Source organism: uncultured Fibrella sp. (genome assembly GCF_964250085.1).
GTDB lineage: Bacteria > Bacteroidota > Bacteroidia > Cytophagales > Spirosomataceae > Fibrella.
This window is the reverse complement of record NZ_CAXUEC010000002.1, coordinates 461373-519043: the sequence shown is the minus strand read 5'-3', so window position 1 is coordinate 519043 and position 57671 is coordinate 461373. Positions and strand designations below refer to the sequence as shown.

General features: G+C 53.5%; 41 protein-coding genes (2 of these 41 cut by a window edge). 38 read left to right on the top strand and 3 right to left on the bottom strand.

What is annotated here, in order from left to right:
- From ACFE8Q_RS07655 to ACFE8Q_RS07590, 14 genes are all read left to right on the top strand, one after another.
- Window positions 1-365: the 3' end of a glycoside hydrolase family 36 protein gene (locus ACFE8Q_RS07655; RefSeq protein WP_375444781.1), read on the top strand. Its footprint begins 1753 nt before the window's first position; the window shows 365 of its 2118 coding nt (coding positions 1754-2118); its start codon lies off the left edge, out of view; the stop codon is at window positions 363-365.
- Between the two features lie 36 nt (window positions 366-401).
- Window positions 402-1250, top strand: a complete 849-nt coding sequence (locus tag ACFE8Q_RS07650) for a phytanoyl-CoA dioxygenase family protein (RefSeq protein ID WP_375444780.1) — start codon at window positions 402-404, stop codon at window positions 1248-1250.
- 73 nt (window positions 1251-1323) lie between these two features.
- Entirely contained in the window at window positions 1324-1899 is a 576-nt protein-coding gene (locus ACFE8Q_RS07645) for an RNA polymerase sigma factor (RefSeq protein ID WP_375444779.1), read from the top strand.
- A gap of 138 nt (window positions 1900-2037) precedes the next feature.
- Window positions 2038-2265: a hypothetical protein gene (locus ACFE8Q_RS07640; RefSeq protein WP_375444778.1), complete on the top strand. Its 228-nt coding sequence runs from the start codon at window positions 2038-2040 to the stop codon at window positions 2263-2265.
- Between the two features lie 6 nt (window positions 2266-2271).
- Window positions 2272-3765: a glycoside hydrolase family 28 protein gene (locus tag ACFE8Q_RS07635; protein ID WP_375444777.1), complete on the top strand. Its 1494-nt coding sequence runs from the start codon at window positions 2272-2274 to the stop codon at window positions 3763-3765.
- A 27-nt stretch (window positions 3766-3792) separates the two neighbouring features.
- Window positions 3793-5952: a formylglycine-generating enzyme family protein gene (locus ACFE8Q_RS07630; RefSeq protein ID WP_375444776.1), complete on the top strand. Its 2160-nt coding sequence runs from the start codon at window positions 3793-3795 to the stop codon at window positions 5950-5952.
- Window positions 5953-5972: 20 nt separating this feature from the next.
- Window positions 5973-6944 (top strand): hypothetical protein, encoded by a 972-nt coding sequence (locus ACFE8Q_RS07625; protein WP_375444775.1) that lies wholly within the window; start codon window positions 5973-5975, stop codon window positions 6942-6944.
- A gap of 68 nt (window positions 6945-7012) precedes the next feature.
- Window positions 7013-9616 carry a glycoside hydrolase gene (locus ACFE8Q_RS07620; RefSeq protein ID WP_375444774.1) on the top strand — a complete coding sequence of 868 codons (2604 nt, stop codon included), beginning with the start codon at window positions 7013-7015 and terminating at the stop codon, window positions 9614-9616.
- Window positions 9617-9634: 18 nt separating this feature from the next.
- Complete coding sequence (locus ACFE8Q_RS07615; RefSeq protein WP_375444773.1) at window positions 9635-11107, top strand: hypothetical protein; 1473 nt, start codon at window positions 9635-9637, stop codon at window positions 11105-11107.
- 95 nt (window positions 11108-11202) lie between these two features.
- The gene (locus ACFE8Q_RS07610; protein WP_375444772.1) at window positions 11203-11697 is read left to right on the top strand and encodes a hypothetical protein; all 495 of its coding nucleotides are present in this window, start codon (window positions 11203-11205) and stop codon (window positions 11695-11697) included.
- Between the two features lie 109 nt (window positions 11698-11806).
- Entirely contained in the window at window positions 11807-13108 is a 1302-nt protein-coding gene (locus ACFE8Q_RS07605; RefSeq protein WP_375444771.1) for a polysaccharide pyruvyl transferase family protein, read from the top strand.
- 92 nt (window positions 13109-13200) lie between these two features.
- Window positions 13201-14556, top strand: coding sequence for a choice-of-anchor Q domain-containing protein (locus ACFE8Q_RS07600; RefSeq protein WP_375444770.1), 1356 nt, complete (start codon window positions 13201-13203; stop codon window positions 14554-14556).
- 5 nt (window positions 14557-14561) lie between these two features.
- Window positions 14562-16337 (top strand): endo-1,4-beta-xylanase, encoded by a 1776-nt coding sequence (locus tag ACFE8Q_RS07595; protein ID WP_375444769.1) that lies wholly within the window; start codon window positions 14562-14564, stop codon window positions 16335-16337.
- A gap of 72 nt (window positions 16338-16409) precedes the next feature.
- Window positions 16410-17165 carry a ThuA domain-containing protein gene (locus ACFE8Q_RS07590; protein WP_375444768.1) on the top strand — a complete coding sequence of 252 codons (756 nt, stop codon included), beginning with the start codon at window positions 16410-16412 and terminating at the stop codon, window positions 17163-17165.
- Between the two features lie 13 nt (window positions 17166-17178).
- On the opposite strand, the gene ACFE8Q_RS07585 is transcribed toward ACFE8Q_RS07590, so the two are convergent.
- On the bottom strand, window positions 17179-18732 hold the full coding sequence (locus ACFE8Q_RS07585) for a hypothetical protein (protein ID WP_375444767.1): 1554 nt from the start codon (window positions 18730-18732) through the stop codon (window positions 17179-17181).
- Window positions 18733-18893: 161 nt separating this feature from the next.
- Here ACFE8Q_RS07585 and rbsK point away from each other — a divergent pair, with 161 nt between their 5' ends.
- From rbsK to ACFE8Q_RS07490, 19 genes are all read left to right on the top strand, one after another.
- Window positions 18894-19859 (top strand): ribokinase, encoded by a 966-nt coding sequence (gene rbsK, locus ACFE8Q_RS07580; RefSeq protein WP_375444766.1) that lies wholly within the window; start codon window positions 18894-18896, stop codon window positions 19857-19859.
- 24 nt (window positions 19860-19883) lie between these two features.
- Window positions 19884-21452, top strand: a complete 1569-nt coding sequence (locus ACFE8Q_RS07575; RefSeq protein ID WP_375444765.1) for an ADP-ribosylglycohydrolase family protein — start codon at window positions 19884-19886, stop codon at window positions 21450-21452.
- A 199-nt stretch (window positions 21453-21651) separates the two neighbouring features.
- Window positions 21652-22647 (top strand): GRP family sugar transporter, encoded by a 996-nt coding sequence (locus ACFE8Q_RS07570; RefSeq protein WP_375444764.1) that lies wholly within the window; start codon window positions 21652-21654, stop codon window positions 22645-22647.
- Between the two features lie 81 nt (window positions 22648-22728).
- Complete coding sequence (locus ACFE8Q_RS07565) at window positions 22729-23355, top strand: RNA polymerase sigma factor (protein ID WP_375444763.1); 627 nt, start codon at window positions 22729-22731, stop codon at window positions 23353-23355.
- Window positions 23356-23421: 66 nt separating this feature from the next.
- The gene (locus tag ACFE8Q_RS07560) at window positions 23422-24417 is read left to right on the top strand and encodes a FecR family protein (protein WP_375444762.1); all 996 of its coding nucleotides are present in this window, start codon (window positions 23422-23424) and stop codon (window positions 24415-24417) included.
- A 129-nt stretch (window positions 24418-24546) separates the two neighbouring features.
- Window positions 24547-28029: a SusC/RagA family TonB-linked outer membrane protein gene (locus ACFE8Q_RS07555; protein ID WP_375444761.1), complete on the top strand. Its 3483-nt coding sequence runs from the start codon at window positions 24547-24549 to the stop codon at window positions 28027-28029.
- A 6-nt stretch (window positions 28030-28035) separates the two neighbouring features.
- Window positions 28036-29781, top strand: a complete 1746-nt coding sequence (locus ACFE8Q_RS07550) for a RagB/SusD family nutrient uptake outer membrane protein (RefSeq protein ID WP_375444760.1) — start codon at window positions 28036-28038, stop codon at window positions 29779-29781.
- A 20-nt stretch (window positions 29782-29801) separates the two neighbouring features.
- Window positions 29802-32648 (top strand): SusC/RagA family TonB-linked outer membrane protein, encoded by a 2847-nt coding sequence (locus ACFE8Q_RS07545; protein ID WP_375444759.1) that lies wholly within the window; start codon window positions 29802-29804, stop codon window positions 32646-32648.
- Between the two features lie 26 nt (window positions 32649-32674).
- Window positions 32675-34393 carry a RagB/SusD family nutrient uptake outer membrane protein gene (locus ACFE8Q_RS07540; protein ID WP_375444758.1) on the top strand — a complete coding sequence of 573 codons (1719 nt, stop codon included), beginning with the start codon at window positions 32675-32677 and terminating at the stop codon, window positions 34391-34393.
- A 46-nt stretch (window positions 34394-34439) separates the two neighbouring features.
- Window positions 34440-35234: a PKD domain-containing protein gene (locus ACFE8Q_RS07535; RefSeq protein ID WP_375444757.1), complete on the top strand. Its 795-nt coding sequence runs from the start codon at window positions 34440-34442 to the stop codon at window positions 35232-35234.
- Between the two features lie 145 nt (window positions 35235-35379).
- The gene (locus tag ACFE8Q_RS07530; RefSeq protein WP_375444756.1) at window positions 35380-35613 is read left to right on the top strand and encodes a hypothetical protein; all 234 of its coding nucleotides are present in this window, start codon (window positions 35380-35382) and stop codon (window positions 35611-35613) included.
- Between the two features lie 17 nt (window positions 35614-35630).
- Window positions 35631-37535, top strand: a complete 1905-nt coding sequence (locus ACFE8Q_RS07525; RefSeq protein WP_375444755.1) for a heparinase II/III family protein — start codon at window positions 35631-35633, stop codon at window positions 37533-37535.
- Between the two features lie 47 nt (window positions 37536-37582).
- A complete protein-coding gene (locus ACFE8Q_RS07520) occupies window positions 37583-39100 on the top strand; it encodes a beta-galactosidase (RefSeq protein ID WP_375445149.1) in 1518 nt (505 codons plus the stop codon).
- Between the two features lie 59 nt (window positions 39101-39159).
- Window positions 39160-40425, top strand: coding sequence for a polysaccharide pyruvyl transferase family protein (locus ACFE8Q_RS07515; RefSeq protein WP_375444754.1), 1266 nt, complete (start codon window positions 39160-39162; stop codon window positions 40423-40425).
- Between the two features lie 121 nt (window positions 40426-40546).
- On the top strand, window positions 40547-41473 hold the full coding sequence (locus ACFE8Q_RS07510) for a nucleoside hydrolase (RefSeq protein ID WP_375444753.1): 927 nt from the start codon (window positions 40547-40549) through the stop codon (window positions 41471-41473).
- Between the two features lie 63 nt (window positions 41474-41536).
- Window positions 41537-42916, top strand: a complete 1380-nt coding sequence (locus tag ACFE8Q_RS07505; protein WP_375444752.1) for a DUF1080 domain-containing protein — start codon at window positions 41537-41539, stop codon at window positions 42914-42916.
- Window positions 42917-43048: 132 nt separating this feature from the next.
- Window positions 43049-44362: a Gfo/Idh/MocA family protein gene (locus ACFE8Q_RS07500; protein ID WP_375444751.1), complete on the top strand. Its 1314-nt coding sequence runs from the start codon at window positions 43049-43051 to the stop codon at window positions 44360-44362.
- Window positions 44363-44429: 67 nt separating this feature from the next.
- Window positions 44430-45155 carry a DUF4886 domain-containing protein gene (locus ACFE8Q_RS07495; RefSeq protein WP_375444750.1) on the top strand — a complete coding sequence of 242 codons (726 nt, stop codon included), beginning with the start codon at window positions 44430-44432 and terminating at the stop codon, window positions 45153-45155.
- Between the two features lie 71 nt (window positions 45156-45226).
- A complete protein-coding gene (locus tag ACFE8Q_RS07490) occupies window positions 45227-46831 on the top strand; it encodes a choice-of-anchor Q domain-containing protein (protein ID WP_375444749.1) in 1605 nt (534 codons plus the stop codon).
- Between the two features lie 194 nt (window positions 46832-47025).
- Here ACFE8Q_RS07490 and ACFE8Q_RS07485 read toward each other — a convergent pair whose 3' ends face one another.
- On the bottom strand, window positions 47026-47763 hold the full coding sequence (locus ACFE8Q_RS07485) for an IclR family transcriptional regulator (protein WP_375444748.1): 738 nt from the start codon (window positions 47761-47763) through the stop codon (window positions 47026-47028).
- Between the two features lie 68 nt (window positions 47764-47831).
- Complete coding sequence (locus ACFE8Q_RS07480) at window positions 47832-48596, bottom strand: SDR family NAD(P)-dependent oxidoreductase (protein ID WP_375445148.1); 765 nt, start codon at window positions 48594-48596, stop codon at window positions 47832-47834.
- Between the two features lie 285 nt (window positions 48597-48881).
- Between ACFE8Q_RS07480 and ACFE8Q_RS07475 the strand changes: the two genes are divergently transcribed.
- The 5 genes from ACFE8Q_RS07475 to ACFE8Q_RS07455 all read left to right on the top strand — a co-directional run.
- Window positions 48882-51995 carry a SusC/RagA family TonB-linked outer membrane protein gene (locus tag ACFE8Q_RS07475; protein ID WP_375444747.1) on the top strand — a complete coding sequence of 1038 codons (3114 nt, stop codon included), beginning with the start codon at window positions 48882-48884 and terminating at the stop codon, window positions 51993-51995.
- A gap of 19 nt (window positions 51996-52014) precedes the next feature.
- Window positions 52015-53457, top strand: coding sequence for a RagB/SusD family nutrient uptake outer membrane protein (locus tag ACFE8Q_RS07470; RefSeq protein ID WP_375444746.1), 1443 nt, complete (start codon window positions 52015-52017; stop codon window positions 53455-53457).
- Between the two features lie 92 nt (window positions 53458-53549).
- On the top strand, window positions 53550-54863 hold the full coding sequence (locus ACFE8Q_RS07465; RefSeq protein ID WP_375444745.1) for a hypothetical protein: 1314 nt from the start codon (window positions 53550-53552) through the stop codon (window positions 54861-54863).
- Window positions 54864-54905: 42 nt separating this feature from the next.
- Window positions 54906-56324, top strand: a complete 1419-nt coding sequence (locus tag ACFE8Q_RS07460) for a hypothetical protein (protein ID WP_375444744.1) — start codon at window positions 54906-54908, stop codon at window positions 56322-56324.
- A gap of 121 nt (window positions 56325-56445) precedes the next feature.
- Window positions 56446-57671 carry the 5' portion of a hypothetical protein gene (locus ACFE8Q_RS07455; protein ID WP_375444743.1) on the top strand. It continues 214 nt past the right edge of the window, so 1226 of the gene's 1440 nt are visible here — the first part of the coding sequence; it begins with the start codon at window positions 56446-56448; its stop codon lies off the right edge, out of view.

The window sequence follows — 57671 nt, the reverse complement described above, 5'->3', positions numbered from 1 at the left end:
ATCTGAAAAAATACCGGGCCTACGCCGATTGGCTGCAAGCCATGGAAAACAAGCATCAGATCATGACCTACCGGCAAGATTTGGCCGGTTTTGGGGAACCAATGGAAGGCATGTGGGATGGCTTTCAGCGGATCAACACGGAAACCAGGAAAGGCGGTATTGTCGGGATATTCCGGCATGGCGCTACGGAAACAAAACGCATGGTGACGGTTCAGCACCTCGACGATACCAGACGGTATCAGGTGAAGGGCATGGACGGGAAAATTATCGCCAGCCTGACCGGACAGGCGCTGAAAACATCGGGCTTCCCCGTGACCCTGTCCGGCCTTCACTCTGGCGAACTTTTTGAGATTAGTGCCAATTAGAAACACTCTTTTTTCAATCAATTAACGTCAGGCAACATGACAAACGAAGCATTAACACCCGCTCAGGTTCAGCAGTACAACGAAGATGGCTACCTGATTATCAAAAGCTTTCTGAATGTGGACGAAGCCGAAAAGCTGTATAACGTCGCTATCGAAGACAGTGCCGTGAGCCAGAACGCCATTAACGTAAACGACAGTAGCGGCAAACGGAGCAAACTGTCGCTCTGGTACAAACCCGGCAACGACGTGTTTGGTCTGCTCACCCGCAGTCAGCAACTAGTAGATTCGGTTGATAAACTGCTCGACCGGAATGCGGACGGTAGTCAGGATGGCGTGTGCCATTTTCACTCGAAACTGATGCAGAAAGAGCCGCGCGTAGGGGGGGCCTGGGAATGGCATCAGGATTACGGCTACTGGTACAAGAACGAGTTTCTGCTGCCCGACCAGATGATGTCGGTGATGGTGGCCATCACGGATGCCAACCAGGAGAACGGCTGTTTGCAGGTTATTAAAGGCTCACACAAAATGGGTCGGGTGGAACACGGTTTTGCCGGTGAGCAGGTGGGTGCTTCACAGCGGTATGTGGATCTGGCGCTGAAAACGATGGAGCTGGTTTTTGTGGAGTTGAAAGCGGGCGACGTTCTGTTTTTCCACAGCAATATTCTCCACCGGTCCGAAGCCAACCTGTCCGATAAAGCCCGCTGGTCGATCATTTCGTGCTACAACCGGGAATCGAATTTTGGCTACAACGAGTCGTCGTCATCGTCGTCGAGTGTAACACCCATCGACGTGGTGCCCAACGAGGCGTTGCTGACCTGGGAGGCGTCGAGCCTGGCCGATGGGGCCGATTTTCTGGCTAAAGAAGCGGATGTGGCCCTCAGGTAGGCTGGCCAGGTACGTACCCGGCCCGTTCGATTGCAGCGAGTATCCCATTTGAGCATCACCCTGGTAGCCCCTTATGAAAAACCACCTAACCCAATCTGAACATATTCTCCTCTGGGACACGTTTCGCAGCGGGAGTCAGGATGCTTTTTCGCAGTTGTATTCGCTGTTTGCAGCCGACCTGTATCGCTACGGGTACAACCTGGTCAGGAATCGGCAGGTGGTAGAGGATTGCCTGCACGAACTGTTTCTGTACCTGCACGATAACCGCTTACGGCTGGGCGCGACCGACAACATTCGGTTCTATCTTTTTCGCGCCCTTCGTCGGCGTCTGTTGGATACAGTAGGCCGGTTAACGAAATATGGATCAGACGATTATCTTTTTATCGACGCCGCTTTTGTGATTCAGCCCTACGAAACCGCGCTGATTGAACGTGAGTTGGCCGAGCGCCAGAAAGAGCTGATGAGTGCCGCTCTGAACAGGCTTCCAAAACGGCAGAAAGAGATTCTGTACCTTGTTTACACAAAGGGGCTGACGTACCCGGAAACCGCCGAAGTGATGGATATTTCGATGAAGAGCGTCTACAATACGATGAACATGGCGTTGATGACCATGCGCAGGTACGTTCATGAGTCAGCCAGCGTCTGCTGACAGAGTACACGTTGCCCGGGGTGGCTGGTCGGAAGCACCGGGTAACGCGTAGAGAAAGAGGGGTAAACCGGGAAAATTCGGGCTAATGCTGTTTTACAGATACGCTTTGCCGTGCATCGCCTTTTTTCCTGCTCTCCTATGAAATTGTCTCTGCTACTGGCTGGTTTCACCGGCCTGATTCCGTTACTCAGCCAGTTGGATGAGCATCCAAAGAACGATAGAAAAACACCCCCGCAAACGCTTCGACAGGCGGTTTCTTTTCCAATTGGTTTTGCCGTAAACCCCAGTCGGATTCTGGAAACGGGGCCATACCGGGAGACGGTGAATTGGGAGGGAGATAGCCTCACGGCCGAATACCTACCCTAACCCACCATGAAAAAATTCTTTTTAGTACTCCTGACTTGTCTGTCGAGCCTGGGTTACGCGCTGGCTCAATCGTATAATATCCGCGACTTTGGGGCAAAAACAGACAGCACGTTTCTGAACACGAAAGCGATTCAGAAAGCAATCGATAAATGCTACGGCAACGGTGGGGGCGAGGTGGTAGTCCCGGCGGGTACGTTCTACACGGGCACCATCTTCCTGAAGTCGAACGTGTACCTGCACCTGATGCCGGGGGCCGTGTTGCAGGGCAGCTACAACCCCGCCGATTACCCCGAACACAACATTCTGGCCGCCAAGAAATTTGGCACGATCACGCATAACGGGCTGTACCTGAATTACATGAAAGGCCTGGTTATTGCCGACAAGGCAACCCATACCGGCATTATTGGGCTGGGTACGTTACGCGGACCCGGCGAAGGAAAAGCGTTTCAACTGGGGCTGAATAAAGACGGTAAACCCAAAAATATATTCTTTATCGGTTGTCAGGATGTGTTGCTGGAAGGCATCAGCATCCTGAATTCGGCGCAGGTGACCGTCTCGATTTCGGGTTGCGAACGGGTGACGATCAACCGGATTTACCTGCGAAGCTGGGTGAACTGGAACTGCGACGGGCTGGATATTGATGGTAAGGACGTCACCATTTCTGACAGCCGCATCGACTCGGAAGACGATGCGTTGTGTTTTAAAAGTGAGTATCTGGAGAAGTTCTGCGAGAACATCACGGTTACCAACTGCGTGCTGTCGAGCATCTGCAACGGCATCAAATTTGGAACAGGTTCGCGGACGGGTTTCCGGAATATCACGGTCAGCAATTGCGTCATCAAAAAGGGATCGGTGAATGGGTATCGGCATTGGGCTATGCCATCGAGTATCGTGTATAACCCCGAAGAAACGAGCGTTAACTGCGGCATCGTGATTCTGGGCGTCGATGGCGGCATCGTGGAGAATATCAACATCTCGGATATCGTGATGACCGATGTGCTGAGTCCGATCTTTATCCGGGTGGGCAAGCGGTTTGTAAATTCGGAGCAGAAACCGTCGGTGATGCGGCACATCAACATTCAGAATGTCAGGGCCGAAACACGTAGCGTCATTCCAACCATCATTGCGGGGCTGGAGGAGAGCCCGGCCGAAGATATTCGGCTATCGAACATTCGGATTACGGTTCTGATGGGTGTTTCGGCCGATTCACTCAAGACATTTCCAGCCGTTGTTCGTGAAGATATCAAAGGGTATCCCGAGAACCGGCTGACGTTCGGGACAAAGCTACCAGCCAGTGCTTTTTATGTTCGGCATGTGAAAGGATTGGTGCTCAATGATATAGTGGTCACCTACAGGCAGCCCGATACCCGCCCCGCCTTTTATATCGACGATGTGATTGGTATGAAGCTGCGCACCGTGTCTATCGATAACAAAAAGCTGGAAAAAAGTGAGGCCATGCTGGTTCAGAAGAAGAGCGAGCAGGTTGAACTGATCGAGTAATGACTGCCTGAAATAACCCAAAGCAGTATGCGCAGAAGTGGAATCATTGGTTTGTTAGTCATGTGCTGCTGGGCGGGAAATGCGTTCGGACAAAATAAAAACGCCCTTTCTGAGAAATACTACCAACTGATTGAAGCACCCTCGGCCCCCGAGAAATGGGATGCGTGGCGGAAAGAAGTACGTACCTGGCGGGATTCGACCCTGAAGCAGTTGAATTACAAGGGAGAAAATTATCGGAAAAGCGACTACAAATGGGCCTCGAGTGCGTACTCCACCTTTTTTCTGATGGCCAACGACCGAAACCTGTATGATAAACAGGGACGGTACGACATCCGAAATTGCCTGAAAAAGTACGAGGAGAATTACGGGGGCGTCGATGTGGTGGTGCTGTGGCCCACGTACCCACAACTGGGATTCGACAACCGGTCGCAATATTCGTTTTACCGGAACTTGCCCGGTGGTGTTGCGGGATTAAAGCAGTTGTGCAGCCAACTACACAAGATGGGCAAAAAACTGATGATCGCGTATAACCCCTGGGATAATGTGGCGCGAAATCAGGGTAAAACCGATGAGGATCAACTGCTTGAGTTATTGAAGGAAACAGGTGCCGACGGCGTTTATCTGGATACGATTTCAAACGTCGACGGCTTTTTTCAGCAAATGCAACGCTCGAATCCGGGTGCTATTTTCCAGTCCGAGATTCCGATTCGGCCCGATGTGCTGAATCAGGTGCACCAATCGTGGCTGGAAGTGGGCTGGAATGAACGCTACAAAAATCTGGAGTTTGCCGAAGTGCCCGCCCTCGTTCGGAACCGCTGGCTGGAGCAGCGCCATATGATTTATCGGCTGTCGCGGTTTAGCCATGAGCAATCGACGCTGATTCAAAATGCCTGGATCAACGGCTGTGGCGTGGTGCTGTGGGAAAACGTGTTCGGCACCGTCAACGAAGTGAACCCCCGCGATCGGTCGCTGTTGCGCAGCCTATTGCCCATCATGCGACGGTACACCGACTTTTTTACGGCGGGTGATTGGTTCCCGTTGTTGCCCGTTAAACTCAATCGCGTTTACGCCAGCCAATGGCAACTCGGCAACAAAACCCTATGGACGATCATCAATCGGCAGGAACAACCCGCCACGGGAAAACTGCTGGAAATAGACGCAACACCGGGAACAAAGTTCTTTGATTTGGTGGCCGGTAAGGCCCTGAAAACCCGCGTCGAAAACGGGAAAGTTAGTCTGTTTACGTCGCTGAAACCGAAAGCAATCGGCTGTATCCTGGCTATGCCTGAAGCCGACCTGACGCCGGATTTTCACGCCTTTCTGGCCAGTCAGGCGAGCGGCCTGGCGAAAGCTGATTTCAGCACGGTCTATGTATTACCCGCTCATCGGTTAACGCCCGTTGGTACCACAAAAAAACAGGCAGCCGGTCAGTTGCCGCCGGGGATGGTCGCTGTGCAGACTCCCCGCGATTCGGTGACGATGACGTTTAGCTTCCGCCAGCGGGAAGGCGGCTTTTACCCCCTGGGCGACTTTGTGGATTACTCGTACAGTCAGGATCGGAATGACCTGATCAAGGGTAACGTATCGGTGAAGCTGACGCCGTTTGCCGTGGATGAAACGCTGGTGACGAACGCTCAATTTGCGGCTTTTTTAAGGGCAAGTGGCTATAAGCCAACGCATCTCGAAAATTTTCTGGCCCACTGGGTAGCCGGTGCGCCGCCAAACGGGCAGGAGAACCATCCCGTTGTCTGGATTGACCTCACCGATGCCCGTGCGTATGCAAAATGGGCCGGGAAGCGACTACCCACCGAAGCGGAATGGCAGTGGGTGGCCCAAAACGGGAGCGAAGCCAATTCGTATCCCTGGGGTAACGCGCTCGATTCGACGGTGGTAAATACCGGTCAGTATGGGGGCACAACGCCCGTGACCCGATTCGAAAAAGGGAGAACCAAACAGGGAGCCTACGACATGAGCGGTAATGTGTGGCAACTGACCGAAAGCGAACGGACCGACGGCTACAATACCTACATCATCCTCCGGGGTGGCGCGTGGTACGTCAACCGAACGTCGGAGTGGTACGCTGATCAGGGGGCGCAACAGACCAGTTTCGGCGCAAAATATTTACTCACCTGGCCCGGCCTGGACCGATCCGCCACGGTAGGTTTCCGCTGTGTAGCCGACCTGTAATAAACCCAAATTCAACCGGTATGAGCGCATCTGTTTTACTTGTTTTCCTCACCCTGACCGGTGCTGCCTGTTTGGGTCAGGCAATGCCTGCACAGGGCGAATTGATCTTTGATACGGGTTTTGAGGGCAATAGCCGGGTGGTGCCGAACCCATCGACAAATGATCACGGTGCGCCGATGGAATACCTCGACGGCGTGGATTTGGGTTTTTCGACCAACAGCAACCGGCGTACCGATTGGCAGCGGGTGTTGAAGGGTGGCCGGATGCAGGTGCAATACACGGGTGGCGATTCGACCAAACGATTTGCGCGCGTAATGCCCGAACCAGGGAACCCGAAAAACCACGTGCTTCACTACTGGCTCAACGACTCGTGGGCCGCTTCGGAAAACCAGCAAAAAGCGCGTATTCAAACCAATTTGTACGGCTTCAACCAAGGGCTCACCGAGTTTTACCAGTCGGTGCGGGTGTTTCTGACCGACGATTTCAACGCGCTGAAGACGTACCCAAAGGCCATTAACTGGTGTACCATTTCGGAGTTCTGGAACAATGAATGGTGGGTGAAAGGTGAGCCATACGGGTTTCGGATCACGCTCGGAATTGGGAAGGCAAGTGGCGTTCAAAACGAGCTGAAGTTCATTTTGAACGCTGAAAATGCGGGTCAGAAAGAGATATGGCGGGCCAATTCGGCTACGTCAACCGTGACGGTGCCAATCGGGACGTGGTTTACGATGGACTATTACGTCAAAGAAGGCGATAAGGAAACTGGCCGGTTTTACCTCGCCATTACGCCCGACGGACAGCCAAAACAGGTGGTGTATGACATCACCAACTTCACGCACAACACCTCCGACCCGGCCCCCAACGGATTTACGGGCTACAACCCGATGAAACTCTACACCTCCAAGGAACTGATCAACCACGTGAAGGCGCAGGGCAAAACACTCCAGATCTATTGGGATGATTTTGCGCTATGGCAGGGAAAGAAACCTTAACATAGACCTGGCTTGTAGTGAGCGAATTGGACCTTTTTTGACTGGAAACCCACCTGAAACATAGAAAAATGAAGCTGACAATCTCTTTCCCTAACGCCTTTCTCTTAAAATCAACGCTCCTGCTGGTTGGGCTCATCACGTTCACAACGTACCTGCACGCCCAACCGAAAAAAATATACCTCGCCAACGACGATCACACCGATTATATGTGGACGGGCGACGAAGAGACGTATAAAAAAGCGTTCTCGGAGATGCTGGATTATTACATCAAGCTCAATGATTCAACCGCCCATCTGCCGTATAATCTGCAAAGCAAGTGGAATTGCGACGGCTCGTATTGGGTCTACAATTACCGGGAAACGCGTAGTCCCGAACAGTTTAGCAAGCTTATTAAACAGATCAAAGATGGCAAGATTACGGTACCCTTAAACTCCATGATTGTGTTGCTGGGAGCTGCCCCCGCCGAAGCCACCCTGCGCGACATGTATTATGCGGGCTCGCTGAAACGCAAATACGGACTGGACCTGTCGTTGGTTCTGAATATGGAAGATCAGGTGCTGCCCCTTGGGTTATCGTCATTATGGGCCGGGTCGGGGGCCAAATATTCCTGGAAAGGCGTTTGCGCCTGCGCCACCAAAGTCACCGGCCTCGACCGGCACAAACACCAGATGTACTGGTACAAAGGGCTCGACGACCAGAAGGTGTTGATGAAGTGGTATTCCGTGAATCCGTCGATGATAACTAACCGGAAAGAGTACCGCTACAACCTGGGTACGTACCTGGAAGCCTCGCACCAGCCCAATGCCGTCATCGACTGTAAAGCCCTGATGAATGATCCCATGTATCCGTACTCGATAGCGGCTGCTTTTGGCAAGGGTGGCGACGATCTGAAAACCCTCACCCGCAATTTTACGAAGGTAGCTAAAGAGAAGTCAGGGGCTGATTATGAGGTTATTGTGTCGAATGAAATTGATTTCTTTACCGACTTCGAAAAGCAGTACGGGGCCACTTTGCCGAGTGAAACAACCTCGTATGGCAGTACTGAATGGGGTAACAGTTTCGCGTCATTGGCTGAAGTTTCGGCTTCTGTGAAACGGGCCATTGAAAAGCTGAGAACAGCCGAAGCGGTCTATACGCTCGTTGCGCTGAAGGACAAGAAATTTGCGACCGATTTAGCTACCCAAAAAGAGAAAGCCTGGCTGGCGTGCGGCATGTATTTCGAGCACGACTGGACTGCCGACGGGCCACACATTACCCGCAAACAACGCGCCGATTGGCAAAAGAAAACGGCGGGCGTTTTTGTCAGCTACGCAGACACGTTATACAACCGGTCGCTTAAACGGCTGGGGCAGTTGATTGCCAAATCGAAAAACACGACCGAGTCATTTTATGTCTTTAACCCGCTGAACTGGGTACGTTCCGATTACAGCGATTATCCGTATTCAGGCTCAGCCTCGATTCGGGTTATTGACCGAACAACCGGGAAACAAGTGCCTTTTCAACTCATCAGGAAAAAGGAGAAACCTTACCTGCGGATTTTGGCGAGCAACATTCCGTCGGTAGGCTACAAGGTTTTCGAGATTCAAAAAGCAACTGTCCCGGCTACTTTCCCGAGTAACCTTGCCGTCACCGACAGCACGATTGAGAATCGGTTCTACAAGCTGAAATTTACCGCTCAGGGCGTTATCACGAGCCTGATCGAGAAAGCCACAAGCCGGGAATGGGTGAAGGCGACGGATAAATTGTATCTCAATGATCTGGGGTCTGGGTTAGGCAATGAAGGCGAGAAAGTGAAGGTCGAAAATAAGGGCGCGGTGTCGGCTACGCTCATGGCGTCTTCGTATAAACCGATCAAGCACACGTCGAAAGTGACCCTTTTCGAAAACAGCGACCGCATCGAACTGGAAAATTACATCACGCAAAATCTGGACGCCAAAGCGGTTACCTATGCCTTCTCGCTGAACCTCGAAAAGCCCGATACGTGGCATGAAGAAGCAGGGGCTATTCTGCACGTGAAACCAACGGCAAAAGGCGGACATTATGCCGACACCGCCAGCCGGTTCGACTGGTTAGCGATGAATCATTTTGCGGATATGTCGGATGCCGGCCGGGGTATGATCCTGTCGAACCGCGATGCTTATTTTATGAAAGTAGGCAAGAGCACCAATACGAAACTGGACGAAGAAACGCCCCAACTCAAGGTGCTGGCGGCTGGTCAGATCGACAACGCGCTGGGCATGGTCAATCAGGATGGCGATTCGTATTTCGAGCATTTTCTGGCCCTGAAACCACATGCCGGGGGCTTCAGCCCGAACGAGGCCATGCGGTTCTCTTTGGCCCATCAAAATCCGTTGGTCGCCCACTCGATACAGGGCGGAGCGGGTTACGACCCCAACCACTTTTCGCTCGTTACATTCTCAAGTCCAGACGCAATGATCTGGGCGTTGAAACCCGCCGAAGAAGGCATCGACAAGGGCATCATCATGCGCGTCTGGAACGTGGCCGACACCAGCAAACCCGTAACGGTGTCGGCCAGCGTACCCATCGAAAAAGGGTTTAGCACCACGCATATCGAAACGGACGATCGGGTTATTCAACTCGAAAGGGGCAAAATGACCACTGAATTAGGCCATAATCGGTTGCACACGTTCCGGCTGTTCCTTGCCAAATAATCTCCAAAAATCTACACGATGAATTATTCCTTTTTGCTGCTGGTCTTTATTGATTTTCTAGCTATAACCAGCCGTTCGTTAGCCACCTCTGTTTCGGTTCAAATGCCGGTAAACCAGTCGAATTACGCCTTCACCGATGCCGCTGACTTTGGTTATTCACCCACCGAAACGGGCGTAAACAATGTGAAAGCGTTACAGGCGGCTGTCGACAAGGGAGGAACTATTACAATCAGTAAAGTTGGTACGTATAAAATGGCTGGCACCGTTTATATCGGCGATAATACATCGCTCATTTTTGGGGCGGGGGTAGTCGTTGAAAAATCGAATGAAGCGGGAAAGTTCACGCATGTTTTTCTGAATAAAGGCGCACTAAACCGGGTGTACAACCACAACATCACCATTGCCGGACTGGATATTCGGGTCAACAACGTGGATTTGCCGATGAGTACGATTTATGGGTTGCGGGGGCATGTTGCCTTTTTTTACGTGAAAGACCTGAAAATCGAACGCTTCCGATGCTCCGGCCTGGTGAACGGGCAATTTGCCCTGCACATCTGCACCTTCGAAGATCTGCTGATCAATGATGTGATCATTACCGGCAAAAAAGACGGTATTCATTTGGGACCGGGTAAGCGATTCAAGATTAGTAACGGCGTTTTCCAGACCGGCGACGATGCCATTGCGCTGGTGCCCGGCGACTGGGTAAGTGCCAATCCTGAATTTGGCAATCTGGAAGACGGCGTGATTGAAAACTGCTCTGATATTCCCGATGATTACCTGGAAGGGGCTTTCTCCAAAATTGTTGCCTCCGCCTGGGTCGACTGGAAACCGGGCATCAGGGTTCGCCACGGCGATTGTGTGGTGGCGACCAATGGGCGTATGTACCGCGTTGTGGCCCAACTGGATGACCGGGTATATACGTCGGTAAAGGAACCTGGTTTCGAGAAGGGCATGATGGTGCTGGACAGCATCAACTGGCTGATGTTTCAGAAAGATACCATCCATACGGCCGTGGTGAAAAACGTGGTCTTTCGCGACATTTTTCTGTACAGTCAGCGGGTTCCGTTCCAAATTATCAGCTACAGCAACAAATGGTCGCACTCCTATTATCCGGGAGCGCCGTTGCCCGTTCAGGGGCCGCTTTCCTTTGACAACGTGACCATGTTCAGCGATACTAAAAAGCCGCTCGTCAAGGTCACAACTCCGCTCAATGTACTGAATATCCGCAACTCATCCCTGAAAAATAACTGGATTGATTTTGGGCATGCTGCCGATTATACAGTGTACCCAAAAACGTATGTCAACTTTGTTAACTGCCAGTTTAATTCGTCGGGTCCGTACACCTTAATTACCAACCTAAGTAAGGGTAAAGAAGTGTACGTTAAAACAACTGGTAGTATCGAAACCGGTACTAATTTTTCTGTAAACGTAGCGCAGGGGCCGGGGGTGATTCATGTGGATTCTGATCTGACAGGATTTATAAAGAAGTAGGAACGTACCTACGCTTCTCCGCTGATAGCCCGCAAATGGCCGGGCTGAAACCGGGAAAATCCCGTCGTAATCTGTTTTACAGGTACACCCTAGAGTTGCTACGCAATACGGAGGGCTCGGTGACTGATATCTCTATCGATAACTGCGGGCTGTGGCGTACGCTGGCCAACGTATTTCGCATCGGATTCAACAGACAGGCCTTGACAACCCGCAACATCACCATGCGCAACACCAACGTGATTCACATGAGCAAAGGCGAGTGGTATGCGCCCTGGTTGCTGTTTTGCATGGTCAGCCCCAACGGGAAAGGGCAGGCAACACATAGCGATTATGTGTTTAAGAACATCCGCTTTGAAGAGCTTCTGGCTCTCTTTGGTCTTCAAAACCCCGAAACGCAGTTTCAAAATAGTCGCTTCAAAGACATAACGATGCAGGACGGGCCGGTGCCTTCGGTTAGTAAAAACACCACCAGCGGGGTAACTCCCGAAAACGTGATGCTGAACGGAAAGCGGGTGGTTGCCGAAGCCGATATGCCACTGCGGTCGGGCAGTAAGCGGGTAGAGAATGCCACCTTCGGACCAATAAAATGACGCGTAACTGGTACGTAACCAGGCAGGTACGTTCAGCTTGCTCCTGATCTGACCGGATTGACAAAAGTGACCGTGTAATGAATCGAATCGCAATAAACCCCTCGTACAAATGCCTTTACCTTCTCCCACCCGTCGGGATTTTCTGCAACAGGCAGCCCTGCTGAGTGCTTCCATGCTGGCATCCCACGTAGGGCTGGCCACGGGGCAAAAAACCAACCCGGTCATTCTGCTTCGCTCGGGCTGGCAGATAGAGAATATTGGTGATGTAGCGCACACACCGGGTTTTCTGGCCTTGATGGAAACGTATTTACCCGGCGCACGCGCCATTTTCTGGCCCCACTACGCCATTCTTCCCCAGTCGGAAATTGATATGCTCGAGCACCGTTTCCCCCGTTTGCAGATTGTGCGCGGGAAGATCGTCGACGGCAAACCCGATAGCCCGGAGTTGGAAAAAGCGTTTGCCGAAGCTGATCTGTTTGTTCATAATTCTGGCCCGGCCATGATCGGCTGGGCCGAAGCCGAGGCGTTCAACACGCGAACCGGTAAGCCGTTTGGTGTTTTTGGCGTCACGTATGGGTTGTATGGCAAACAGGAACGCGCCACCCTGTCTAAAGCCGATTTTATCTATTTCCGGGATTCGGTTTCTCTGAATTTAGCTAAACAGGATGGTATAACCGCGCCAATCATGGCATTCGGGCCAGATGCGGCCTTCGGCACGGATGTGATTAATGGGGAAGCGGCCACTCGCTATCTGAAAGCCAATAACCTACAGCCGGGAAAATTTGTGGTATGCATTCCCAAACAACGCCATACCCCTGCCTGGCTGCACAAAGCCAAGAATCGCCCCGTTGATACCGTGCGACAGGCCCGTAACGAAGCGATGAAAGAACACGATCACGCACCGATGCGCGAAGCCATCACCGCCATTGTCCGACAAACGAATTGCAAGGTGCTGATTGGTCATGAGGACGAAACGGAATTACCCATCGGCAAGGAATGGCTGCTCGACAAGCTACCCGACGATGTAAAGAAGGGCGTTGTCTGGCGCAGCGAACCCTGGCTGCTGGAGGAGGCGCTGGGAATTTACCGCCAGTCGGCGGGGTATTTTGGTCACGAGCAACACACGCCGATCATGTGTATCGGAAACGGCATTCCCGCCATTCTGGGTCGCTGGGAAGAACAAAGCAGCAAAGGGTTTATGTGGAATGACATCGGCTTGTCTAACTGGTTGTTCGACTTCGACCGGGAGGAAGATATCAAGCGATACGTACCCACCGTGCTGGACATGGTCAAAAAACCGGTGGAGGCCAAAAAGTACGCCCGGCAGGCCCAGGAACTGGTTCGGCGTACCCACCGGCAGGGCTTTCAGGTCATGGAGAATGCCATAAACAAAGCTAAAAAACAGGGCTAATCAGGGCCGAAGTCGCCACCATTGCCCCGTCAATGAACACAACAATGAACCGTTTATGCTGCTACGCAACGCGTGGCCAATCAGATTACGCTATGAACCGATATTTCTTTACACTGCTTTTACTCCTTCCGATTCTGACCTCAGCCGCCACCTGGCACGTTTCCGGTACCGGAGACGACGCTAACGATGGCAAAACGCCCGCAACGGCTTTCCGCAGTCTGCAAAAAGCTGCCGATCTGGTACAGCCCGGCGATGTGGTGCTGGTAGGCAACGGCAGTTATACCAATACCGAAAAAGGCAACGGCAGTGCTGTACTTAACATCACCCGCTCAGGTACGTCCAACGCCTGGATTACCTGGAAAGCCCGGCCCGGTCATCATCCCGAAGTGCATCCGGTGGGTTGGTGTGGTATCCAGATTTCGGGTTCCTACAACATTATCGATGGCCTAAGCGTGATTGGCAACAATGATGCGATCGTGTTGCTTAAAGCGCAGGAGGACGCTAAGAAACCGACGCCCGACCCGTACTTCAATACCAACGGGATTTTCTTCAACGGCCGGACCAACAAGCCCGACGAGAAACCGCATCATCTTATCGTTCGCAACTGCGTGGTGACCAAGTGCGCGGGTGGGGGAGTTGTTGGTATCGAGATGGACTACCTGACGGTTGAAGATTGCAAAGTGTCTGAAAACGCCTGGTTTATGCGCTACGGCGGGTCGGGCATTACCACACTCAATAACTGGGCTTATGACGATGCACCCGGCTATCACATCATCATTCAGCGCAATTTTGTCTGGAACAATAAAACGCTGGTTCCCTGGGAAAAAATCGGCAAACTGAGCGATGGCAACGGTATCATTCTCGACGTAACCGACCAGGAGCGTAAGGGCGCTACCAACCCGAATGCCGACGCCGTGGTGAAGCCCGATGCGGCCCCTGCGCCGACGGCCCCGGAGAAACCCAAACGCCCCGAATGGAAAGGCAGGGCGTTGATTGCCAATAATGTAAGCTGTTATAATGGCGGGTCGGGCATTCACACGTTCCGAACCAAATACGTTGATATCATCAATAATACGACCTACTGGAACGGGGGCATTGTAGGGTATCAGGAACTGTTTCCCAACAACTCGGAAGATGTGGTAATCATGAATAATATCATCGTGCCTCGTCCGGGCGGCAAGGTTACCTCGAACAACAAAAACACAAACATCCGCTGGGATTATAACGTGTACCCGACCGGGCAGGACGTGTTTAAAGGCCCTAACGACATCGTGGCTGATCCCGGCTTCATCGATGTGCAGCCCGATCCAACGAAAGGTAATTTCCGCCTGGTAAAAACAAGCCGGGCGGTTAATTCCGGCTCAAACGACGTACCTCAGTCGACGGATATTATCGGTAAAACCCGGCCTCAAAAAGCCGGTCGCGACCGGGGGGCCTTTGAACAATAGACACCATGTGTAAACAGCTTTCCTGCTTTCTGGCGCTGGCCCTGATGCTGGCTTATTCGACCGTCGTGAACGCGCAGGTTGCGCTGCTACCAACCGAGGCTATTCCGTTCAAAACCAATGCAAAAACTACGTCGACGCTAACAACCGTCGACGTAGCTGGGCAGCCTTTTCAGAAAGCATACCGCATAACGATCAGTAACCCGTCTGTCAATGAATCGTTTACGCTAAGGTATACGATTGATTCTGTCGTGCAGAAAGGCGATGTGATGCTGTTGTCTTTCTACAGCCGCTCGCGTCAAAGCAAGAAGGAAACCGGCGAGTCGTTTCTCGAAATCTCGCTGGATCAGGTCATTGCCGGTAAGTATACGTGGCCGCCATTGGTGGAACGGGGCATGTCGTTTGGGTCCAGTTGGGTATTGACCCAAATTCCCTTCGTTGCCTCAAAAGACGTGGCAACGGGCGATTTGTCGCTGGTGATCAAATGCGGCAGTTTCCCCCAGCAGTTTGAACTGGGTCAACTGGCGCTGGTCAACTATAAGGGGGCTAAAAAAGTGGCTGACTTACCGCGTAGTATCGTCCATTATGACGGCGATGCACCCGATGCTGCCTGGCGCAAAGCGGCGGCCGATCGGATCGAAAAGCACCGTAAAGGCAACCTTGCCGTGCGCGTTGTCGACGCTGTCGGTAAGCCGGTCACCGATGCGTCGGTAGCCGTTCGAATGACCAGAAGCGCGTTTGCCTGGGGTACAGCCACGAACTCGAAACTGTTAATGGATACCGTAAGCGCGGAAGCCAAAACGTACCGCGACACGCTGCTACGGTATTTCAACAAGGTGGTTTTCGAGAACGAGATGAAGTCCAAAAACTGGGCGACTACCAACCATGATCAGACTAAACGGGCGGTTGCCTGGCTCCGATCGCACGATATACCGGCGCGGGGGCATGTGATGGTCTGGCCATCCTGGCAACATTCACCGCATCTGATTAAGTACCAGCGTGATAAGGCGGCTCTGGGAACCGCCATTATGGAGCAGATCGCCGACGAAATGGCGGTCATGAATGGTCAGTTCGTGGAGTGGGATGTGGTAAATGAACCCTACGCGCACCATTCCATCATTGATTCGCTGGGTGGAAAATCGGTGATGGTAAAGTGGTTCGAGGCGGCCCGGAAAAATACGCCGGGCGTGAAGCTGTTTCTGAACGAATACACCATGTTTCATGGCGATGGTCCCGGCAGTGAAAACTTCTACAACAATGTGAAATACCTCATCGACAACAAAGCCCCCATCGAAGGTATTGGTGAGCAGGGACACATTGGCGGAACGCCCCCCGCTATTGAACTGGTCCTGCAACGGTTGGATCATTTTGCCGAATTTGGCCTACCCATTCAAATCTCGGAATTTGATATTACCAGCGATGACGACGATTTTAAAGCACGCTACATGCGCGACTTCATGACCGCCATCTTTAGCCATCCGGCTACAACCGGATTCGTTCAGTGGGGTTTCTGGGAGAAAGCGCACTGGATACCGGCGGGCGCGCTGTGGGATAAAAACTGGCAACCCCGTGCCCACGGAAAAGTATTTACCGATCTGGTTTCCAAAGTGTGGGCGACGAATGCCACCGGGACAACCGGAAAAGACGGTCGCTTTGCCGTTCGCGGCTTCACCGGTGACTATGAGATTGTGGTAAAGAAAGGCACTGCCAAAACGGTGCAAAAGGTAATGCTTGGTGCTGACGGACAGCTCGTTACCGTTAAACTGATGGCTAAAAAAGGGTAGGAGAGATTAGTTGATCCAGCATCAGCAACCCCCTACAGTCCGAAATTGATAAACCATATAATCCTGCTCGTCATGAACTCATTTGTCACGCTGCTTACCGTTCTGTTGCTCGTTGGATTTCGAGCCACTGCACAGGACGTCTTGATCGTAGCCGACGAAATTCCGGCCATGGAGGTGCTGGCTAAGGCACTGAACGCACAGGAGAAACTGACGGCTAAAATCGTGACGCAGACCGACATGCCCGCCACGCTGACGCCTTTCCGGGCGGTGATCGTCTACATTCATAAAGACCTGGATTCGATCCCCGAAAAAGCATTTATCAATTATGCGATGAACGGCGGAAAGCTACTTTGTTTGCACCATTCGATCAGTTCGGCGAAACGCAGGAATAAGTCGTGGTTTTCGTTCCTGAGCATTGATCTACCCAAAAAAGAGGTGGCAGAAGGCGGCTACAAATACGTGGGCGACATTGATATGTCGGTGGTGAATCTGGCATCTGCACACTTCATCACGACTCACAAGATCACATATGCGTCCACGGTGGCGTATACGCGGGAAGGTGAGCAGAAAGAGACGCCATTACCGGGTATTGTGCTGACTAAAACGGAGGGGTTTCTGAACCATCAACTGCTGAGTCCGCGGACCATCTTACTGGGGTTCAAATTCACGGATGCTACCGGAAAGGTATGGATGCAGGATCGGTCGGCCTGGTGCATGCCGGTCGGGAGAGGCTGGCTTTTTTACGGCCAACCGGGGCATGCTATCAGCGATTTCGAGAACCCGATCTACACGCAGATGATCGCCAATGCGCTGATTTATAAGGAGTAGGAGAGGGGTAAATCTACGCCAGAATGGCTTCAATCCAGGCGCCAAGATCCAGATTGCGGAGCAACTGATGATCGGCAGGATTACCGCTGAACGCGTCGATTTGGGTTATGGCATGGGTGGTCAGTTTTCCCTTGAGCCACTGCCGTAAAAGCGTGAGCGTGAGCTGTTCGCCTGCCGATATGGGGCCGCTGCCGGTTCGTTTTCGTTCTACCGAACGTAGCGCATAGGTGAGGTAATCGGCGTTGCCAAGGCGCGCATGCAGCAACAGATTCATCAACCGGCTTTGGGTGTATAACGTACCTGGCAACGAGCGGGCAGGACGAGCCAGTACCCGGTTAAGTCGTTGTAAACCAGTCGATAAATTCTCTGTGCCTAAGTCGAGCCGTACCAGTAGTAGGTCAAATTCGGTACGTACCGGCAAGGCCAGTTGGGCCAGCCCCCGCTCAAAGGCGGGCGGTACGGCCGGGCCGCGTTCGGCAGTATGGGCATTGGTCAGGTACGTTGCCAGGTGTGCAGCCGCTTCATTGTACCGTTTTTGATCGACAGACAGCAGCAGCGAATAGTAAAGCGCCAGGTACGGTACCGTGCGGTTCAGGCCCTGAACAGGGGTGTCGATGAGCCGGAGCCGGTCGATGAAAAACGGCATATCGTCGTATTGTTCCAGCAGGCGCAGGTCGGCCAGAATCCCCTCCAGCAACTGGACGTAATAAAGCGGTTGCTCGGCCCATAAAATTGGGTTGTTCTGAAATAACTGGTCCAGTTCGCGGTATACACGTAGGCTACCCGCTCCGTCGCCGATCATGCGGAAATAGGCTGACTGAAAATGCAGGTGTTGCTGCTGCATGGCAAACGACCGCATCGACGCGGGGCCGCCCGTGCGGTCGCTTCTGTTTTGCCGGTTTAGCAACTGATATTCTTCCAGCAGCAGGTCGTTGAGCCGGAGCGTATCGGCCGGGCCGCCCACCATACCACGGGTCCGATACCGGAGCAGGAGCGTCTCGTAGAGTGCCGCATGGTGCAGGGCTGTCTGGGTACGTTCGCTTTGCTGGCGAATGAGGGCGTGTTGCCTGGCCAGTGTCGGTTCATCAACGCCATCGAACTGCCAGCGAACCCATTGTTCCACCTGCTGCCGGGCGGCCAGCACAACATACAGGCCACGTTCGTGCTGCTCCGCTAGTTCCCGTGCTTTGTCCAACTGCTCCTGACTGAACTGCACCAGCCCGCGTTCGTGCAGAATCTGGCTGTCGTGCAGTAACTGACCGATTCGGACGTCGATGCGCTTATCCTGCTCGAACTGCCGAAGGCGCTGCATGACGAACCGGTACAGGTATTTTCGGGCGGGCTCCAGCGTAGCTCCCGGAAACTGACGGGCCAGGTCGGCTGTCAGCGCCTCGTCGGCCAATTCGTGGTTCAGCAGGCAGTCGAAAAGGCGCAGGAAGCCTGGGGCCGCGCTCGACCCGGCCTCGTTCAGGTTGTCTGAAGCCTGTCGACCAGTTAAAAGCCGACAGTATCGCTTCTCAGATTTGGTCAGTGAATGAACAAGTGGATGCAGGACATCGATTGTCATGTAGAAATAGCTAAAACTTTAATCAATTAACGGCTTTTTACGCTCAGTAAAGCTTTTATTCATTAGTAAGCTTGTTCGTAGCAATAGCTACTTGCTCGAAAAGTGGGCTTTGCTGGATGCAATTTTTCCATAGGTTTGTTCAACAACTTTTCTCTTATACCATGCCCTTTTCAGTTTGTGTGATCGGAAGTTCCAATACCGATATGGTCATCAAAGCCAACAAGCTACCAGCCCCCGGCGAAACGGTAATTGGCGGTACATTTCTTATGAACCCTGGCGGCAAAGGGGCTAATCAGGCCGTGGCGGCAGCCCGACTGGGAGTGGTCATGCCCGGTTCCGGGGAGTATACCTCGTCTACGGCTGTAACCTTTGTGGCTAATGTGGGCAACGATGTGTTTGGCCGTCAGGCACTGCAGCAGTTTGAGCGGGAAGGAATTCAGGGCGACTTTATCACGACCGATGCCGACGAACCGTCGGGTGTGGCGTTGATTGGCGTGGATAGCCGCGGCGAAAACTGCATCATGGTGGCGTCGGGAGCCAATGCTAAACTGGCTCAGCAACAGGTTTCGGTTGCCCTCGATGCCATAACTGACACCACAAATACCGTTGTCCTGCTCCAACTGGAAACCCCCATCCCGACCGTCGACTATGCCATTCGGCAGAGCCATGCCCGTGGCATGCGGGTGGTGCTGAACCCGGCTCCGGCCCAACTCCTCGATCCGTCGGTACTGTCCTGCCTGTATGTTATCACGCCCAATGAAACGGAAGCCGAACTGCTGACGGGTATCCGCGTAACCGACGAAGCCACCGCCCAACATGCGGCTCAGCGACTACACGAGTCGGGTGTGCCCAACGTGGTGATTACGCTCGGTTCGCGCGGTGCCTACGTATCTGATTCCTCAGAAGCCGTATTGATTGCCGCGCCACCAGTAACGGCGGTCGACACTACGGCGGCGGGCGATTGTTTCAACGGAGCATTGGCCGTAGCCCTGGCCGAGGGACGTACCTTGTTTGAGGCCGTATCCTTCGCCTGCAAAGCCGCGTCGATTTCCGTGACCCGCATGGGTGCGCAAGCTTCATTACCTCATCGACACGAAGTAGATGCCCTGCCTTTACTCACTGTTTGATCCTGTCTAAATCACTACAAACCAATGAAAAACCGCAATCTTCTTTTCCTCCCGTTGCTCGCGCTGTTGGCCTTCGGTCCGGCTCCAACGCCTAAAAAGCCGACTGCCGGAGCACCCGCCGCTGTCACCCTATCTAAGGCAACGTTGCAGGATAAAATCAAAGGGGGCTGGGCTGGTCAACTGATTGGCTGCACCTTTGGCGGACCCACGGAATTCAAGTTCAACGGCACCATGATGAATGATTATCAGCCTATTCCGTGGTACGATGGCTACATCAAGAAAACAATGCTGGAGAACCCCGGCCTGTACGACGATCTGTACATGGACCTGACGTTTGTCGATGTGTTCGAGAAAAAAGGACTCGATGCGCCCGTCAGCGAACATGCCAATGCCTTTGCCAATGCAGGTTATATGCTCTGGCACGCCAACCAGGTGGGCCGTTACAATATTCTCAACGGCATGAAAGCGCCTGAGTCTGGTCACTGGCTCAACAACCCCCACGCCGATGATATTGATTTTCAGATCGAAGCGGATTTCTCCGGCCTGATGGCTCCCGGCATGCCGAATACGGCTATTCAGATTGGCGACCCTATCGGCCACATCATGAACTACGGCGACGGCTGGTACGGCGGCGTATACGTTGGAGCCATGTATGCGCTGGCGTTTGTGAGCAACGATGTCAGCTACGTGGTCAATGAAAGCCTGAAAGCTATTCCGGCACAAAGCACGTTCCATCAGTGCATTGCCGACGTGATCAAGTGGCATAAGCTGTATCCGACGGACTGGAAACGTACCTGGCTCGAAATCCAGCGGAAATGGTCCGATGAAGTGGGGTGTTCCGATGGAATTTTCGCCCCGTATAATATCGACGCCAAACTGAATTCGGCCTATATCGTGCTGGGGCTATTGTACGGACAGGGCGACTACACGAAAACCATGCAGATCAGCACGCGCGCCGGTCAGGATTCCGACTGTAACCCCTCATCGGCGGGTGGCATTCTGGGTACTATGCTGGGCTACGACAAAATCCCTGCCTACTGGAAACAGGGCCTGAAAGACGCCGAAGACATTGACTTCAAGCACACGACCATGTCGCTCAACGATGTGTATGCTATTGGCATGAAGCACGCGCTTCAGGTGGTTGAACGGAACGGTGGTAAAGTGAGCGGCGAGAACGTGACCATTGCCGTACAGACGCCTAAGCCCGTTCGGCTGGAACAGGGGTTTGCGGGCCATTTTCCCATCGAAAAGCGGGCGGTCAACAAAGATCTGACCGATGAATCTACGCTTTCGTTTATAGGTAACGGGTTCATTATCAGTGGTGATGCCCGGCCTAAAGTGGTGGCGAACCAGTATGACTATGAATCCCCGTACGTGGGTAAAGTAGAGGTGTACGTAGACGGCCAGAAGGTAGAAACGGCCAGTTTACCGGCCAACTTTACCCGTCGCCGCTACGATATGGCCTGGAAATACCAACTAGCCAGTGGCCAGCATACTATTCGTCTAAAACTGCTGAATCCCGATAAAGACTATCCAATCCGCATCCGTACCCTGATCGTGTTCGGCGATAAACCTGTTCTTGCTAAGTATTGACTTGGTTACTCGTTCTTGATTACTGGTTATTGCTGACGCGTAGCCCTTCGACAGACTCAGGGTGACAATCCACTTCCAGTAGTTGAGCTAACGTACCTGGGTATCCTGTCACCCTGAGCCTGTCGAAGGGCTGCGCGTCAGCAATAACCAGTAATCAGGAACGAGTAACTACTAACCCTTTTCCTAACCATCATCACCAATGTTTATCATAGAATCATACAGCACGGCTGTACTGTTTTGTATCGTCACGATGCTCTGTTGGGGGTCGTGGGCCAATACCCAGAAGCTCGCCGCTGGCACCTGGCGGTTCGAACTGTTCTACTGGGATTATGTGCTCGGCATCGTTGCCCTGGCACTTATTTCGGCCCTGACGCTGGGAAGTCTGGGCGACGGGGGACGTTCGTTTCTGGTCGATGTGCAGCAGGCTGATACGGCCAATATCGGCTCGGCTATATGGGGGGGCGTGCTCTTCAACGCGGCTAATATTCTGCTGGTTGCGGCCATTTCCATTGCGGGTATGTCGGTTGCTTTTCCGGTAGGTATCGGGCTGGCGCTGGTGATTGGCGTAGTGGTCAACTACCTGAATGCCCCGGTCGGTAGCGCCAGCCTGTTGTTTGGCGGCATGGCCCTGATCGTAGTGGCAATCCTGCTTAACGCCTTCGCCTACCGCCGCACCGCGACAACCGGTACCGGACTGTCCACAAAAGGGTTAGTGCTATCGGTGATAGCGGGTTGCCTCATGGGCTTGTTTTACGGGTACGTTGCCCAGGCGATGTTCCCCAACTTCGACGTACCTGAACCCGGTAAACTTAGTCCGTATACCGCCGTGGTCTTCTTTGCCCTGGGTATTCTGATGAGCAATTTCCTGTTTAATACCCTGCTGATGTGGCGGCCATTTGTAGGTACGTCGGTGAGTTACGCCGATTACTTCCAGGGCAGTGGGCGCGATCACCTGACCGGTATACTGGGCGGCATGATCTGGTGCCTGGGTATGTCGTTCAGCATCTTAGCCTCCGATAAAGCCGGTCCGGCTATCAGCTATGGGCTGGGGCAGGGCGCTACGGTGGTGGCCGCTTTGTGGGGCATTTACGTCTGGAAAGAGTTCCGCTCGGCCCCCAGAGGAGTGAGTATGTTGCTGAACGGCATGTTACTCTGTTACATCATCGGCATTGGTCTGCTCATCATAGCCCGATAGTTTTTTAGCTTTTTTCGAGTATTTAATGACTGTATATTGCTTGTAATCGCCAGTATATTGCTTCTTTCTTCCAGGCCAGGTATGGATACTCAACTTTCTGCTGCTCAACACACGCTGCTCTGGGATGCCTTTCGAAGTGGTGATCGGTCAGCTTTTGCCAAATTGTATGAGTTGTTTGCCGCCGACTTGTACCGGTATGGGTATAACCTGGTTCGGAATCGGCAAGTGGTGGAGGATTGCCTGCACGAATTATTTCTGCACCTTCACGAAAGTCACCAGCGATTAGGCCCTACCGATAACATCCGCTTTTACCTGTTCCGGGCGTTGCGTCGCCGACTGCTCGACACTGTTGGCCGGATGAAAAAGCTGGATTCTGAGGCGTATCACTTCGATAATGCCGAGTTTCTGATTCAGCCCCACGAAGCCACACTGGTTACGGAGGAACTGGTTGATCAGCAAAGCCGGATTGTGGTGGCCGAGTTGAACAGGTTGCCCAAACGGCAGAAAGAGATTCTATATTTGGTCTACATGAAGGGACTCACGTACCCGCAGGCGGCCGAGATAATGGGTATCACCATGAAGAGTGTGTATAATACAGTAAACGTGGCTCTGGCCAGCCTACGAATGTGCCTGCACGAGTCCTTACAACTGCGGGGTGCTTTTTTAAGCCTTGCCGGTCTGGTTATGCGCTATTTTGCGTCTAATTAATTGATAAAAAGACGGGAAAAAATAAGTTGGCCACCGTTTAACGAGTATTATCATGATGTCTCCACAATGCCATATCCCACATTTACCGTAGAAGATTTCTGTAAAGATTCCTATTTCATCCGTTGGGTAGTATCCCCAACCGACGAAGCAGACCGGTTTTGGCAAGCATTCATAGATGAGTACCCACATAAAAGAAACGATATCCTGTCGGCGATTGACTTCGTTAAATCGATTCATTTTTATGAAATCGAACCAGACGAACTAGACCTTGCCCGGCTGAAGCAACGCATCTGGGCCGATATTGAACCAGAAAGCCAGTTGGAAACGGGGCGGGTTATTCCGTGGTATCGCCGGCCAGCCTGGGCGGCGGCCGCTGTTGTCATGCTGGCCTCGTCGATCGGCATTGGCTGGTGGACCTACCGGTCTGAAACGGCCCCAACCTACGAAACTGGTTACGGTAAAATTCAGGAAATAAAGCTGGCCGATGGTTCTTCGGTGACCCTCAATGCCAATTCATCGCTCAAAGTAGGCGACAACCTGGTCGGCAGTGCGGTGCGTGAAGTCTGGCTGAAAGGCGAAGCTTACTTCAGCATTGCCAAACGGAACGGAGCAAAATTCATCGTTCATACAGCCGAAGCGAACGTGGAAGTGCTGGGCACCGAGTTTAATGTAAACACCCGCCGCGCAGAAACCAGGGTTGTATTGCACGAAGGCAAAGTGCAACTGACTACGGCCAATCAGCCAGCCGTTGTTATGAAACCCGGCGATATGGCTACCGTAGCCCCCCAAAATCGTGAAATTAAACTAAAGAAGGTGCAACCTGACGTGTACGAAGCCTGGAAAGAATCGTACATCGTATTGGATGGTAAAAGTTTACCTGAGATCGTCACCATCCTGGAAGACAACTTCGGCGTAACGATTAAACTGACGGATAAACAATTAGCCGACAAGAAGCTGAGCGGTAAACTGCGTACCGAAGTGGCCGAGGATTGCATCGAAAATCTGGCCATCATTCTGGAGGCGGACGTGCAAAAAAAGGGAGATACGTACCTGTTCGAGTAGATAGATATAGGTAGTAGGAAGATTTAAAAATTAACGAGAAATAATCATAGAAAAAACGGGAAAAGGGCCAACCCCGTCTGTTTGACTACCAATTACAGCATAGTCAATCACACGATTTCCGTTTTAACTATGAAACGACATATCCTTTTTTATACAACCTTAATTGGCTTAGCCTGTGCTCCCGGAACGCCGAAGGCCATAGCTCAGTTAACGTTGGCTTCCAATAAGAGACCTGCTGAGGGAATCAAAGCACAGGAGACTGTTACCACCCTGATTGCGTTACTCAAAAAGTTAGAGGTCATCCACAAGACCAGCTTTGTGTATCAGAAAGAGTTACTGGAAAACAAAACGTTTTCCGGTACACTCAATGAAAATGACAAACTGGAGCAAATACTTGATCGGGTGCTGACGCCTGCTAATCTTCGGTTCAAAAAGCTCAAAGGTGGTGATTACACGATTTTGCCCCGCAAAAACCCCAGGCTTTCGCTTGAAACCGACGAGAGTCTGCCGACAAGCCCACCAGCCGATGCGGTGGCAAACCGGGAGTCGACTCTGACGGCACTGCCATCGAGAACGGACGTGCAGACCGTTTCAACGAGCCGGGCAGCCGAGATTATCGTAAAAGGTAAGGTTGTCGATACTGAAAAAGGCGAACCGGTTCCGGGCGTAAGCATCGTGCTGAAAGGGGCCGTTAGAGGTACCAATACCGACGCTAAAGGGGAGTACTCGATCTCGGTGCCCGACGCGAACGCTGTGTTGGTGTTTAGCTTCGTCGGCTTTGTAAAACAGGAAGTTACCGTTGGTAATCGCTCACGAGTAGATATCACCCTGAAGTCAGACATGAGCCAGCTCGACGAGGTTGTGGTGGTTGGTTTCGGTACGCAGAAAAAAGCAACCGTAACGGGTGCTATCTCGTCGGTCAATACCAAAGAATTGCTACAGTCGCCGGTGGCCAACATCAGTAACTCGCTGGTGGGTCGTATGCCGGGGCTTTTTGCCGTTCAAAATAGTGGTGAACCTGGTGCCGATGCCTCGACACTTCGGATTCGCGGTGTGAGCACGTTTTCAGGAGCTGCCGATCCGCTCATTCTGGTAAACGGCGTTCAGGTGAGTAACTACAACAACATTGACCCCAACGAAATTGAAAACCTGACCATCCTGAAAGATGCGTCGGCAACGGCTATTTATGGCATACGGGGTGCCAACGGCGTGCTGTTGATCACCACCAAGCGCGGTAAAGTGGGAAAGCCACAGTTTAGCTACACCGGCAACCTGGCCATAACCAGCTTCACGAACCTGCGGAAAAACATGAACAGCGCCGATTATGCTACGTACTATAACGCAGGCTTAAAGGCAGATGCCTATATATCAGGCGGTTACACGCCTAAGTTTACCGATGACGATATTGCCAAATACCGGTCAGGCGAAGACCCAATCTTTCACCCAAACTCAGACTGGTACGCGCTGGCGCTGAAACCACAGGCCCTGCAAACCCAGCATAACATCAGTATCAACGGCGGCACCGAGAAGGTGCGCTACTTCGTGTCGGCGGGGTTTTTCAGCCAGGGTGGGCAGTTCAATAACTCGGATGTGATCAAAGATTTTGACGCCAACCGAACCTACAAGCGCTACAATTTCCGGTCGAACTTTGATTTTGATATCACCAAACGCCTGAAAGCATCGATCGATCTATCGTCGCAGACCGAAAACCTGACGGGGTCAAACTGGCCTACCGTGCGTATTATCGAGAGCATCGCGAAGGCAAACTCCATTACCTCGCCGGGTATTATAGACGACAAAATCGTGAACCTGGTAGGGGTAGCGGCTGTGAATAACCCCATCGCCGACATGTTTTCAAACGGCTATAATCGCCAGTACAAAAACTTCCTGCAAGGGTCTGTCCGGCTGGATTACATGCTCGACTTCATCACCGAAGGTCTGACCATGCATGGCCTGACCAACTACCAGAATAATAACACGGAGACGATCATTAACCTGCGGCCACTAGTGACGTATAACGCTATCCGTTTGGCCGATGGAACCGTCAACTACATCCCTCAGAACGTTGATCAGCCGTTCACTTTTCAGCAGCTCATCGCTAAAAATCGCCGGACTTACGCTGAGTTTGGGTTCGACTACAAACGGGCATTCGGCGATCATTATGTAACGGCGCTGGTCAACTACAACCAAACCAAATATTTTGACCCCAACCTGGCTTTTCTGGTGCCAAACGGCTATCAGGGGGTTGTAGGCCGGACAACCTACGGCTACAAAGGCCGTTACCTGGCTGAATTTACGTTTGGCTACAACGGCACCGAGAACTTCGACGTAGGCAAGCGGTTCGGTTTCTTTCCCGCTTTTTCGTTGGGCTGGGTAGCGTCTGATGAAGCTTTCTTCCCTAAAAACGACGTGCTAACGTACCTGAAATTCCGGGGATCATACGGCGAAACGGGGAACGACCAGATTGGGAACGACCGGTTTCTGTACCGGCCCTCTGCCTATACCTCGTCTACCGGTGGCTACTTTTTCGGCGAAGTGGGCAGCACCCAAACGGGTTACACGCGCACGGTTGAAGGCAAGCTGGGGAACCCCAACGTGACCTGGGAGCGGGCTATCGAGCGGAACTTCGGCGTAGAACTGGCCTTATGGAAGAATAAAATCCGGGTAACGGCTGATTACTTCAACAAGCAGCGCGACAATATTCTCGCCAATCTGGGTACGGTGCCCATCACCGTGGGGGCCACGCTACCAGCCTACAACCTGGGAAAAATGAACAACAAAGGGTTTGACGGGGATATTAGCTACAGCGACCAGATTGGTACACTCAACTTCTTTGTAAAAGCGAACTACACCTTTGCCCGCAACAAGATTGAATTCCAGGATGAAACCGTCCGGCCATTTTCCTATCAGTACCGGACGGGACAGCGCTACGGGCAACTGTTTGGCCTCGTTGCCGATGGGCTATACAATACCTGGGCAGAAGTGAACGACGCCAACCGGCCTATTTCGATCTATAACAGCAACAAGATTCAGCCCGGCGACATTCGTTACAAAGACATCAACGGAGATGGTGTCATCAATGCCGACGATGAGGTGCCCATTGGTTACTCCAACTTCCCCGAGAAGATCTTCGGTGTTTCATTCGGAGGTGCCTACAAAGGGTTCGATTTCTCGGTCCTTTTTCAGGGATCCAGCAACGTATCGATCGCGTATAACCGCACCCAGAACCGGGGCTTCTTTGAAGACCGCGCCGCGCCCGCTTACCTGATAAATAGCTGGACAGCAGAGCGGTATGAACAGGGGTTGCCCATTGATTTTCCCCGGTTCTCGCAGAACGGAACCTACAACCACAACTATGTGAGTTCGACGTATTGGGTACGTGATGCCAGTTACGTACGTCTGAAAAACGTGGAGATTGGCTATAACCTGCCAAAAGTATTCCTGAGCCGAATCGGCCTGAGCGGTACCCGCCTGTATATAAACTCCAATAACCTGTATACCTGGAGTTCGGTGTTCCCGGGCGTTGATCCTGAGTTGCCAACCGGCGTCACCAATGAGGAACCGTACCCACTCACCCGCACCATCAACGTCGGGCTTAACCTTAAATTCTAGACCAGTATGAAAACCATAATCAGGGCTGTTTTTTGTGGCATCCTGTGCGTAGTAGCCTCGGCCTGCGACAAAAGCTTTAGCGAGTTTTTAGATAAAGCACCCGGCGTAGACGTCAATGAGAATACTGTCTTCTCATCAAAAGTGCAGTTGGAAACCTTCATCACAGGTACGTATCGCTTTGGTATTCACTCGATTTTTACCTACAACGATGCGTTGCTGATTCCCGCGCCCGCCAGCCGTACCTTCACCATCAACGCCGCCGCCACCGATGAAGCGGAAGCGGAAGTGACCTTCTTCCATACTGAAAACTGGAACGATGCCAACATCACGTCGGCCGACAATCCGGTGGGGCGCGAAGATTACCGCTACTGGGTTCGGTGGACGGCCATTCGGAACTGCAACATCATTCTGGAGCGCCTCAATGAAGTGCCTGGCTTAGACGAAGCGTATAAGAATCAGGTGATTGGCGAGGTGAAGTTCATCCGGGCACTGAACTACTCGGAGATGCTGAAACGCTACGGCGGGGTGCCCATCATCGACAAGCGCGAGCAGTTGACCGACGACCTGAAAGTGAAGCGCAATACAGTAGAAGAAGTAGTGAACTTTATTGTAAAAGACTGCGACGACGCCGTTTCGCTCCTGCCCACCACCTACACCTCGACCTTCCGGGGGCGCGCCACCAAAACGGTGGCTCAGATGCTGAAAGCCCGTACGCTGCTGTACGCGGCCAGTCCGCTGTTCAACACCGCCACGCCCTACATGAGCCTGGGCGATAATAACAAGCTGATCTGCTACGGCAATCAGGACAATACGCGCTGGCAGAAAGCAGCCGATGCCGCCAAGGCGGCGATCGATCTGGCCCCCGCGGGCAACTTCGCGCTGATTACCGACAAAGGCGTTGACAAGAACTACAAGTTTATGTGGGAGCAGAACGACAATACGGAGATTGTGCTGGCCGAAAAAGCCTACGGTTCCAGAGGCCGTACCCAGTTTCCCTGGTATGGCACGCAGCCGTCTGTAATTGCGCAAGCCTGGGGCGGGGTAACGGTCATACACAATTTTGTGCGGAAATACGAGAAGAAAGACGGTACACCTCAAACCTGGGATCTGGTCAATGGTGGCTCCGATCTGATGAAGAAATACTCGGAACTGGACCCCCGCTTTGCGCAGACAGTGGGCTACAACGGCTCGTACTGGAATAAAGACTACCCCGTACTGGAAACGTTTCAGGGTGGGCGCAATTCAGCCGCCTGCTGGGGTGGCGCGTGGATGAAAAAGCTCATTCCCGACGTGTTGTCTACCTCGGCTGGTGCGGTGCCCAATTCTATTGTCTTCCGCCTGGCCGAAGCGTACCTGAACTATGCCGAAGCACTCAACGAAGCGCAGGGTCCTGTACAGGCAGCCTACGATGCTATTAACATCATTCGGGCGCGGTCGGGGATGCCCAAACTACCAGCCGGATTGACCAAAGAGCAGTTCAGGACGCGGGTACGTAACGAACGCGACATTGAACTGGCTTTTGAAGATCACCGCCTCTGGGATATCCGCCGCTGGATGGTGGCCGAAGAAGAGGGTGTGATGAAAGGGAAAATGTACGGCTTCAGAATCTACAAACTTCCGAACAGCACTACCGAATACCGCTACGAGCCTTACGTAAAGGAAATTCGCACGTTCCTGCCCCGCATGTACCTGCATCCGTTCCTGAATACTGAAGTGTACAAAGGGTATCTCGTCCAGAATCCGGGTTGGTAATCCATCTTTTTCAGAGCTTTATGAACGCCAAAAACTACTATACTATAGGGTTACTTTCGCTGCTGGGACTTGGCTTTGGCCAGGTTGCGCACGGCCAGGTAGCCAGTACTGATACGGTGACGACGGTGACGGTGCTGTCGTACCAAAACCAGAACACCGGCCGGCCAATTGCCTACGGGGTACAACCTGCCTGGAAAGTGACCGGTGCTATCTCGTCCGTTTCCGGCACCGACCTGCGTAAAAACTTTACGACCAACCTGGGCAATACGCTCTTTGGCCGAATCCCCGGCCTCACCGTGGGTCAGGGCGGCGGCGAACCCGGCAACGATTCACCTTCGCTGCGGGCGCGGGGCACCAATACCTACAATGCGGGCCGTAACGTTCTGATCCTGGTAGATGGGTACGAAAGCTCCTACGAGCAACTGGTGCCCGACGAAATCGAAACGGTGTCGTTGCTGAAAGATGCGTCGGCAACAGCCATATACGGGCTTCGTGGCGCCAACGGCGTACTCTTGATCACCACCAAACGGGGCACCGAAAGCCCGCTGGCCGTTAATTTCAGTACCCAGCAGGGTTTCCATACCGCCACGCGGTTGCCCCAGTTCCTGAGTTCCTATGATTACGCCCGTCTGTATAACGAGGGGCTGAAGAACGATGGCAAAACACCGCTCTACACCGATGCCGACCTGGAGGCGTACCGGACGGGCAGCGACCCGTATTTCCATCCCAATGTAAACTGGTATGATCAGGTATTGAGAAAAACGGCACCGATTTCCAGCTACAACCTGAACTTCAAGGGCGGAAACAACAGCGTGCGCTACTTCGTGATGCTGAATGCGGTGATGAGCAACGGCCTCTACAAGAACACCGGCGATATGGTGGCCGAAAGCGTGAACTCGCAATATGCCCGCTACAATTTCCGGTCGAACGTCGATATCAATCTGACAAAACGCTTATCGGCCTCGCTTACCCTGGGCGGGTCGGTAGAAGATAAGGCCAACCCCGGCGGCACAACAACCGGCGGTATTTTCAACTCACTGGCCACCCTGACGCCCAACGCGTTTCCGGTGTACAATGCCAATGGCACCTTTGGCGGTACCAGCGCACTGAGCAACCCCCTGGGCAACCTGCTCCAGACGGGTCAGTATACGTCCAATGGCCGTACCCTGCAAACCAACCTACGTTTTACCGAGCAACTCGATATGATTGCGCCGGGGTTGAGCGTTTCAGCGGCGGTGTCGTTCAACAACTTCTTCAGAAGCTACTCCGACAAAACGAAGCAGTATGAGCGATACTTCGCCAGCAAAGGCATTGCCGGCGATACTGTTTACACGCGCTTCAGCCAGAATACGTCGCTGGCGGGTAACGAAAACAATTCGGACCAATACCGGAACGTCATTTTTCAGGGTTTCCTGAACTACGACAAAACGTTTGGTAAACACAGTATCTCGGCCCTGTTGATGTATAACTCGGATAGCTATACGACCAACAACCAGGCAAGCAACGCCATACAAAGCCTGCCTTACAAGCACCTGGGCGGTGGCGGACGGGTAACCTACACCAATGACAGCAAGTACATCGGTGAGCTTTCGTTTGGCTACATGGGCTCTGAAGCGTTTCCGAAAAGTCGGCGATATGGCTTTTTCCCCGCGGCATCGGTCGGCTGGATCGCCTCGAACGAAGACTTCCTGAAAGGCAGCAACCTGGTAACGTACCTGAAACTGCGGGCCAGCTACGGGCTGACCGGTAACGACCAGATCGACAGCCCCAACCGGTATTATTACGAGCAGCCCTACCGCTACACAGCCGCCTACTACCTGGGAACGGGCAACACACAGGTCAATGGCCTGGTGGAAGGTGCCGCCAACCCGAATCTTAGCTGGGAGACCGAAAAGAAGCTCAACATCGGTCTTGAGTTAACACTGGCCAAACGACTCGATTTCGGTCTCGATGTGTTCAAACAGGACCGGTACGATATCCTGGCCGCGCCTAACAGTACTGTTCCCCAGTATATTGGCACCACGCTGCCCCAGCTCAATCAGGGAAAAGTGACCAACAGCGGATTCGAGGCAACTCTCCGGTATAGCAGTAAGCCAACGACAGATGCGTCTGCCGGCCAGTTGCAGTATATGGTAGAGGCCAGCGGCTGGTATGCGCAGAACAAAATCGTGTACAACTCAGAGGCCATCCGGTTGTATGACTACCAGTACACGACGGGCCAGCCAATCGGGCAGCCGTTTGGTTTGCAGGCACTGGGTCTCTTCAAAGATCAGGCTGACATTGCGGCCAGCCCCCGGCAAATTTTTGCACCCGTGCAGCCCGGCGATATCAAATACAAAGACCAGAATGGCGATGGCGTTATTGATCAGAACGACACGCGTCCCATCGGAAACACCTCGACGCCAACTCTCACGCTTAGTCTGCATTCACGGTTTGCCTACAAAGGGTTCGATCTTGAATTTCTCTTCCAGGGTGTGACGGGCCGGACTGCCTATTTCGGAGGTGCCCTCTTCCAGGCGTTCCAGAACAACGGGCAGGTTGGCCCCATTGCACTGAACCGCTGGACCCCCGAAACGGCTGCCACAGCAACGTACCCACGCCTGTCGGCCTCGAATAATCTAAATAACTTTCAGTTCTCAGACTACTGGCAACGCGATGGCAGCTTCATTAAGCTACGCAGCCTGGAGTTGGGATATACCTTTACTAGTCAGCTCGTTAAGCGCATAAAACTGAGTAATGCCCGCCTGTTTGTCAACGGAACGAACCTGTTCTCGCTCGATCATATGGACGGGTATGCCGATCCCGAAGTGATCGGCGGCTATCCGCCGCTGCGAACCGTGAGCGTGGGCCTCAGACTTCAATTTTAACGCAGCATTTAATTAAGACAAACACCATGAGACGTTTTGTATCTATAGGCTGGGTGGCCGTTATTGTCTGGCTGAGTGGCTGTGAAAACCTGGACCGTGAACTCATTACCGAGATCACGGCCAGGCAGGCGACTACCTCCTACGACTACACATTAAACCGGGTTAGTTCCATTTATGCTGATCTGCCAGCGGGCTATCTGCAAATAGATGGGGCCATGACCGCCTCAGCCACTGATGAGGCAGAACATACGCTCGAAACATCGAACGTGCAGAAGTTCAACACCGGTTCGTGGAATGCTATCGACAACCCCGAAAATTTGTGGGCCAACTTCTACCGGGGTATTCGCAAAACGAACCAGTTTCTGGCGGCGTCAGACAGCGTCAACCTGAACCAGTACAAACTGGACCCCACCCCGTCGGCCCAAACGGTGTACCAGACTCGTCTTGCCGAGATCAAACGGTGGAAATATGAAGCCCGCTTTCTCCGCGCGTTCTTTTATTTCGAACTGGTGAAGCGATATGGTGGTGTGCCAATTATCAATCAAATCCTGACGGTGAATGATAACTTCCAGGATATCAAGCGCAACTCGTTGTCGGAGTGTATTCAGTTTATTACCGCTGAATGTGATTCGGCCGCTAAAAACCTGCCCCTTGTCTACGCTGCTCCCGCCTCCGATCTAGGCCGGGCTACGCGGGGTGCCGCGCTGGCGCTCAAGAGCCGGGTGTTGCTATACGCTGCCAGCGATCTGTTCAATACGCCATCCTGGGCGGGAGGCTACGCCAGCCCCGAACTGATCTCGCTGACCGGCGACCGGCAGGCCCGCTGGAAAGCCGCTGCCGACGCGGCCAAGGCCGTAATTGACCTGGCAGGCACGGGCTACGCGCTGAATACGAACTACCGGAACCTGTTTATCACCAACAGCTACACGCTGCCCGAGATCATCTTCGCCCGCCGGAACGCGTCCAATCTGAACGACTTCGAGAAGGCCAATTACCCCATCGGCTACGACCTGGGCAATAGCGGCACCACGCCCTCGCAGAACCTGGTCGATGCCTATGAGATGACCAACGGCACCAGGTTCGACTGGAATAACCCGGTTCATGCGGCTAATCCGTATGCCAACCGCGACCCGCGTCTGGGCCTGAATATCATTCTGAACAACACCGCTTATAAAGGCCGAAACGTAGAAAGCTGGCCCGGTGGCCGGGACGGTCGCGGTGTAGTAAACGCCACGAAAACAGGCTATTACCTGAAAAAATACGTAAACGAGAACCTGAACCTGCTGCTTGGAAACACTACGGCTTATTCCTGGAATATTTTTCGCCTGCCCGAGATCTTCCTGAACTACGCCGAAGCCCTGAACGAATCATCACCCGGCAACGCCGATATCAAAGCGTATGTCGACCGGGTACGTGCCCGGACGGGCGTAGCCATGCCTGCGTTGCCAACCGGCCTGTCGCAGAGCGAAATGCGGGAGCGTATTCGGAATGAGCGCCGCGTTGAATTTGCCTTTGAAGATCACCGCGCCTGGGATGTGCGCCGCTGGATGCAGGGGCCGCAGTACTTTGGAACGCCACTCATGGGTGTCGACATTACCCGCGTCGTAAACGGTACCACCACCACATTTGCCTACAAGCCTGTTGTGGTCGAAAACCGGGTATTCGAGCCTAAAATGTACTTATATCCCATTCCACAAGGCGAATTGAATACGTCGAAAGGATTGATTCAAAATCCGCTCTGGTAACCACGCCAGTTACGTCCCTACTCTGATCCGTTAACGCAAACAACGCATGGTCTCTCTCTTTAATACCACTCGGTTCCTGCTGATCTGTCTTGGATCTGGCCTGTTGCTGAGTTCCTGCAAGTATGAGGATATTGTCAAAGCCGACTATCCGCAGCAAATTCTATACATGCCGGCGGCCAAGAACGGTGTATTTTCGATCGCCAGTATCGTCACGTCGGGTGCGTATCGGTTTACGGTCAACTCGGCGGAGAAAAAGGTTATTATTCCTCTTAGTGTCTATCGCGGAGGGGTGTCGAACGATGGCGATTTGACCGTCAACATCACCGCCAATGCCGATACGGTCAGCAAACTGATCAGTTCCAGCGCCCTGGTTGGCACCACCTTGCTGCCCGCCGACAAGAGTGTGCTACCAGGCACGGTAACGATCGCGGGTGGCAGCTATGTAACGCCCTTCGATCTTAAAATCGATCTGGATTATCTGCGGTCTATTCCTGCCGGGCAGAAACTGGCACTTGCCGTAACTATAGCGAGCTCGCAGGTGCCGGTTAATCCAGTCCTGAAAACGACGCTCATCACCTTCGACCCGGCTATTTTGAAGCCCGTGCCCGATTTTACGTCGAAAGCGGATGCCACAACCGCCCGAAAAATTGCCTTTACCAATGCGTCGCTGAATGCGGTTGGCTATTCCTGGGATTTTGGCGACGGCTCGGCGGCAGTAACCGATGCCTCACCTACGTACACGTATAGTAAGGCAGGTACGTTCACCGTTACCCTCACTGCCACAGGAATTACCGGTAGTGCCGACGCTGCTAAAAAGACAGTAACGCTTACCATACCATAGAACAGGGCCGGTTTGCACCGGCCCATCCCTTCCTGAATCGTTACCTATTTATAGCATAGCCGGGCCGCCGGAACGGTTAGTTACGAAACGCTTCCTCACTCGACTGGGCCGGGTCGCCGGAGCGAAAGCACTTTCTTTCCCGCATATGGCTCACCTACTTAAACTTCCACAGCACGCCTGCGAACGGGGCGATTCGACGGTTTTTGAGAGCGTGCTACCAGGTACATTAAAGCGAATAGTTTATATCGCCAATGCCGACGGTGCTACGCGGGGCGGGCATCGCCATAAAACAGCATGGCAGGCGCTGGTCTGCCGATTATATCGCTACCAAGTCTACATCTTATCGGCAAGAGTGCGCAAGTTTCCCTGTATTATCTGACTATTAATCAATGATTTATGATTATAAATAGTCGTATTCTCTTCTGGATCAATATCCTTGTTTTAAGTACTTTGTCGGGTATGTGCCTGGCTCAGAACGGGGAGCTGAACGTACCTGAGACCTACGTGAAAACGATACCGGCTCACCCCCGTCTGTTTGCCAGTGCCACCCGGTTCACTGCCTTAACAAAGCAAACCGACTCGGTATCCCGGCAACTCAAAGCCTACATTCAACATGAAGCGGAAAAAGCACTGACCGCCGACCCACTCGTTTATCCCTCGACGGGCTTTAAGTTTGGGCCGATGCGAGCAGTGCAGGGCCGTATTCTGGCCCTCGGGATGGCTTACCGGCTGACGGGCGACAAACGTTTTTTCGACCGGGGCCGTCAGGAACTGCGTCAACTGGCTGCCCTGCCCGACTGGGCACCCAACCATTTTCTGGATGTGGGTGAAGGGGCAATGGCCGCTGGCGTTGGCCTCGACTGGTTCTACGACGACTTATCGCCCACCGACCGGGATCAGATTACCCAGGCTATTGTCAGGAATGCGCTGCTTCCTTCGCTCAACGTACCTGAGGGAAATGGAAGCTGGGTAGCCGGCGATTTCAACTGGACTCAGGTTTGCCACGGCGGCCTCACGGTGGGAGCGCTGGCCATTGCCGAACGCGAACCCGCCCTGAGCCGACAGATCATTAACCGGGCCATCAAAAACGTGCCGCATGCCGGGGCTGTGTATGCGCCCGACGGCGCTTATCCCGAAGGGCCAAGTTACTGGTCGTATGGCACCACCTTTCATGTGTTACTTATTGAAGCACTGCGCTCGGCGCTGGGCAGTAGTTTTGGCCTCGAAGAGTTTCCCGGTTTTCTGAAAACGGCTGATTTTAACCTGCAAATGGTGGGGCCTAGCGGGCTCGATTTTAACTATTCGGACTACCATCTTGAGACGCAGAACGAGCCGATCATGCTGTGGTTTGCCCGCGAGAATCGGCGCCCCGATCTGGCCCGTCAGGAATTGGCCGATCTGCATACGCTTTACCGCGATGCGATGACCAACACCAAAAGCCGGGTACATGAGAACCGCCACACGCCACTCGCCCTGCTGTGGTGGAACCCTTCGCTGGCGGCCAAATCGGCCGGTACATTTTCGCCGCTGCACTGGACATCACGGGGAGTATTGCCTATTGCTGTGATGCGTTCGGCTTCCAATGACCCGCTGGGTACGTTCGTGGCCATGAAGGGCGGTACGCCAAACCATTCACACGCACACATGGACGTGGGGAGTTTCGTGCTCGAAGCCGACGGCGTGCGCTGGGCGATCGATCTGGGAACGGAGAGTTACGACAAAATGCGGGCGGCCAAACTTGACCTCTGGAGTTACGCCCAAAACAGTACCCGCTGGACCACCTTCCGCGTTGGTCCCGAAGGCCATAACATTCTTCGCTTCAACAACGCCTTGCAACAAATTGACGGGAAAGCCGAGATACGGGAGCTTCCGGCCAGTGGAAAAGCGATAGGTAATGTGGTCGATCTTAGCCCTTTGTACGCTGGTCAGGTTGCCAGTGTTCAGCGTACGGTTCAGCTCAATGACGACCGGTCGGTGACGCTGCATGATGAATGGACAACGGCCGACAAACCAGTGGCTGCTTCGTGGCAGTGGCTGACCAAAGCAACCGTTAGCCGGACTGAAAAGGGCCTTTTGTTGCAGCAGGACGGTAAGTCGCTGAATCTGCTCATCCACGCATCAGGCAACGACTCAGGTACGTATACCATCGATATCGACGACGTCTCGCCCGCGCGCAACCCGCAGGATTCGCCCAATCCGGGTGTGACCCGGCTGGTGGTTCGGGTGGCGTCGCCGGCAAAAATGACCACTAAACTGGATGTGCAGATTGTACCCGGCAGCGTTGCTCAGGGTCGAAAATAGCGCCTGACCATCAGGTGAAAATTATGGCTTCTAACTCAATACCTTTGCTGAATTCATTCACTTTGCCGGCCGCCTTTGGCCTGGCCGTTTGCCTGTTGACCAGTGTATCTGATGGCGTGCTGGCTCAGAAAATTGATACGTCGCCCGATCGGGTGAAAACCGATTTTGCCGTTTCATTACCCCGCCTGGGCACCGTCAAGCCGCGGAGTACAGACGAGATTCCGTCGTCGAACTGGTTGGTTGGCTGCGAAACGCTCGACCGTGATTTCGCGGATTATGACCAGTATAAAGAGTATCTGGTGCCGTTGGGAATCAAACGGTTACGGATGCAGGCGGGTTGGGATAAGACCGAAAAAGTGAAAGGCGTCTATGACTGGGCCTGGCTCGATCACATCATCGACGATGCCCATAAACGGGGGTTGAAACCCTGGCTGCAAACGTCGTATGGCAACCATAATTACCCCAAAGGCGGCGGCTCGAATCTGGGAGCTGGCGTGCCGACGTCGCCCGAAGCACTCGCCGCCTGGGACCGTTGGGTAGAGGCTCTGGTGAAGCGTTATAAAAACAAAGTGGTGGACTGGGAAATCTGGAATGAGCCCAACTTCGGTGATAACCTGGAAAATACACCCGAAAAAGCCGCTGCGCTGAACATCCGTACCATCGACATCATCAAACGGATTCAGCCCGAAGCGAAGGTGTCGGGTCTGGGGCTTGGGCACATTGGCCTTGAGTATGCCGACCGGTTTTTCAAGGAACTGGCCGCGAAGAAACGGATTAACCTGTTCAACAATTTCACCTATCATGATTACGCCTATAACCCCGATTCGCACTACCCCAGGGTGATGCAGTTGCGGGCGGCACTGGACAAATACGCGCCAAACATCCCGCTGCGGCAGGGCGAAAACGGGGCACCATCCAGCCCCGGTTTCGGACGTGGTGCGCTGGGCGATTACGACTGGTCGGAGCTGACGCAGGCCAAATGGTATACCCGCCGGATGCTGGGCGACCTGGGGCACGACATCGAAACCAGCGTGTTTGGTATCATCGAAATGGCGTATACCAACGGCCCTATCAACCGGCTCAACTACAAAGGACTGATCAAATCAGACTCGACGAAGCGGGCTATTCGCCCTAAAATAGCCTACTATGCGGTGCAGAACGTGACGTCTGTTTTCGACCATACCCTGGCTCGAATCAAGAAACTGGACCATACCTACAACAGAGATTATGTGCCAGCCAACAAAGGTGACGTTAGCTATTCGGGCAGCACCGATCGTAGCCTGGCTGTGTACGGATATCGCCATAAAACGTCTGGAAAACAGTTGTTTACGATCTGGAGCAATGATTTTATTCCCGTTGAATCGAACAAAACCCGAAAGCTCACCTTCACGTTTGCCAACGCCGATTTCGACCAGCCGGTTTACGTAGACATCATCACAGGCGGGGTGTACGACATTCCGGCCAGCCAATGGAAAAAGACCGGCTCGACCTACACATTCAGTGATATTCCAGTCTATGACGCGCCTGTCCTGATTGCCGACAAAAGCCTGATTAAACTACAGTGACAAACCTGGGTACGTTGAAGAGCGTATTCCAATAAGCTCGTTTTATGAACCATACAGTGATGGCAAATCGGAGATCGTTCATTCGTCAGGCGGGCCTGTTGAGTGCCTCGTTGCTGGCTTCGCGCATTACGCTGGCGAGTGGAAAATCCGATCCGGTCATTCTATTCACGTCGGGTTGGCAGGATGTCAACATTGGTGATATTGCCCACACGCCCGGCCTGATTGCGCTGTTGAAAAAACGCCTTCCGCAGGCGAAGCTGATCCTCTGGAAACGCAGCCGCAGCGAGAAAGTAGAGACGATGCTGGCGCACTATTACCCCGACGTGAAAATCATTCACGGCAGTGTGACCGACAACGTACCTGAATCGCAGGATGTGAAGCAGGCATTTCAGGACGCTGACTTCTTTCTGCACGGCTCCGGTCCAATGGTTGTCGCGCTCGATTATCTGGAGGCGTGGCATGCGCAGACGAAAAAACCGTTTGGCCTCTTCGGCGTCACCATCCAGGATATTTATCCGAGGCTGAAAACGCTGTTGTCGGGCGCGTCGCTGATTTTTACCCGCGAAACAGCATCCATCGAAGCCCTGCGCAAAGCTGGTCTGTCGGGCAATTACATCGCCTTTGCGCCCGACGCCACCTTTGCCCTGACCATCCGCGATGACGCCAAAGCCAACGCTTTTCTGGCGGCTAACAACTTAAAAGAGAAGCAGTTCATTTGCGCTATTCCCCGGCTTCGCGTTACGCCCTATTACCGGATCAGTGCTAATTCGGGCTGGAGCGAGGCGAAAATAAAAGAGGTTGATGAACTGAACGACAAGTGGAAAGAGGCCGATCACGCCAAACTCCGCGAGGCGATGATTGCCTGGGTACGTGCCACCGGCAACAAGGTGCTGGTTTGTCCCGAAATGACGTATCAGGCCGATCTGCTCGACGAATTACTGATCGACCCGCTGCCTGCCGACGTGAAAGCGAAGGTCGTAAAACATGGCTACTGGCTCCCCGACGAAGCGGCAGCGGTGTATGCGCATGCCCACACGGTGCTGAGCTTCGAGTGTCATTCGCCCATTATAGCGGCTGTGAACGGGACGCCCTGTTTCTACCTCCGACAGCCGCAGGATACCATCAAAGGCCAGATGTACTACGATCTGGGCCTGGGCGACTGGACATTTGAGATTGAGCAAACAACCGGTAAGCAGATTGCCGACCGGCTGATGGAGGTGACGACGAATTATAGAGCGGCACAGAAAAACGTGCAAAAAGCACTGGCTAATGTGAACGATCGCTATGACCAGACATTCAGGCTGTTGAAGCAAACCTGGCTGTAACAACCTGTTCGTTTCGATGAATATCTATCCGCGACTGGTATGTGACACGCCAATTTGTCTATATACCCTTGAGATGTAGGGTAAGTCATTTCTTAGAATTCCGTCGATGCTAAACTGCCCAATGCGCACTTTGAGTCTTCTTTTCCTGCTTTTTAGTGTCACTGCCGTAGCGCAGCCGCAGAAGGTATGGCTTGACGCGGATACCGGTAATGAAACCGACGATGTGTACGCCATAATCCGGCTACTGGCCGAGCCAGCCGTGACGGTGGTGGGCCTTAGTTCGGCTCACTTTAACAATGCCGATCTGGTGGCGTTCGACAAGTGGAATCAGTACCCGACAAAGGCGATCAGTACGGTGGCGATCAGTCAGCAACTCAATGAAGACATTCTGCGGGTAATGGATAAAACGGTTATTTCGCACCCGCTGGGGGCTGACCGGCAGATCGGACGCGCCTGGGGCGGGGCGGCACCCCGGCCGTCGGCGGCTACGGAAAGGCTGATTCAGACGGTGAAGCAACTCGCGCCGGGCGAGAAACTGGATGTGCTTTGCCTGGGGGCTCTGACCAATATCGCCTCGGCCATCCTGATCGATACCACGATCCTTTCGCGGATCAGGTTGTTTGCGCTGGGGGCCAGATACGACAGCCAGCAGAAAGTCTGGAATAAAAACGAATTCAACATTCGGAATGACCTGAACGCGTTCGATTATTTGCTGAACAACCGATCTGTCGACGTCACGCTGATGCCCATAAACACCGCCGCGCCGTACCGGTTTGCCCGCGATACGATCTACCGCAAGGTAGACGAATCGGTGGCGATTCAACGGATGCTTAAAGAGCGCTGGGAAGAGACAAATCCGCAGGACAACGTCCGCACATTATGGGATCTGGCGCTGGTGGAAGCCTATTTGCTGCCCGAAAAAGCGATTGTTCAGGATGTGCTAACGCCCCCCGAAAACACGCAGCGGCTGATGAAGGTGTACAGTAAAGTGGATGAAAAAGCATTGACGGATGATTTCTGGCGGGTTATCAGGCAATTGAAAAACTGAGCGTACCGTGCGTAAACAGGAAGCAACAATTGCTTACTCAACCGGACGAATACCATAAACCAAATGAAAAAACTGACTTTATTGCTCCTGCTTTTAACGAGTAGTCATTTTTTAGCCACGGCACAGGCGCCGCTTTCCACCAAAAAATGGACGAGCCTGTTTGACGGTAAATCGCTGAAAGGCTGGAAACAGGTGGCGGGCACGGCTACCTACGCCGTTGAGGATGGCGTTATTGTGGGCCGAACCGTGGAGAAATCGCCCAATACGTTTCTGATCTCGGAGCAGGAATACGGCGATTTCGTGCTTGAACTCGACGTGAAGATCGAAGACCTGGGCTCAAACTCCGGCATTCAGTTTCGGAGCCAGTACGACCCGGCTGGTCGGGATGGGAAAGGCAAGGTGTTCGGCTATCAGTATGAACTCGACCCCTCGCCCTGCAAATGGACGGGCGGTATTTATGACGAAGGCCGCCGCGACTGGCTGTACCCGCTGGGCCTGAATCCGTCGGCGCAGAACAGCTACAAACATAATGAGTTCAACCAGGTCAGGATCGAGTGCGTGGGTAACCAGATACGTACCTGGGTGAACGGAACGCCCGCCGCCTACCTGGTCGATAACGTGGATAGCAAAGGTGTCATCGCCCTGCAGGTGCATGCCATCAGCAGCCCGGATAAAGTGGGGAAGAAGATTTACTGGAAAAATATCCGCATTAAAGGCGCGACTAAATCAGCCGATGATTTTCCGAAGGACGGGTACGTTGTCAATACCATCCCCAACGCGCTGACGGATTTCGAGAAAAAGAACGGCTGGAAACTGCTCTTCGACGGGCAGACGTCGACGGGTTGGAAATCGGCGAATAAAGCGACTTTTCCTGACAAGGGCTGGGTGATTCAGGACGGTACCATTGGGGTCAACGTGGTGGAGCCTAAAGAAGGAGCCAGAGGGGGCGATATCGTCACGACCGATCTGTACAGCGCGTTTGACCTTAGTTTTGAGTTTAAGCTGTCGCCGGGTGGCAACGGCGGCGTGAAATACTTTGCGGGGCCTGCGCAGGGCGATAAAGGGCCAATTGTTGGGTTGGAATACCAGGTTCTGGATGATAAAGTACACCCCGATGCCAAAGCGGGTCGCGATGGAAACCGCACTGAAGCGTCGCTCTATGATCTCATCAAAGCCGATAAGCAACCCCGGTTTGTCAGGCCGGTTGGTCAGTGGTGTTCGGGTCGGATTGTCGTTTATCCGAACAACCACGTTGAGCATTACCTGAACGGCATGAAAGTGCTGGAATACGACCGTGGCTCACCGGCTTTTCGGGAGTTGGTGGCCAAAAGCAAGTACAAAGACTTCCCCAATTTTGGTGAAGCGCCCGCCGGCCGAATCCTCCTCCAGGACCACGGCGACGTCGTGAATTTCCGAAGCATCAAAATTAAAAAATTTAACTAAGTCTCACCGGGCGGTGCCCGGTGCAAGTGGATGCTCCGCTTATGAATGCATTAGCTGTAGCCCCAATTTATGGAGTAGCAACGCATCCACTTGCACCGGGCACCGCCCGGTGAGAATGAACTCCTTTTCACCATGGATCGCAGAGATTTTATCAAGAAGACAGCCGTGGCTACGGCCAGCACCACGATTTTGAACTTCCCTATTTATGGGAAGAACGCGCCGAGTAACAAGGTTGTGGTAGCTATCATGGGCGTCAACAGCCGGGGAGCGTATCATGCCAAATCGTTCTCTAAACTGCCAAACGTCGAGGTGGCGTACCTCTGCGATGTCGAAGATAAAGCCATCAAAAATGGTCTTGATGCCGTAAAAGATGCCAGTCGTCAGCCAGCGATCATCAAAGACATTCGTCAGTTGGTGACGAAGAATGATTTCGATGCGCTACTCATTGCTGCTCCCGACCACTGGCACGCCCCCGCCGCGCTGATGGGCGTGTCGAACGGCAAGCACGTGTACGTAGAAAAACCCTGCGGCCACAATCCCTATGAGAGCGAGATGCTGATCGAGGCGCGCAACAAGTATGGCAAACTGATTCAGGTGGGTAGCCAGCGCCGGTCGTTTCCCACGTTGATCGAGGCGGTGAAGGAAGTGCGCGGCGGCATTATCGGCAATCCGTATTTCGCCAAAGCGTGGTACACCAATTCGCGCAAACCCATTGGCGTGGGTAAAAAAGTAGCCGTGCCGTCGACGCTCGATTTTGAACTGTGGCAGGGGCCGGCTCCCCGAATGCCGTACCAGGATAACGTGGTGCCTTACAACTGGCACTGGTTCTGGAACTGGGGTACGGGCGAAGCCTGCAACAACGGTAATCACGAAATCGACTGCTGCCGCTGGTTCATGGGCCTCGACTTTCCGACGAAAGTGACCTCGTCGGGCGGACGGTATGCTTACAAAGACGACTGGCAAACGCCGGATACGCAGGTGGCCAGTTTTGAGTTCGAGAACGGAAAAGCCATTACGTGGGAGGGGCGTAGCTGCAACTCATTCCCGGTCGATGGCAGCGGCCGTGGATTCATCATCTACGGCGATAAAGGCACGCTGGTGAATAAAGGCGGCGGCGATTACCAGGTATTCGACGATAAGAATAAGCTTGTCAAAGAGATCAAGCCGGGTACCAAACTGGACCCAAACAACACGGTAAGTGCCACCGGCGATCTGGAACTGACTCACTTTACCAATTTCGTGGACACCATCCGGGAGAACGCCAAGCTGACCGCGCCCATCGAAGAAGGCCACAAAAGTGTGCTGCTGTGTCACCTGGCCAATATCTCGCAGCGAACAGGCAGCACCCTGCACTGCGACCCGACCAACGGACATATCAAAGACAACAAAGCCGCCATGCAACTCTGGAAGCGCGAGTACGCCAAAGGCTGGGCCATGACGGTGTAATGGTGTAAGAATTATAAACACAGCGGCGGTCCGCCGCTGTGTTTATAATTTCCCAATCCTCCATACTATGACCAACCTTCGTCTTCTGCTGCTCTGCATAATCCTGCTGGTATCCGGGCAACAAACCCTGTTTGCCCAGCGTGATTCGGTGCGGGTACTGTTCATTGGCAATAGCTACACCTACGGCAACGACCTGCCCGACTTATTGGCTCAGTTGATGGTCGGTAAAGGGGTGAAGTTCGGCTACGAGTCGATTACGGCCGGTGGAGCAACATTGCAGAAGCATTGGGAAGAAGGTAACGTGCAGGCGGCTATTCGGCGGAAACCCTGGGATTTTGTCATTTTGCAGGAACAGAGCACGCGCCCTTTTACGAAACGGGAGGCCTTCTTTCAATACGCCCGACTGCTGGACGCCGACATAAAGAAGACGAAGGCCAAAACGCTGTTTTACGCCACCTGGGCGGCCAAAGCATCGCCCGATGAGCAGCCGAAACTCACCGAAGCCTACCAGACGATTGCGAACGAAACGGGTAGCCTGATGGCTCCGGTGGGGGAGGCCTGGAAACTGGCCATCAGCGATAGCCTGACCCTGCACGGCCCCGACGGACGACATCCAAATCTGGCGGGGACGTACCTGGCGGGTTGCATGTTGTACCGGGCGATCACCAGCAAAAAAGCCAACGGGTTGCCCCATCAGATCATCCGCAATGGCAAACCGGCAGTCGGCTTATCCGAGGAGCTAGCCGACCGCCTGCAACGCATTGCCGATAAAGTACCGGTTGACTGGAAGTAAAGGAATTAGTATGCGTTTTTCCGGGAAAAACGGAGTCAGCACCCTTTAACAGGTATACTGACTTCGACCGAATGAAAGCGCTATTCCTACTCGTCCTGCTCTCGCTGGGAGCCTATCAAACGTTTGCCACTGATTACTACGTGTCGGCCTCGGCGGGTAATAATACCAACGATGGCAAGTCGACGGCGAAACCCTTCCAGACCATTCAGCGCGCTGCCGACCTGACCAATCCCGGCGATACCGTATTCGTGCTGAACGGCGTATACAGCTCAATATCCGGCCCGGTACTGAACGTCACCCGCTCTGGATCGGCAACCGGTTATGTTACATTCAAAGCACTGAAAGGCCACACGCCCAAACTGACCGGCTCTGGCAATGTCTGGAACACCGTATCCATCAACGGTTCCTACGTCGTTTTCGAGGGTTTCGAACTGATCGGTAATAACGCCAACCTGACCTATGCCGATGCACTAGCCTCGTATACCGAAGCCAAAGCGGGCGGCACCAACTGGTCGGCCTACGCGAATTATAACACCAATGGTATCTCGATCGGCGGGCCAAACACGGAGTCGAAATTTCCGCATCATGTAACGATCCGTGGTTGCAAAGTGCATGATTTTCCGGGTGGCGGCATCAGCTCGATCCAGGCTGACTATACCACGATCGAAAACAATCTGGTGTATAATAACGCCTGGTATATGATGTATGGCGGCAGCGGAATCAGTATACTGACTCCGTTCAATTACGATAAGCTGACCACTTACAAGAACATCATTCGGAATAACATCTGCCATACCAACAAAACCACCATTCCCTGGGTAAGTCTGGGCCGACTCAGCGATGGTAACGGAATCATCATCGACGTAAACCAGCATAGCTACACCGAACAGGACGCCACCACACCCAGTGCCAACGCCTATACCGGGCGAACACTGGTGGAGAACAACGTGAGTATCAACAATGGCGGGTCGGGCATTCACGCCTTCAAGGCCGACCATGTCGACATCATCAACAACACCGCCTGCAACAACGGCACGGTAGTTGGCTACTCCGAAATTTTCGCCAATACCTGCACCGATGTCAACATCCTGAATAACATCATGTATGGCCGTGACGGAGGCGACTGTAATTCCAACAACAGGAACGTCAGCGTGCTGTATGACTACAATATCTATTTCAACGGCAAAGTAGCCGTGAAAGGGGCCAACGACGTAGTGGCTGATCCCCAGTTTGTGAACCGCACCCTGGACCTGGCTACCGGCAATTTTGCCCTGAAAGCTACCAGCCCCGCCGTGGATAAAGGAACCAACGTACCTGGCCAGTTTAGCCGGACCGACGTGTTGGGAGTCAGCCGCCCGCAGGGGATCAGGCCTGATGTGGGCGCGTACGAATACCGGGATCAGGCCAGCGTTATAACGGCTATTGCCGAAACGACAGAAACGATCAGCTTATCACCCAACCCGGTCGATCACGTCTTGACGGTGAAATGGACCAACGTACCTGGAACCACTGGCAGGGCCGAGATCGTAAATTGCCTGGGGCAACCGATTAGCCAGGATACGCTCACCGGGGCCACAACGTACCTGAACACGCAGAAACTCGCCAGCGGCATGTACCTGCTACTGATCTACCGCGACGACAAACTGGTTAACGTCAGCAAGATACTGAAGCAGTAGGTAACACTGACTTTAGTCGGGGACGCCTAGTCGGGGACGCCTGGTCGGGGACGCCTGGTCGGGGACGCCTGGTTCGTACCGTAATGACTGATCGAAATCTCTCGTTTACATAATTGCTTTTCAATGAGCGTTTGGTGAGTTATGCCATATCTCCAAGATATGGCATAACTCACCAAACGCTCATTGAAAAGCAATTATGCATCCAGCCGTTCATTGATGGTCAGAGAGGCGCGTTTTAAAGCCAGTACGATGTCGTGTTGGCGGGCGGCAGAGCAGCGAATTTCCGGCAGGAAAATGCTTAGACCCGCGATTACGTGCTTCTGCTTCCGGATGGGCACGGCCAACCCGATAATGTGCGTTGGCGATACCGTGATGCAAAGCTCCTGGTCCCTGATTTTCTGTAATTCTCCCTCAAGGCCAGCTTGTGTGTCAGCCTCTGGCCAGACAGGCGAGGGAGGCAGGCCGATGGTGGCAATCAGGTTGTCACGGTCTTTGAGCGGCAGGTAGGCCAGCAACAGCCGACCCGTTGCTGTTTCGTAGAGGCTGCGCTCGGTGCGGCTACGTACCTGCAAATCCTGGTCGCTGTTGACCAGATGCACGATGAACCGTTTCTGGTTTCGGATAACCCCTAGAATCGACGTCTCGTTGAATTGGGCCGTCAGCTCATCCATCACTTCCTTCGCCGCCGCCACCAGGTGTTGGCTGTACGACAGGTTGTTGGTCAGATTATAGGCCATAGGCCCAAGCCGATACCCTTTCTTACGGCCCAGATGCTCCAGATAGCTTTTCTCAACCAGCGTCTGCATGATGTTGACGCAGGTAGCCTGATGCATATTCAATCCCTCGGCAATCTCCGTCAGGGAATGCGCCCGATCGGCATCACGGGCAATAAACTCCAGAATATCAAGGGCTTTAACAACAACGAGAACCATAATTCAATGATCAATTAACAGTTATCAATGACCAGTTATCAATGACCAGTTATCAATAATAATTGAGACTACCGGCCCATCCAGCCACCATCTACGGTGACAACCGTGCCATGCACGTAATCGGCGGCTTTTGAGGCCAGAAAAACCGTAATTCCTTTAAAATCGGCTGGTTCGCCCCAGCGACCGGCCGGAATCCGCGATAAAATGCTTTTGCTTCGTTCGGCGTCCTCTCGCAGGGCTTCGGTGTTATCGGTGGCGATATAACCCGGTGCAATGGCATTCACGTTGACGCCCTTCGATGCCCATTCATTGGCAAACGCTTTCACCAGGCTACCTATCGCGCCTTTACTGGCAGCGTAGCCCGGCACCGTAATGCCGCCCTGAAAGGTGAGGAGCGACGCCGTGAAAATAACCTTGCCCGAACCCCGTGCTACCATATCACGGCCAATTTCGCGGGTGAGAATAAACGGGGCATTCAGGTTCGTGTCGATGACCGTATCCCAGTATTCGTCAGGGTGTTCGGCAGCGGGTTTGCGCAGAATCGTGCCGGCATTGTTGACCAGAATATCGATGACAGGTACGTCCCGCTTCACTGATTCCAGGAACGAATAAACGCCTGCCCGCTGGCTGAGGTCGCACTGATAGGCCCGAAATGAACGTCCTAGAGCGGTCACCTCTTTCTCAACGGCACTGCCTTCTGTTTCCAGCGACGCCGACACGCCTATAATGTCGGCACCCGCTTCGGCTAGCGCCACTGCCATTGCCCGGCCAATTCCGCGCTTGCAGCCGGTAACCAGTGCCGTTTTACCCGATAAGTCAAATTGCTGTAGAATGCCCATAATTTATCATTGTGATAGTAAGTGCAATTTTAATGCATTGGTATCGAAATAAGAAATAAGACTTGGTCCTCTACAGGGCAGAATTGTACTTTTTATAGGGTTAACTGCCACTAATCGGTGTGTGGATACTATGAATTGTAATTTTTCAGACCAGCGTACTACTGAGAAAAGTGCTATAAAAAATTAATATCTGAAAAAGTTTGGCCATTTATGCTTAACTATATACTATTGTAATAGTAAATTTGAATTTACCATTGATGAATTTAAATGCTAGCCTTTATGAATGATCCCTCTATTTTTCGAAGCCGGGCCGTACTGGTAGGAGTAGTGTGGCTGCTTACCCTGAGCCAATTGCTGGCCCAAACACCACTGGCTGTTACGGGTCGGGTGACCGACGAAACCGGGCAGTCGTTGCCCGGGGTGACCGTGCTGATCAAGAACACCACAAACGGTACCACAACCACCGCCGACGGCACCTATCGCCTGTCGGTGCCTTCGGCCAATGCTACGCTGGTTATCTCTTACGTGGGTTACCAGAGCCAGGAGATAGCCGTGGCCGGTCGATCTGTCGTTGATGCACGCCTGGCCCCCGGCGACAAAACCCTGACCGAAGTGGTGGTGGTGGGTTACGGCACCCAGCAGAAAAAAGACCTGACCGGAGCCATTGCCACGGTGGGTTCCAAAGACATTCAGAAAGTCCCTGTCTCTGGTTTCGATCAGGCGTTGCAAGGGCAGGTGGCTGGTCTGCAGATTTCCAGTTCGTCGGGTGCACCGGGGGGAAACACCAACATCCTCATCCGCGGTATTGGCTCCATTTCGGGAGGGAACGAGCCGCTGTTTGTCATTGATGGCTTTCCGGTTTCGGGCGCTGGCGTAGGCAATCCGCTGAACACCATCAACCCAAGCGATATCGAAAGCATTGATGTGCTGAAAGATGCCTCTGCCACAGCTATTTATGGTTCGCGGGGTTCCAACGGCGTCATCATCGTAACGACGAAACGCGGCAAATCGGGCAAATCGCAGATTCAGGTCGACGCGTACACGGGCTTTCAGGAACTGGGTAAGAAAATACAGATGATGAACGCACAGGAGTTTGCTCAATTCACGATCGACGGCCGAAACAATGGCTACCTGGACAACGTACCTACCGGAAAAATCACCGATCCCAATAGTGTGCGGGGGGCTTCCTTCCGCATTCCGGCCGATCTGCAGAATCCTGCTTCGCTTGGCGTCGGCACCGATTGGCAGGACGCCATTTACCGAAGCGCGCCTATTCGTAACGTTCAGGTAGCTGCGTTGGGCGGAACCGAAGCGGTGCGTTATGCGGTCTCGGCCAACTACTTCGATCAGCAGGGAATTATTATCAATTCCGGGTTGAAACGGTATAGTTTCCGAGCCAACGTAGACGCGAAAGTGTCGAGCCGCCTAACCGTTGGGGCCAGTCTGTCGCCCAGCTTTACCAGCCAGACAAACGTGCCTTTTTCGGGTCATTACGGTGCGTTTGGTATCATTCAGTCGGCAATGGGATTGCCTCCCAGCATTCCTGTCTATAACCCCGATGGTTCGTATGGCAGTACCATTCCTACCCTGGAAGGGTACGCGGGTATTCAGAATCCCGTCAAGATTGCCAGCGAATACAAGAACCCGTCGTCCCAGTTCCGGCTGTTGGGTAACACGTATGCAGAGTACGCCATGCTGTCTAACCTGACATTCCGTACCACCTTTGGCGCTGACCTGAACTATTTCAAGTCCCAGATCTGGATACCTTCAACCCTCAGCACGTCGGCCCCGATTGGCATTGCTTCGGCCACCGCTACCCGCTCTGAAAGCATTAACTGGCTCAACGAGAACACGGTTACCTACAAGAAAAGTATGGGTCGCCACACCCTTGATATAGTAGGTGGCTTTACCGCACAGCGCGAAACCAGTGATGCCGTGATGGCCAACGCCGTGAACTTCCCCGACGATCTGGTGCCCAACATCAACGGAGGCACGGTGAACAGCGGAAGTGAAAGCATTCAGGACTATACCATCCTGTCGTTGCTGGGCCGGGCAAATTATACGTTCAACGATAAGTATTTAGTAACGGCCACGATCCGGCGCGATGGTTCGTCGCGGTTTGGGGCCAACAACCGCTGGGGTACGTTCCCGTCGGCTTCGGTGGGCTGGCGGGTTTCGGAAGAACCGTTCCTGAAAAATCAGCGCATCATCACGGAGTTGAAACTGCGGGCCAGCTACGGCCTGACGGGTAATAACGCCATTGGCAACTACCGGGCAATCGGGCAACTGGTCAACGGCAATTACATCGTTGGCGATGCCCTTACGCCTGGTCTGGCGCGCAACTCGTTCTCCAATGACCAGCTAGGCTGGGAGTCGATGAAGCAGTTGGATATAGGGCTGGACCTGTCGCTCCTCCAGAACCGTATTAACCTGACTGCCGATTACTACGACAAGCGCAACACCGATATGCTGTTCAATATCTCGGTGCCGGGGGCTACGGGCCTGACCAATGCCGTCGTGAATTTAGGTGCTGTCCAGAATAAAGGCCTGGAACTGGCCCTCACCACCCGCAACCTGGTCGGTGCGTTTAAATGGACGACAAACGCCAATATCACCTTCAACCGCAACAAAGTACTGGCCATGAGCGCAGATGCCGAACAGATTTTCAGTTCGGCCAACGGGCAGGTTGCCAATACGAACGTGACCCAGGTGGGCTATCCGATTGGTGTTTTCTTCGGACGTCGTCAGTTAGGTATTTTCCAGACCGTGCAGGAAGTGACCGACTACAAAGCGCAGCCATTGGCCCGGCCCGGCGATGTGAAGTGGAAAGATGTCGATGGGAACGGCGTCATCAACGACAATGACCGCGAAGTAATCGGCAACCCGAATCCCAGGTATTTCTTTGGCTTCAATAACTCGTTCTCCTACAAAAGCTTCAGCCTCGACATCTCGACCAACGGCATGATTGGCTTCGATATCTACAATGGTACGTTCATGCTCAACAACGCCGGGGTGCAGAACAACACCAAGTACGTGTATGACAACCGCTGGATTTCGCCCGAGCAACCCGGCGACGGCCGGTTTGGGCGCACCATCCGGGGGGGCAGAAACAACAATACCGTCTACAGTTCACAGTACCTCTTCGACGGTTCGTACCTGCGAATCCGTACCGTAACGCTGGCCTACACGCTTCCGTCTGCCATCAGCCAGCGAGTTGGCCTTCAGAGCGTCCGCGTCTACGCAACGGGGGCCAACCTGTTCACCTTCACAAACTACCAGGGCTACGATCCTGAAGTGAGTACATCGGGTGACAACCTGCTGGCGTCGCGGTCCGATTTCGGCACGTACCCCATTGCCCGGTCCTATACGGTGGGCATTAACCTTTCCTTCTGACACAAATCAGCCATTCATCATGAAAACAAGACTCATCTATCTGTCGCTACTGGCCTTTTGGGTCAGTTCGTGCAGTGAGTTTCTTTCCGTTGTGCCGGAAACCGAGCGCACCGTGGCCAACTTCTACAAAACAGCCGCCGATTTCAACACGGCGGTGGTGGGTACGTATGCTACCTACAAACATGCCGGGTTGTATGGCAACGGCGGAGGGTCGCTCATCTGGCTGGGTGAAGTGTCGACCGATAATACGGATTACGGCTACACCCGTACGCCCGTCAGCGCGTTGGGATTCGAGATCGAAGACCTGAACTACTCGTTGTCCAACACGTATTTTCGCGACGCCTGGCTTGGTCATTACCAGGGGATTGGCCGGGCCAATGCTATTCTCGACCGCATCGATGCCGCCCCGTTCGACGCTACCCTTAAAGCGCAGTATGAAGGAGAGGCCCGCTTCCTGCGTGCCCAGTTTTACTTTAACCTGGTGCGGTTGTTTGGTGATGTGCAACTGGTAGCCAAAGAAATCAACGATCCCTATGGTACGGCAGACATTCCCCGTTCGCCCGCGGCCGATGTGTATGCGCTTATCGTGAGCGATCTGGTAGCTGCTGAAGACAAATTACCCGCCACCATTGCCGCGGCCAACGCGGGCCGGGTCTCGAAATGGGCCGCCAAAGCGCTGCTGGGTAAGGTTTATCTGACCCAGAAACAGTATGACAAAGCGGCACTCAAGCTAAAGGAAGTGATTGATGCGAACGTGTATAGCCTGTTGCCCAACTACACGGATGTTTTTGCCGCCTCGACTTCGTTTGCCGCCAATAAAGAAGTGATTTTATCGGTGCAGTATAAAGGTGGCCAGATTGGTCAGGGCGGTAATTTTTATTCACTCTGGACGCCTTTTGGTGCCGTATCGCCCGACTTCGGCGTGTCGGGTGGGCCTGGCGATGGAGTGAACCGGCCCACCGCCGACCTGATTGCCGCCTACGAACCCGGCGATGTGCGCAAAGCCGCCTCCATCGTGACGTCGTATAAAGACGCGCAGGGCAAGGTGGTGAACGAGCCCTACCCGGTCAAATTCCGCCAGACTGGTATTATCCGGGGCGAATCTGATGTCGATTACCCCGTCCTGCGCTACGCCGATGTGCTGTTGATGTATGCGGAAGCCCTCAACGAGCAGAGCCAGCCGGCAACAGCCCTGCCGTTTCTGAATCAGGTGCGTAAACGCGCCAGCCTTCCCGACTCCAAAGCAACCGTACAGGCCGATCTGCGGCTGGCGCTGGAACAGGAACGACGGGTGGAACTGGCTTTTGAAAGCCAGCGCTGGTTCGACCTGGTCAGAACAGGGCGCTTTGTGCCGGTGATGACCGCCAAAGGCTACGCGGCCAAACCGTTTCAGGTAGTATATCCTATTCCACAGCGGGAAATGGACCTGAACAGAAGACTGACGCAAAATTCTGGCTACTAATCAATTAGCCGTTATGGCTGATCGGTCTGCGCCGGTTGGCGCATAAGACCAGTGAGCGTTCCGGCGGCCTTTTTAACCATTCAATTTCAATTATGAAGCGCACTAGTTACCTGCTTTTCGCTGGACTCAGCCTGTCAACCGGTTCAATGGCTCAGCATGCCTTTCCGGCCTATACGGGTCCGGCAACGGTGCCGGTGGTCAAGGTCAGTTCGGGCCGGGTGATCCACCGGTTTTTCGATACGTCGCCGCTGAGCCCGTCGGGAAGGTATCTGGCGTTGTTCCGTTTTCCGCAGGAGATCACGTCGCCCAAACCCGGTGAAGTAGGCGAGGTGATTCTGGTAGACCGGAAAACCGGCAAAGAGCGCGTCGTGGCGCAGTCGCGGGGCTGGGAAATGCAACTGGGTGCCAACGTACAATGGGGCAACACCGACGAAGCCTTGTATTTCAACGATGTAGACACCACTAACTGGAGCGCCTTCGCCGTACAGCTAAACCCGCTAACGGGTAAATCGCGCCGAATGGGAGGAACGGTCTTTATGGTGTCAACCGACGGAACGTACCTGGCCTCGTACAATTTGCTGGCTTCCCGGCGGGCGCAGGTGGGCTATGGCGTAGTGGTGCCCGATGAAAAAGCGCCCCGCAACGTTGGCCCCGTGGCAACCGATGGGATCGACATTACCGATACCAGAACGGGTGCTGTAAAGCGGATCGTGACGATCAAAGATATTTACGAAAAAACGGTGCCGGGTATCGTCATTCCCAACCCGCAGGATTATTACTACTACTGTTTTCAGGTGAAATGGAACCCGCAGGGAACCCGCCTCTTGACAACGCTACAGTGGACACCCCGGTCTGGTGGCGAGCGCCTTCGGTCGGTCATTACGATGCGGCCCGACGGATCGGATTTGCATACCGCCATTACGCCCGATCAGTGGGCCAAAGGTGGGCACCATATCAACTGGGCACCCGATGGGGAGCATCTGTCGATGAACCTGAACCGGGCTGCGTTGGGCGTAGATGGCAAGCCGGGGCTCGAAATCATTACGGTCAACTATGATGGTACAGACATGAAAACAGTGTTCTCGCCGGGTTCAGGGCACCCTTCGCTCAATCCACTTGGCGGCCCATTGATGGTGACCGATGCCTACCCCGGCGAACTGGGCACCACGGATGGCACCGTGCCGATCCGGCTGATGAATACGCAGACGGGAAAAGAAGAAGCAATCGTCAATATTTTCCTGTCGAAAGCGGGCGGCGAATTTCGCATCGATGCCCACCCTGCCTGGGACCGGTCGGGTCGCTACGTGATCTTCAACGGCTTTCTGGATGGCACGCGAAATGTGTTTATGGCCGATTTAAAGGGAAAGCTCGATGAGGTGAGTCGGCATCAGCCCGGCGGTAAATAACCACAAACCACATAGGTAACCTTCCAACGCTACGCTACCAACATGAACTACCTGCTTACGGCCAGTAGCTTTCTTCTCGCCACCAGCCTTCTGGCCCAATCGCCACCAAGTGTGACTCCAGCCACCTGGAAAGAAGTGGGGCACCTAAAAACCCGCGACGCCAACGCCATCAAAGCCAGCACCTGGAGCATCGGCGGCGAAACCCTCGACCGCGATTATACCGACTACCAGTCGTACCGAACGTACCTGGGGCCGCTGGGAGCAAAGCGAATTCGGTTGCAGGGCGGCTGGAGCAAGTGCGAAAAAATAAAGGGAACATACGACTTCGCCTGGCTCGATGCGGTCATTCCCGATGCCGCTTCGCGCGGGGTTGCTCCCTGGGTCGAGCTGTCGTATGGCAATCCGATCTACGAGGGTGGGGGCGAAGCCAAACTGGCGGGGCATATTCCCACGTCGCCTGAAGCGCTGGCGGCCTGGGACAACTGGGTACGTGCCATCGTGACGCGCTACAAAGATCAGGTGCCCGAGTGGGAAATCTGGAACGAGCCCGACCTGAACCCAACGCATACCGGCACCGAGATCGGGCAGTTTTATGTGCGTACTGCACGGATCGTCAAGGCTGTTCAGCCCAACGCCCGGCTTATTGCGCTGGGTATGGCGAGCGTGACGAAGCTGGAGTTTCTAAACGAGTTTTACGAAGTTCTGAAAAAAGAAAATGCACTTCATCTGATTGATATTCAGACCTACCACGGCTACGCGCATAACCCCGATAGCTCCTACCCGAACATCGAAAAGATGCGGCAACTGGTGTGGCGTTACAATCCCAAAGTAGTCTTCATGCAGGGCGAAAACGGCGCGCCCTCCACGCCCAAAGCCATTACCATTGGCGCCCTGCGCGACCAGGACTGGAGCGAACTAACGCAGGCCAAATGGGATCTGCGCCGGATGCTGGGCGACCACGGACGGGGCATTTCTACCAACCTGTTTACCATCAGCGACATCCATTACGCGGCGGGCGACCATATGGTTGGCGTAAATACGAAAGGGTTGCTGGAAACAAATCCAGACAAAACCATCAAACGCCCGAAACTAGCCTACAAGGCCGCCCAACACGTGTTCTCGCTGTTCGACGATCAGGTGGAATTGCTTGCTGACGTAAAGCCAACCAGTAATCAGGAAACCGTAAACGGGTTTGCCTACCGCTACAAGAAGAGCGGCGGCAGTCTGATAACGCTCTGGAGTAAAGAGGCCCGCCCCGCCGATGAGTACGTACCCAGGCCAATGACCGTAACCGTGAAAGGCCAGTTCAAGACGCCCGTTTTCGTGGATCTGATCACGGGAAAGATCTACGAAATCCCCAAAAACCAGTATAAAAAGTCGGGCAACGAATGGATATTCTCCGAAATGCCAATTCCCGATTACCCCGTCCTGATCGCTGATAAATCGGCCTTGTTACTGTAGAGTCCGGTCCGACGGGTCGGCAAGATTTTGGGATGGATGGTACGCCGATTTGCCAGTTGCTGACGCCAGATGAGCCGCAAAATCCTGCCGACCCGTCGGACCGGACTCTACATAAAATCGTATGAAAAACACACTTCTCATCTACTTCCTCCTCCTGTCTGGCAGCGCCTGCGCCCAGTTCATCGACACATCGCCCGATCGGGTTAAAACGCCGTTGGTAGTTGAGATGAAGCGCATCGGCACGTTGAAACCACGATCAACCAACGCCATCGAATCGTCGCGGATCACGGTGGGCTGCGAAACCCTCGACCGGGATTTTACGGATTTCAGTGCCTATAAAGCCTACCTGCCACCACTGGGAGCCAAAAAAATCCGGTTACAGGCGGGCTGGGCGCGTTGCGAAAAAGTAAAGGGGAAGTATGACTGGGCCTGGCTTGATGAAGTGATCGACTTTGCGGTGGCCAACAAGATCGAACCCTGGCTCGAAACGTCGTATGGCAATCCGATTTACGAAGGCGGCGGCGGCACTGGCCTGCTCAACAGCCTGATGACCTCGCCCGAAGGCTACGCTGCCTACGACCGCTGGGTCGAAGCCCTCGTAAACCGGTACAAAGACCGGGTCCAGGAGTGGGAAATCTGGAACGAGCCTGACCATCCCATGCAGAAGATTTCGCCTGAAACCACGGCTGAACTGAACATACGGACGGGAGAGATCATCAAACGCCTTCAACCAACTGCCAGAATCGCGGCCCTGGCCCTGGCTACCCACACCGACACAACGTACCTGGGCCGCGCCCTGAAGGTGTTTGCCGACCGGAAAAAGCTCGGCTTGTTTACCTGGATTTCTTATCATAGCTACGCCTTCCGGCCCGAGCAATCGTATACAGGCGTTGCGTCATTCAAACGGCAACTGGCAACCTACGCGCCGAACCTGTTGCTGCGGCAGGGCGAAAACGGTGCTCCCTCCGGCTACATTCCCAGCTTCGCCCTCGACAAATATTACTGGACCGAATACTCGCAGGCCAAATACGACCTGCGCCGGTTGCTCGGTGATCTGGGGCGCGACATTGAAACGTCGATCTTTACCATCATCGACATTCGGTATGCGGGAGAAACACCCGTGCTGAATATGAAGGGGTTAATTCAGTCTGACCTGGACAAAACGGTCGTTCGGCCGAAAGTGGCCTACTATGCCGTGCAGAATCTGACGTCGGTTTTCGACAACCGGCTTGAACTGATTCCCGGATTCAAGGCGACGACAACGGCGAACGAGTCGATCTCTGTGTTTGGCTATCAACAAAAAACGGGAAAAAAGCAGGTCGTCTCCGTTTGGTTAGATAGCAAGAC

What these genes read in the sequence shown, in the direction of transcription:
- ACFE8Q_RS07470 (WP_375444746.1), top strand. Translation starts at nt 52,015, where the DNA reads ATGAAAACAAGACTCATCTATCTGTCGCTACTGGCCTTTTGGGTCAGT.
- ACFE8Q_RS07510 (WP_375444753.1), top strand. Translation starts at nt 40,547, where the DNA reads ATGCGCACTTTGAGTCTTCTTTTCCTGCTTTTTAGTGTCACTGCCGTA.
- ACFE8Q_RS07555 (WP_375444761.1), top strand. Translation starts at nt 24,547, where the DNA reads ATGAAACGACATATCCTTTTTTATACAACCTTAATTGGCTTAGCCTGT.
- ACFE8Q_RS07490 (WP_375444749.1), top strand. Translation starts at nt 45,227, where the DNA reads ATGAAAGCGCTATTCCTACTCGTCCTGCTCTCGCTGGGAGCCTATCAA.
- ACFE8Q_RS07560 (WP_375444762.1), top strand. Translation starts at nt 23,422, where the DNA reads ATGCCATATCCCACATTTACCGTAGAAGATTTCTGTAAAGATTCCTAT.
- ACFE8Q_RS07590 (WP_375444768.1), top strand. Translation starts at nt 16,410, where the DNA reads ATGAACTCATTTGTCACGCTGCTTACCGTTCTGTTGCTCGTTGGATTT.
- ACFE8Q_RS07460 (WP_375444744.1), top strand. Translation starts at nt 54,906, where the DNA reads ATGAACTACCTGCTTACGGCCAGTAGCTTTCTTCTCGCCACCAGCCTT.
- ACFE8Q_RS07485 (WP_375444748.1), bottom strand. Translation starts at nt 47,763, where the DNA reads ATGGTTCTCGTTGTTGTTAAAGCCCTTGATATTCTGGAGTTTATTGCC.
- ACFE8Q_RS07515 (WP_375444754.1), top strand. Translation starts at nt 39,160, where the DNA reads ATGGCAAATCGGAGATCGTTCATTCGTCAGGCGGGCCTGTTGAGTGCC.
- rbsK (WP_375444766.1), top strand. Translation starts at nt 18,894, where the DNA reads ATGCCCTTTTCAGTTTGTGTGATCGGAAGTTCCAATACCGATATGGTC.
- ACFE8Q_RS07535 (WP_375444757.1), top strand. Translation starts at nt 34,440, where the DNA reads ATGGTCTCTCTCTTTAATACCACTCGGTTCCTGCTGATCTGTCTTGGA.
- ACFE8Q_RS07600 (WP_375444770.1), top strand. Translation starts at nt 13,201, where the DNA reads ATGAACCGATATTTCTTTACACTGCTTTTACTCCTTCCGATTCTGACC.
- ACFE8Q_RS07625 (WP_375444775.1), top strand. Translation starts at nt 5,973, where the DNA reads ATGAGCGCATCTGTTTTACTTGTTTTCCTCACCCTGACCGGTGCTGCC.
- ACFE8Q_RS07495 (WP_375444750.1), top strand. Translation starts at nt 44,430, where the DNA reads ATGACCAACCTTCGTCTTCTGCTGCTCTGCATAATCCTGCTGGTATCC.
- ACFE8Q_RS07595 (WP_375444769.1), top strand. Translation starts at nt 14,562, where the DNA reads ATGTGTAAACAGCTTTCCTGCTTTCTGGCGCTGGCCCTGATGCTGGCT.
- ACFE8Q_RS07475 (WP_375444747.1), top strand. Translation starts at nt 48,882, where the DNA reads ATGAATGATCCCTCTATTTTTCGAAGCCGGGCCGTACTGGTAGGAGTA.
- ACFE8Q_RS07465 (WP_375444745.1), top strand. Translation starts at nt 53,550, where the DNA reads ATGAAGCGCACTAGTTACCTGCTTTTCGCTGGACTCAGCCTGTCAACC.
- ACFE8Q_RS07650 (WP_375444780.1), top strand. Translation starts at nt 402, where the DNA reads ATGACAAACGAAGCATTAACACCCGCTCAGGTTCAGCAGTACAACGAA.
- ACFE8Q_RS07605 (WP_375444771.1), top strand. Translation starts at nt 11,807, where the DNA reads ATGCCTTTACCTTCTCCCACCCGTCGGGATTTTCTGCAACAGGCAGCC.
- ACFE8Q_RS07640 (WP_375444778.1), top strand. Translation starts at nt 2,038, where the DNA reads ATGAAATTGTCTCTGCTACTGGCTGGTTTCACCGGCCTGATTCCGTTA.
- ACFE8Q_RS07540 (WP_375444758.1), top strand. Translation starts at nt 32,675, where the DNA reads ATGAGACGTTTTGTATCTATAGGCTGGGTGGCCGTTATTGTCTGGCTG.
- ACFE8Q_RS07585 (WP_375444767.1), bottom strand. Translation starts at nt 18,732, where the DNA reads ATGACAATCGATGTCCTGCATCCACTTGTTCATTCACTGACCAAATCT.
- ACFE8Q_RS07630 (WP_375444776.1), top strand. Translation starts at nt 3,793, where the DNA reads ATGCGCAGAAGTGGAATCATTGGTTTGTTAGTCATGTGCTGCTGGGCG.
- ACFE8Q_RS07570 (WP_375444764.1), top strand. Translation starts at nt 21,652, where the DNA reads ATGTTTATCATAGAATCATACAGCACGGCTGTACTGTTTTGTATCGTC.
- ACFE8Q_RS07635 (WP_375444777.1), top strand. Translation starts at nt 2,272, where the DNA reads ATGAAAAAATTCTTTTTAGTACTCCTGACTTGTCTGTCGAGCCTGGGT.
- ACFE8Q_RS07565 (WP_375444763.1), top strand. Translation starts at nt 22,729, where the DNA reads ATGGATACTCAACTTTCTGCTGCTCAACACACGCTGCTCTGGGATGCC.
- ACFE8Q_RS07620 (WP_375444774.1), top strand. Translation starts at nt 7,013, where the DNA reads ATGAAGCTGACAATCTCTTTCCCTAACGCCTTTCTCTTAAAATCAACG.
- ACFE8Q_RS07545 (WP_375444759.1), top strand. Translation starts at nt 29,802, where the DNA reads ATGAACGCCAAAAACTACTATACTATAGGGTTACTTTCGCTGCTGGGA.
- ACFE8Q_RS07615 (WP_375444773.1), top strand. Translation starts at nt 9,635, where the DNA reads ATGAATTATTCCTTTTTGCTGCTGGTCTTTATTGATTTTCTAGCTATA.
- ACFE8Q_RS07645 (WP_375444779.1), top strand. Translation starts at nt 1,324, where the DNA reads ATGAAAAACCACCTAACCCAATCTGAACATATTCTCCTCTGGGACACG.
- ACFE8Q_RS07500 (WP_375444751.1), top strand. Translation starts at nt 43,049, where the DNA reads ATGGATCGCAGAGATTTTATCAAGAAGACAGCCGTGGCTACGGCCAGC.
- ACFE8Q_RS07550 (WP_375444760.1), top strand. Translation starts at nt 28,036, where the DNA reads ATGAAAACCATAATCAGGGCTGTTTTTTGTGGCATCCTGTGCGTAGTA.
- ACFE8Q_RS07575 (WP_375444765.1), top strand. Translation starts at nt 19,884, where the DNA reads ATGAAAAACCGCAATCTTCTTTTCCTCCCGTTGCTCGCGCTGTTGGCC.
- ACFE8Q_RS07525 (WP_375444755.1), top strand. Translation starts at nt 35,631, where the DNA reads ATGATTATAAATAGTCGTATTCTCTTCTGGATCAATATCCTTGTTTTA.
- ACFE8Q_RS07530 (WP_375444756.1), top strand. Translation starts at nt 35,380, where the DNA reads ATGGCTCACCTACTTAAACTTCCACAGCACGCCTGCGAACGGGGCGAT.
- ACFE8Q_RS07505 (WP_375444752.1), top strand. Translation starts at nt 41,537, where the DNA reads ATGAAAAAACTGACTTTATTGCTCCTGCTTTTAACGAGTAGTCATTTT.